We start from the raw sequence: 57,671 nt of genomic DNA on the forward strand, positions 1-57,671 counted from the left end.
GGCAGCCGCTTCGGCGGCGCCAAGCAGCTGGCGCTCATCACCGGGGAAGCGATGGTGCGGCGCGTAGCGCGCACACTGCTCGAGGTCGATGTTCCGGTACTGGCGGTGACCGGCGCCTATGCGGAGGACGTCGAGGCGGCGCTCGACGACCTGCCGCTCAGCGTGGTCCGCTGCGAGGAGTGGCAGCTTGGCATGGGTCACTCGCTCGCCGCCGGTGTACGCGAGTTGATGCGTGTTTTTCCCGCGGCCTCGGCCGCACTGATCTGCCTGGCCGACCAGCCGCTGCTCGATGCCGCGTTCGTGCACGACCTGCTGCAACGGCACGCGCAAGCCCCCGATCGCTTGCTGGCTACGGTCTATCGTGGTGTACAGGGCCCGCCGGCCTTGTTTCCTCGCGATTGCTTCGCGGCATTGGCTGACCTGTCAGGAACGCATGGCGCGCGTTCCGTGCTGGAACAAAAGTCGACGCGGGTGGAAGCGTTCGCGTCGGAGGGAATGGCCGATATCGATACGCAAGAAGATTTGCTGCACGTCATGCTGCGCACGCATTGGCGCGGCTGAAAGGCTCGACGACACCATGTGGAATGACATCTTCTTCACATTGCGCCGCCGCTGCCGTGCCCGTTCGCTTAACCTGAGCTGCCATCACGCACGCGCATAGCTTGCCGGCGTGTCAGGGGGCACGTACCTTGTTGCGAACAGGCACAGCCCCGCCTCCCTGCTTCGGAACAAGGCGACGTGATGACTTGGCAAGGCCGGACCGCACTTAGCTTCATGCTCGCGCTTTGCGCGCTGGGCCTCGGCGCTTGTTCGGCAGTGCGCGAGGACTATGTGAAAAAACCTTCGACCGCGCTGCCGCCCGCCACGCAGACGGCATACGGCCGCTACATCCAGGCCGAAGTCGGGCAGCATCCGCAGGATTCGGGTTTTCGCCTGCTGATCAAAAGCACCAATGCGCTGATGAGCCGGATCGCATTGATCGACCGCGCCAGGCAATCGCTCGACATGCAGTACTACATCTTCGCCAACGACGCGACCGGCCGCCTGGTAATGCAGCACATGCTGGCCGCTGCCGACCGCGGCGTGCGCGTGCGCCTGCTGATAGACGATATCGACATAAGCCACGAGACCAACGCCCTGGATGCGCTCGATTCGCATCCCAACATCGAGGTGCGCCTGTTCAATCCTTTTTACACGCGCAATCCTTCGCTGCTGTCCAAGGCAATGCAGTTCCTTGCTGACGCCAGTCGTCTCAATCGCCGCATGCACAATAAGTCGTTCATCGTGGACAACGAGGTTGCCATCATCGGCGGGCGCAACATCGGCGACGATTATTTCCACGTGGGCAAGGACATGCATTTCCGCGACCTGGACCTGATCGCCATCGGGCCGGTGGTACCGGAAGCGTCAAAGGCCTTCGATGCCTACTGGAATTGCGACGCGGCCTATCCGGTTACCGCGTTCCGCGGCCATCATGGAAAGCCTTACGACTTGGCGAAGCTGCGTGTGATGCTCGCGCATGACGCTCGCAAGTTCGCGCAATCGGATTATGCGCAGGCCGTCATCGACAAATTGCCGGATGGACCCTCCGCCGATAAACCGGGCAGCTGGTATTGGGGACCGGCGCGATTGCTGGCGGACCAGCCGGAGAAAGTCACCGAACAGCGCGACGATCGTTCGTTGCGCATCGGCCCGAAAATCAAGGCCATCACCGACCAGGCCCAACACAGCCTGCTGCTGGTGGCACCCTATTTCATTCCCGGCGACGAGGGCGTGCGTTACCTGGGTCAATTGCAGCAACGCGGCGTATCGGTGCAGGTACTCACCAATGCGCTGGCCGCCACCGACGAACCAGAAGTCGACGCGGCCTATGCGCCCTATCGCCGTCCGCTGCTGGCCGAAGGCGTGGCGCTTTACGAATTGCGTCCACAGGGCGCCGCCAATCCACCCAGCGCAAAGGGGCGTTCTTCCGGCACCAGCCTGCATGCCAAGGCCATTGTGGTGGACCGGCGTTATACCTTTATCGGTTCCATGAACATGGACCCGCGTTCCAGGCTGCTCAATACCGAAATGGGCATCGTGGTGGATTCCCTGCCATTGGCCGATGCCGTGACCACGCAATTCTTCGACCGGGCCGTCTCGCCCGACAGCGCCTTCCGCGTGGTGCTGCTTGACCACCATGACGGGCAACCGGGCAGCGTGGCGTGGCAGGTGGCTTCCGGCGACGGCATGCTCATCGAGCATCACGATCCTGACACCACGATCGGCAGGCGTATCGAAGCGAAACTGCTGGGATTGCTGCCGATCGATAGCCTGCTCTAGGGATGCTCTGATCAATGCTACGCAGGCGGCATGATGTCCAGAAGGCTCGCAGAGTGTGTTGTGCGGCGCCGGGAAGACTGGCCGTCTTGCCAAGCCGCGCGGCGCACTCTGCGTGCCTTCTGGTCATCACCCCATCGCTTTAAATTCAATATGTTGGGGCCAGCTCTGTCTGTCCGCATCCCTTCCTCGCTCCTCAAAGCCGAGTGCATCCATGCACTCTCCCCGCGCGTGCGGCCCGTCGTCTCGACAGACGGCCAGTCTGCCTTCCTCGCTCCTCAAAGCCGGGTACATCCATGTACCCTCTCCGCGTGCGCCGACGAACCTATGGTCTGCGAACAGACAGAGCTGGTGACGCCTACGTAGCATCGATCAGAGCATCCCTAGGCTTCTCTCGCGAAAAGGCGACCTGCCCGCACCCGGGCCGGCGGCGACTTTTCCGTGCCGCACGCGAAAAATGCCTCGAAAGCGTCTATTTTTTTCCTTCGCGATTCTGTACAAGTCACACCCATCGACCGGCGTTCTGCTGCCTGCTGCTGTGCAGCACCACATCGGCAGCATCATATCGCCGGTACACGGCCTGTTTTTTTGTTCCAGGCATTGGAGGGGAGGAGCCCATGTCGAAACTGGCGCGCACCCTTACGACGACAGCATGCATGCCGGCGCGATACCTCGTGTCGGCGCGTGCGCGTCGACGCAACTGGATCAACGCATAGCATATTGGCATCGGGACAAGCGATCCACGCATGGATCGGCGCCGAACGCACCTCGGTTAAAGCGCTGAAGCAGCGCCGATAAGGGAAAGTTAGTTAGTGGCGTCCCGCTCAAGAGCCCGCGCCGCAAACGATGCGTTATACGCACGCCTACCTGTGGGAGGTCCCTGCAATGAGCCACGAGCATGCAGTTGCGCGATTTTCGAATCCGGCGCCGCTAGGGCTGGCCGGCTTTGCCTTGACGACATGGTTGCTGAGCATGATCAACGCCGGCTGGTTCGCCGGCGACGCCATGAACATGGTGCTTGCCGTGGCCATGGCTTACGGCGGCACCGCACAGATGATCGCCGGCGTCATGGAACTGCCGCGCGGCAATACATTCGGCGCTACCGCTTTCGTCAGCTATGGCGCGTTCTGGTGGTCGTTCGCGCTGTTCGTGCTGTTCCTGCACGACAAGGTGCCGGCGGCCTTCGTAGGCTGGTATCTGTTTATGTGGGGCGTGTTCACGTTCTACATGTGGATCGGCACGCTGCATGCCGCTCGCGCATTGCAGTTTATTTTCCTGGCGCTGTGGATCACTTTTTTCCTGCTGGCGGCCGGCGAATGGACCGGCATGAGCGGACTGCACGTGGCCGGCGGCTACTTCGGCCTGCTCACCGCCTTGCTGGCCTTCTATCTGTCGGCCGCCGAGATCATCAACGAGGGGCACAAACGGGCAGTCCTGCCGATCGGCGCACCCGGCGCTTCACGCTGACGCCTTCCATCACGATGTTCGAGAACGCCACGCTCAAGGAGCTTTCCATGAAACGACATAGTCTGTTCCTGGCCCTCGCCACACTGGGCCTCGCTTTTACCGCTCCGGCTTTTGCGCAATCGGACAGCAGGGATGCGCAGATCAAGGCGCTCAAGGCACTCGTCGAAAAACAACAGCAGCGGCTCGATCAGCAACAGCAGGATCTGCAACAGTTGCACGCCGCGCTCACGCAGCTGGAAACCCAGCAGACCCGGCAGCAGGCGCAAATCCAGCAGACGCAGCAGGTGCAGCAAGCGCAGGCACAAACCGTGGCTGCGGCGCCGGCCAAGTCGGCTCCTGCATTCACCAGTGCGCCGGGCCTGTCGGTGGCATTCCATGGTTTCATCGATGCCACGGCTTTCAGCCAGAACCGGAGTTTCACCTACGGCAACGGCCAGAACGCCGAATATCCGGTGCCGGGGTCGGCCGGCAGCCTCAGCGGCGTGGATGTACGCAATACGCGCTTCTGGTTCGACCTCACCGGCGCAAAAATCGCCGGCGACTGGACCGGCGGCGCGCACCTGGAAATGGATTTCTTCGGCGGCAACAACGGCACCGGCGCTTATGCCCAGCAGCAACCGCTGCCGCGCCTGCGCCAGGCCTACATGGTGATGGAGAACCCGGTGGCGGGCAGCACCATCAAGATCGGCCAGATGTGGGATCTGATGTTCCCGCTGGACGACTTGCCCGATTCGCTCAGCCACATCGCGTTTCCGTTGGGGTATGGCACTGGCATCATCGGCTGGCGCTTCCCCGGCATCGTGTATTCGCAGGATCTCAACCATGGTTCGGACGGCCCGGCATGGCGGCTGGATGTGGGCGGTTTCGAAGGGGCCTGGAGCAGCCCCGGCAGCCCGATCAACTACACCAGCGCCGGCAATGCCGGCTTCCGCCCGCAGATCGAAGCCAAGCTGCACGTGGAGCAGGAAAAGCAATGGATGCTGTTCGCCGCGGCGCATTGGAGCCAGATCAACCTGACCGGCGTGGGCGGCACCGAACCGGCGCCGGTCAAGCGTCAGTTTTCCAGCGAAGCGGTCGAGCTGGGTGGCCAGTGGACGCCTGGACCCTGGGTGTTCAAGAGCGTGGTCTACGACGGCAAGGGCATCGGGCAGATCTTCGGCGACCTGTCGCAGTTCGGCGATATCAAGGACAAGGGCGGGTACGTTTCCGGCGGCTACAATTTCACGCCCAACTGGAGCGCGCACCTGTTCTACGCCCTCAGCAAGCCCAGTTCCAATGACGTGTTCGCATGGTTGAACAACGGTTCGACCGGCCTGCTGAGGAATCGCCAGGTGGCCGCGAACGTGGAATATGCGGTGGGCGACTACGCATTTGCGCTGGAGTGGATCCACGCCATTCTCAACACCACCACCAATGGCGACAATCGCCTCGCCACCGGCGGCAACCAGATCAACGTAAGCGCCATGTACAAGTTCTGAGGCAAGCGTGCTCCGCGTAACGAGGTTGCGCGGCGTTGCGCCGGATACCCATGCACCGGCATGGCGGAAATGGTCATTGGCTCGCGTGGCCGGCCGCTGCGGACGAACCGTACCCGCCGCCCAGCGCATCGATCAGGCGGATGGAAAGATCCATCTGCTGGCTTTGCAATACTGCCAGGCGCTCGTCGGCGAGCAGCAATTGCTGGCGGCTCGCCAGTGGCGTGAGCGGGCCGCTTACGCCGCCCCGGTACGCCGATAGCGCATCCTTCCAGCTTTTTTCCGCATCCTGCCTGGCGCGCTGTTCCAGCGCGATCTGCGTGCGCACCGAGGACAACGCGGAGACCAGATCGGCGACGCCGTTCACCGCGCTGATCAACAGGCTGTTGTAGTGCGATACCGCTTCGTCGTAGCCGGCGTCGGCGCCGGCGAGATTCGCGCGCAGCCGGCCGCCGTCGAAGATCGGCAAGGTCAGCGCCGGCCCTGCATCGTAGGTGCGTGCCGGCAGTTGGAACAGGCTGGTGCTGCCACCGACGGCAACGAAGCCGGCCATCGCGCTGAGGCTGATGTTCGGCAGGAAATCGATGCGCGCGGCCTTGATGTCGCGCGCTGCCGCTTCGACCTGCCAACGCGCGGCCACCAGGTCGGCGCGACGGCCGAGCAGGTTCACCGGCAAGGTATCCGGCAGCGCGACCTGGCCGGGGTTGAGCATGCGCGGACGCGCGATGCGCAAGCCGCGATCGGGCCCCTGCCCCAGCAGCACGGAAAGACTGCTGCGCGCGGCATCGATGGCACGCGCGGCTTGCGCCTGCTGCTGCTGCGCGCTTGCCACCTGCGCATCGGCGAACGCTTCCTGCTGGGTCGTGCCGAGTCCGCCGGCAAGCAGCCGGCGCGTCAAGGCGAGGGTCTGGCTGGCGCGTTGCAGCTCCCCTGCGGCGACATCCTGCTGCGCGAAGGCGTAGCCGAGCGCGACATAGGCGCGTGCCACGTTGACGGACAACTGGATCCGCGCCGCATGCGCTTCGATCTGCGCCGCGCGGCTGCGGCCGAGCGCCGCTTCCCAGGCAGCGCGCTTGCCGCCCCACAGGTCCAGATCCCAGGAAAAATTGGCGGTGGCGGATTTGCCCCAGGCGAAGGTACCCAGCGCGTAGCTCGGATAGATCGGATCCTTGCTGGAAAAGCGCGCGCCGATCAGGCTGGCATCCCATTCCGCCTGCGGCATGCGCGCGGCGTTGGCGCTATCGGCAACGGCCTGGGCCTGGCGTGCGCGCGCTTCGGCATCGGCCAGGTCTGGATTGTTCTGCAACGCTTCGTCGATCAGCGTAGCCAGCTGCGGATCGCCATAACCCACCCACCAGTCCTGCGCCGGCCATGCAGCGGGACTGAGCGGCACGCCGGCAAGGCTTTGCTCGCTCCTGAGCCGGGTCGCGTCCAGCGTCTTGCCGGTGGGGTGCAGGCCATCGGGCGTGGCGCAGCCGGCGAGCACTATGCACAGCGCGAGCACGGCGGCCACGGAATAGCGCACAGGCATGCGCGAAAACAGGTTCATGATCGAACGCATGGCATGTTCACCGCACCGCCGTGACCGCGGCGCCGCGCGCATCCGGGTGCACGATCAGAGTGGCGGTCTGCCCTGCCACCAGCACCGTATCGGCCGGCATGTGTTCGGTATCGATGCGCACGCGCACCGGCACACGCTGCGCCAGCCGTACCCAGTTGAAGGTGGGATCGATATTGGCGAGCAGGTCGTTGCCGACCGGATCGACAGCGCCGGCAATACCGCGGGCAATGCCTTCCACCGTACCGTGCAAGCGCACGCCGCCGCTCATCAGGCGGATGTCGACCGGATCGCCGATGTGCAAGTGCGGCAGCTTGGTTTCCTCGAAATAGCCGTCTACCCAGAACGAATGGCGGTCGATCAGCGCCAGCCGTGGCGCACCGGCACTGGCGTAGTCGCCCACACGTACCAGCAGGTTGGTGACGTAGCCATCGACCGGCGCGCGCACCTCGGTGCGTTGCACATTGAGTTGCGCGGTCGCCAGCGCGGCTTGTGCCTGCTTTACCGCGGCCAGCGCCTGCTGTTGCGCGGCCAGCGCCTGTTCCTGGCCGGCCTGCGCCCTGCTCAAGGTGGCCCGCGCGGCGTCGGCGGTGGCGCGGGCATTCGCACGGTCTTCGTTGGACACCACATCCGCCAATGCCTGGCGACGCTCCGATTGTGCCGCGTACATGTCGAAGTTGGAGCGGCTCTGCGCCGTACCGGCCCTGGCCGCATCGATGTTGGCATTGGCCGCGGCCACCTGGGCCTGCGCCGCCGCGAGATTGGCCTTGGCCTGCTCCAGCGCATCGTCGTAGCGGGCATGGTCGATCACGAACAGCACGTCGCCTTGCTTGACGATCTGGTTGTCGACCACGTTGACCGCCGTGACCAGGCCGGAGACGTCCGGCGCGATGCGCACGACATCAGCGCGCACGCGCCCGTCGCGGGTCCATGGCGAATACATGTAGTGCCGCCACAACGCATACCCGATGATTACGGCTAGCAATACGACGATGGCGGTAATGGCGATGCGCAGGTACAGGGTCGTTTTCATGAGGGTCACTGGCGAGACATTCGCCGTCAGTCAGTAGATCAGCAGCGCGACGCTGCCGAAGATGCAGACAAACAAAGCCAGCCGGAATAGCGCCGGGTGCCAGACGTATCGATAAAGGCCGTAGCGGCCAACGATCCAGTCGAACAGCACCAGCAAGGCCAGCGAGAGGATGAACCAGACCAGCAAGCCGGGAACGAGCGCGCCGCCGAGGGCGATTTCACGAGGCATGGGCAGTTCCCTGCGCGGGTGGAAGAGCGGGCATGTAAACGGCAAGCACCGATTGGTCGTCGAGCAAGGCCAGCCGCAGCAGGTGCAAGTGATCCAGCAGCGGCCGGGTGGCTTCGTCGCCATCGGTCATCACGATGGCGGCGGCGATGGCTTGGCGCGCGTGCAGGTAAGCGGGCGAACCGGGCTGGTCATAAAGGCGGGCCAGCGCATCGACGGCGCGTCCGACGGCTTCGCGAATGTCCTCGGGCAACGGGCGGCCGGCCATATCGTTGCGCAACTCGATCAACGTGCGACCGACTTCGTGCACCGACAAGGCCCAGGCGAGCAGCGTGCGGGAATCGTGGCTGCCGCGCTCGGTCTGGGCGACGATCTGGCCGAACAGGTCGTGATTGATGCTTTCGAAGCGGCTGCGCAGGCCGGACAGCGGCGCGGTGGCGGCCAGTCCCACCTGCCGCCGCAAGCGTTCCAGCTGGCGGCGGCGCAGCCACAGGCTGCCGATCGCCGGCGGCACGAACACGAAGGCCACGCCGGCGGCGGCCAGGCCGGCCAGTTGCGCCAGCATGTCGTTGAGGAAATGCACGCCGTCGAAGCTCATCTCATTCTTCGCCGCGAGGATGTAGGCAAAACCCATGCAATAGCCGACGCCAATGCGAGTTGTCGACGGCCAGGCCACCATCGCCAAGCCAACCATCAGGAACGGTGCCGAGCCGGCAACCAGCAGCACATAGCCGTCCATTTGCGTGAGCACGAAGAATACGCAGACAAAACTGGCGGACATGCCGAGCAGATAGCCGGCGAAGGTCGCCTTGACCGATTGCGCCGGATTCGGCGTGGACGCATACAGGCCGGCAAAAATGGTGGCCAGCAGCATGGCCGAGGAACCCAGCGGCCAGGCCGAGCCGATCCAGAACAAGCTCAGCGCGCCCATGGTCAGGGTGGTGCGCAGCACGGCCAGGCCCGCGCCGATGAAATCGTTGCCGCGCTCGAAACGCACGCGCTCGGCCGCGCCGGCCAGCCTGGGCGCCTGCAATACGGAAGCGGTGTCGACGTAGGCGTAAAGCTCGTCGATGAAGCGATCCAGTACGCTGACGCCCGTGTCGAAGTCGAGTACGTCGTGATCGGAGTTCATCGCCGCGCGCGCCGCAGCCTCGCGCCCGTTGATCGCCTTGCGCGCGCTGTCCAACCGCGGCAGCAACACGCGCGCAGCGGTCCCGGCCTCGGTCGGTGCGTTGAATGCGTCGCTAAGCGGCTGGTAGAGCGCGATCAACGCATTGGCCGGTACCTCGTGGCCATTGCGCTTGAGGCGATTGATCAGGTGGTGCAAGGTCTGCAGGCTGGTCGAGGCGGCCATGAAGCGCTGGTTGAACAACAGCATGTGGCCGCTGCGGGCGCGCGCTTCCGGATCCTCAAAAATCACCGAGCTGCGCAGGTCTTCCAGGGTTACCGCATCGCGGACAAAACGCAGGTGGGCGTATTCCAGATCGCTGCGCGCCACCTTGCCGGCCATCGCCCGCTGCACGAATTCGATAAAATTGGCGAACTGCGCGCGCGCCGTGCGGCGCATGTCGTCGCGGATGCGGCTGGGCAATACCAGGTCGCTCACCGCGCCGGAAACGGCCAGGCCCAGCAGCACCTCGCTCACACGCCATACGGCGGAGTCGAACACGTCCAGCGGATGGCCCACTACCGGCAGCGCCACGATCGCCGCGGTGTAGCCGGCCAACACGAACGCATAGGATTTGAAATTGCGATACAGCGTGGCACCGCCGGCGCACAGGCCGATCCACAGCGATAGCGCGGACAGGAACAACACCCGTTGCTGCGGGAACAACGCCACGATCAGCAGCGCCACCAGCGCACCGAGCAAGGTACCGATACCGCGATAGAAGCTCTTGGCCAGCACCATGCCGGTCTGCCGGTTGGCAACGATGACGGTAGTGAGCATCGCCGTCGACGGCTGCGGCAAGGCCAGCCGCATCGCCAGCCAGCCGGTAACGTAGAAAGCCAGCAGCGACTTGAACACGAACAGCCAGGTTCCGCTTTCCTCGCGCAGGCCGGCAACGAGGAATTCGCGTGTGGAAAGAGGCGTTGCGTTGATGTCGGTGACGGACATTGATGACCTTCAGTCTGCCAAGCCGCCCAGGAATTTCTTCAACAGCTTTTCAAGCTGGATCTGCTCCGAAACCGTCAGGTGCCGCCCCTGCCGCACCAGCAACTTGCAGATATCCGGAAGGAAACTCTCGATCAACTGCTGTCCCTGCGACGTCAAGCTCAGTTCGACCTTGCGCCGGTCGTCGGCGCTGGCGTTGCGGGCGATCAAGCCCTTCTCGCTCAGCTCGTTGGTCAGCCGGGTGATATTGGCCGATTTCTCGCCCGCGGCGTCCGCCAGCTCCGACGGGGACATCGTACCGCTGGCCGTGCCGTACAGCATCATCAGCAGGTTGTACTCCGGATGATTGACGCCATAGGGCTTGAGCAGCAGGTTGGCCTCGTCATGCAACAGCTTGTGGATATGCTTGATCAGCCTCACCAGCACGCCTGGGCGCCGCGGAAAACCGGGATAGCGGCGGCAGGTCACCGCCAGTCGCTGCTCGGTGGATGCAAAATCGGACATGGCGAACTTCCAGGCGAAGGAATTTACTTCATAAGTATACATTATATAAATGTAATATCAATTTATAAATCAGCTTGCACGCATGGCATGCCCTATATTTCCACCAAATCTTGTGCGCCCCTCGCCCTGCTGCGAGCACGCAATCCCGCCATTGATCCACGCACGCCGCGTGTCCTGTTCGTCCCATTGATGCACGCAAGTAAGCACGGACAACAGTGGTCATCGGTATGCATAGGGCAATTAGGCGAATTGTTTGTTAGGGATACGGGCCTGCTGGAGCGTTGCGATCCGATGCTTCGGCAAAGTCATATCTGAATCGACCATCGCCGCCATTCAAAATAGATATCGTTGATATATATTGTGCTTGGATATATCCTGATGATAGGTATCAAGAGGAGGCTCACCATGTCCGCCACCGCCAAGCTGTTCATGACCGGGCGAAGCCAAGCCGTCCGGCTACCGCGGGAATTCCGCTTCCAAGGGTCCGAAGTGTTCATTCACCGGGATCCCCACACCGGCGATGTCGTGCTATCGCCGAAGCCCGCTTCCTGGCAGGAGTTTTTCGAACTTGCCGACCGCGCCAAGCTGCCAGCGGATTTCCTGGCGGACCGTGAAGACGTGCCCGCCGAGGAAAGGAGCCTGCTTTGAGTCGATTCATGCTCGATACGACTATGGCGAGTTACGTCATCAAGGGACATCCGCCTGAAGTCCGCGAGCGACTCGTCGCGTTGCCCATGGATAGCATCGTCATTTCCGCCGTCACCCAAGCGGAACTGCTTTACGGACTAGCCCGTAAAGGCCACCCCGCTGCGCTTGCTAATGTCATCCGGGAATTTCTGCTCCGCGTAGAGACATTGCCGTGGGATGAATGCGCCGCTACGGTCTACGGCGATCTACGCGCTTCCTGCACATCGGCGGGCATCACCTTGGGAGCACTCGATATGATGATTGCAGCCCATGCCGTGGCTGCCAACGCGACGCTCGTCACCCGCGACAAGGCGTTCGCCCTGATTCCCGATGGGACACTCGCCGTCGATGACTGGACCGACGACGGGTGAAGCGGGCGCCGCAGCGGCAAAGAACAAGTTACTTTCCATCCTCTCAGACGCAGAGCAGGAAGCGCTGCGTCGCTTACCCAAATTCGACGGCACCCAGCGCATGGAATCTTGCGTTGCCGACGTAGCGGATTTTCGGCGGCCCGGCTTAAACCACCGCTCCTGATTACATTGATACAGGCCAGCCTTATCAAGCGTCTGGCCGATGGAGTTCGGTTGGCAGATTTTCCGGGCTCCCAGCTTGCAGCCCCTGCATTGCCGCCATCGCCAACTCGAAGGAACGTTTGCGCGCCGCGTGGTCGAACACATTGGCGGTCAGCATCAGTTCGTCCGGTCGATGACGCTCGATAAAAGCAGCCAGGCCGGCGCGCACGGTGTCGGGGCTGCCCACCACGGCACAGGCAAGCGCACGCTCAACGATCTGCTTTTCGGCCGGCGTCCAATAGATTTCAATATCATCGATCGGCGGCGGGATCAGGCCCGGGCGGCCACGGCGCAGGTTGATGAAACTCTGCTGCTGGGTGGTAAAGAGGCGCCGCGCCTGGTAATCGCTGTCGCTGGCGACCACGTTGACGCCGAGCATGGCATAGGGTTTTTCCAGGCGCGCCGATGGCCGGAAGTCGCGCCGGTAAAGCCTCAGCGCTTCATCCATGGCATCCGGCGCGAAATGCGAGGCGAAGGCAAACGGCAAGCCTAGCGCGGCCGCCAGTTGCGCACTGAAAAGGCTCGACCCCAACAGCCACACCGGCACGTCGACGCCGGCGCCCGGTACTGCGCGCACGGTCTGTCCGGGTGCGGCCGGCTCGAAGAACGCCAGCAATTCCTGCACGTCGTTCGGGAAGGTCTCGGCGCCCTCGTAGTAACGGCGCAAGGCGCGCGCGGTAGCCTGGTCGGTGCCGGGCGCGCGCCCCAATCCGAGGTCGATGCGGCCCGGATACAGCGACGCCAGCGTGCCGAACTGCTCGGCCACCTGCAGCGGCGCATGATTGGGCAGCATGATGCCGCCCGCTCCTACCTTGATGCGCGACGTTCCGCCCGCCACATGGCCGATCAATACCGCGGTCGCCGCGCTGGCGATGCCCGGCATGTTGTGGTGCTCGGCCAGCCAATAGCGCCGGTAGCCTAGATGCTCGGCCCAGCGAGCCAGGTCCAATGTATTGGCAAAGGCCTGCGCGGGCGTGCTGCCTTCAGTGACAGGCGCAAGATCGAGTACGGAAAAAGGAATCATGCCGGGACTCTCTGTGATGAAGCCCCTATCTGGGGGCACGCGACTTCTTTCCCAGCATGGCCTTGCACGCTTCGCGGCGAATCGTTTGCCCCGCAACCGGCGTGCGTCAGAACGCCTGTTGCGACGGATACTCGGCAGTGAAATCGTTGTCCCAGCGGAAGTTGGTGAAAGTCATCGTGGCCGAGATATCCAGGCCTTCCACGAAGTGCCAGCAGCCGACCGGCAAAAACAAAACTTCGCCCGGGTTCAACGTACAAGAAAGCACCTGCACGTCCGCCATGCGCGGATAGCGGACCAGATCGATCTGCCGTCCATCGACGTGGGTGAAGCAATGCTCATGGTTGTAGACATGGCCAACCTCGCACGCCGGCATCAGCAGCAGTCGCTTGCGTCCCATGACCTGCGCCATGAAATTGTTGGTCAGGTCGTGATGGAACGGGGTGATCGTGCCGGCCGGACCGAACCACAGGAATCCGCCCTCGCCTTCCAGGTATTCGGGCAGTTGCACCACGTCCTGCCATAGCTCCGCCAGCGCGGTGCGGTTGGTGCCTTCGTTGTAGGCGGTCATGTAGAAATCGTTGCTACGGCCGGCGTTGCGCACCAGTTCCACGTAATCGCCGAACAACATGGTCTTGCGATGCGCCGTCTTGCGCAGTTCGTAATGCGCATCCGCATCGCGGCCGAACTGGATTTCCACTTCGCGGTCGCCGCAACGCTGCTTGAAATAATCCAGTCCCCAACGGTTCATCGCAGGCCAGTCCTCCATCATTCCGGTAATGATCACCGGCCGGCCGGCGGTGTAATACGCCTCCAGGAATTCAGCACGCGACAGCTGGTGCCGGCGCGGCACTTCCGGGGTACGCAGGCGATTCATATGGCGCTGCGTTTCCAGTACCCAATCGTGCTTGGCCAGGCGATTGCGCAATCGCTGTGCACCGGCCAGGTAAGGGCTAGCCATCGCCTGCTGCAATTCCCGCACGGCCTCTTCGTGCGGAACGCCGGCGCGCATCATCTGTTCGTAGATGCCCTGCGGCGGGCCGTCCAGCAGCAGGTTTTCCGCGATCCAGCGGCGCCACTCGTCATCGACGTGGACGACCGGCCTCAATTCGACATGAGCCATGAGATCCCCTCGCAGTCTGCCAGACAGCCTTAAGCGGCGAGCTTAGCGCAGGCTTGCGGCCATGGGTGGCGATGGCGTTCACCTCGGCCACGCTGCATCTCCCTTCCTTGACACCCGCTCGACCCGCGGCGTGAAAAAGTAGTCATGCCCGCAACCATCGGCAGTGAGGAAATACCATGCCTGAGGAACGCACACGCCGCGCGGCGCAAAAAGACCAGCGCGAAGGCAAATCGCCCAGCACCCAGGCCGGTGAATACGTTCGCGAAGAAATCGAGCGGATTCGCAAGGGCGTGCATGGCGCGCGCTCCACCAAGCAAGCCATCGCGATCGGCCTGTCCATGGCCAGGCGCGATGGCGTGCGGCTTCCCGCCAAGAAAACCACCAGCAAGCGCACGCAGAAGAAGGCCGAGCAGGATCTTGCGGCCGGGAAAGCGCATCGTCCGAAGTCCGCGCGGCGAGCCCGCGCCACCGAGCAGGCATTACAGCGGGAAAGCGGCGAAGCGGCCTCGACCGAGGCCTTGTCGCGACAGGCCACGAGCGCGGCAGCCAAGCGCGGCCGCAGTGCGCGCTCGGCCGCCGCGAAAAAGGCCGCGCGCACCAAAGGTGCCAGCGAACGGTCTGCCGCTGCCAAAAAAGCCGCGCGCACACGCGCCCGCCGGGCCAGGCGCTGATACTGACGTCCATCCCGGCACCATGAACCCGGCGGGACAATACATCGCGAACGAGGAAAAACCCACAGTGGATGTTTTATGTGAGAACGCCCTGCACTTGCATATCCAGCGCACCGCGTTCACGTACTTCGAATGCGAAACCGATCGCGAAACCGGGCTGGTCCTCGACCGCAACCAGCCTGGCTGGCCGGCCAGCATCGCGGCCACCGGCCTCGCCCTGGCTTGCTATCCGATCGCCGTCGAGCGATCGCTGATGACACGCCACACTGCGCTGGCGCGCTCGCTTGCCACGCTGCGCTTCTTCGGCCATAGCCCCCAAGGCGAACAGCCTGATGCCACTGGCTATCGCGGCTTTTACTATCACTTCCTGCACGCGGACTCCGGCAAGCGCGCGTGGCAGTGCGAGATCTCCAGCGTCGATACCGCCTTCCTGATCGCGGGCATGCTAGCCGCCGCCGCCTATTTCCAGGGCGACGATGCGCAAGAGCGCGAACTGCGCGAGCTGGCCGAGATGCTCTACCGGCGAGTGGAATGGGACTGGCTGCTCGATGACAGCGGGCGCATCCGGCACGGCTGGCGACCGGAAAAAGGCTTTATTCCGTTCCGCTGGGAAGGCTATGACGAATCATTGGTGATGCAAGTGCTCGCGCTCGCCTCGCCCACGCATCCGGCATCGGCATCGAGCTACGACGCATGGTCATCCACGTTCGCCTGGAAGAATGCCTACGACATCGACTATCTCTACTCCGCACCGCTGTTTACCCACCAGCTCTCGCACGTATGGCTGGACCTGCGCGGCATCCAGGATCGCTTCATGCGCAGCCATGGCATCGATTATTTCGAAAACAGCCGCCGCGCCACCCACGTGCAGCACCGCTACGCGATCGACAACCCGATGGGATTTCGCGGCTACGGCGAACACGGCTGGGGCATCACCGCCAGCGACGGGCCGGGTCCGATCACGCGCATCGTCGATGGCGTCGAGCGCACCTTCTACGATTACATCAGCCGCGGCGCGCCGTTCGGCGTGGACGATGGCACGCTCGCGCCATGGGCGGTGGCCGCCTCCCTGCCCTTCGCGCCCGACCTGGTGGAAGCGGCGATGCACAGCTACGTGCACAAGCTCAAGCTGCACGACATCCATCGCTACGGCTTCCGCGCCACCTTCAACCCCACCTTCGGCAACCCCGAATGCGCGTTCGGCTGGATCTCGCCCTGGCACTACGGCCTCAATATCGGGCCGATCGTGGCCATGATCGAAAACCACCACACCGGCATGCTATGGAAACTGATGCGCGGCGTGCCGTGGATCGTGGATGGATTGCGCAAGGCGGGGTTTAGTGGCGGGTGGCTGGAGGCGGCTCACAGAACTGACCCCTGATGCGCGGCCGTCATACCGACACCTTTTTCCATAGCTTCTGGAATGTTCTGATCAATGTTCCGCAGGTGTCATCGTGGCTGTCTGTTCGCAGGTCACAGGGCCGTCGGCGATGGCAGACCGGCTGGCTGTCGAGACGGCGGACCGCACACAGGGAGAGCGCATGATGCACTCGGCTTTGAAGAGCGAGGAGGCATGCGGACAGACAGAGCTGGTGACGCCTACGTAGCATTGACCAGAGCATCCCTAGAGCCATTCGGACGTGTGGCCCGGCTTATTGGCGATAATCTCCGACGATATCAAGCAGCGGTCCAAGGTGAGACTCGAAGTGCTTCCAGCGCGCGACCGACGACTTATAGATCGGGCGGCGGACCTGGGCCGCGCTCGCGGTTCTCACCACACGCCTGTTCTCGTGAAAACTCAGGCAGCGGGGATCCCACGGCAGCCCCAAATAACTCAGCAGCCGACGTGCCTCGCCTTCGGTATCTTTCACCATATTTTCGTAATGCAACTCAAGTATCGATCCTGCCGGCAACACCTGCTGCCAATGCTGCATCAATTCGATGTAGCGTACGTAATAGCGGCCAAGGCTGCCAAGGTCATAGGTAAAATCGAGATTGTTCTTGGAAAACAGGGTGGCGTAGCACGAGAAGCACGAGTCCATCGGATTGCGCTTCGCATGGATGATCTTCGCTTGGGGAAACAATTGTCGAATCATGCCAATATGCGTGAAGTTCGACATCATCTTGTCGGTGATGTGGGTGGCACCAGGGGCGAGCCGCCACACCTTTTCTACATAGGCCTGACCCATGCGCAGCAGTGCTTCTGCCGACATGCCTGCAGCCACTTCAGGATAGCGTTTGGCGGGAAGCCCGACTTCGGTGGCGCTGGCGAAGATGAGGTTTTCCAATTCTGGCAACTCGCCCGCGCCGTGAATATCGGGATGCGACGAGAGAATCTGCTCGATCAGCGACGTTCCCGATCGCGGCATGCCGACAATAAAGATCGGAGACTTCCCTGATGAAGCCGGCGCGGCTCGATCGGCAAAAAACTGTTTGTTGAAAATCGCGCGCACATTGTCGGCCAATGCAATCCTGTTGGTCTCATCCGGTGAAATCTGGGTATGTTTAAGGCGATTACCTTGCGCATAGGCTTCGAAAGCGTCGTCGTAACGCTCAAGGTCTTCACGCATTTTTCCCAGACCGAACCAGTAAAGGATGCGGGAGCTTTCGGATAGGAAGGGCAGCCTGGAGGCCAGCTTCTCCATGCGCTCGGGTTCGGGTTGTCCCGGCTCGAAGCGGCGCAGTGAGGCCAAGTTGAAATAGCTTTCCACGGCGTCGGGATCGATCGCCATGGCTTTTTCGAAATACTCGCGCGCCTCCTCCAGTCGCCCTTGACGACGGATGCTGCGTCCGAGGTTATTGCACGACTCGACATGGTCGGGTTTCAATTCCAGCGCCTTGCGATAGCTTTGCTCGGCTTCGGCAAAACGTTCCTGTGTATAAAGCAAGCCGCCGAGGTCAAAATGTGCCCGTGAGAATTGGGAATCGAGCGCGATGGATTGGCGATAATTTGCCTCTGCGTTCGCATGATCACCAAGCTCGCGCAAAGCGTTGCCGAGGTTGGCATATGCTTCGGCATCGTCAGGCACCAGCGCAACCAGGCGGCGAAAGCTTTCTGCAGCCTCAGACATGCGAAACTGCCCATACAGCACTACGCCTATCGCGTTGGTAATCGGTGCGCTATCAGGAAACGCGCGAAGTGCCTCGCGCAGATGCGATTCGGCATCCGCATAGCGGCCTGCACTCATCAGCGTAAAGCCAAGATTGGCATGCGCTTCGTTGAAACCGGGACGTAGCGCGATCACACGCTCATAAACTTCAATCGCTTCGCTGTAACGGTTTTGTACCGACAGCGCGTATCCAAGCTTGAAATGCGCATCGATAAAATCAGGCTTGATGGTGCATGCACGATGGAAGCTCTCCGCAGCATTAGCCAGCTGTTGCATCGCCATCAGGTTATCGCCTAGAAGGTAATGTCCCGTCGCATCCGCGGGGAACAGCGTTACCGCCTGACGCTGTACTTCGACCGCTTCTGCGAGCCTCCCTTGCGATCTGAGTGAAACGCCAAGCGCCTGCCATGCAGCACCATGCAGCGGATATTGATGGGTGAGCTTGCGCGCCAGCGTCTCAAGCTGGCCATATTGCTTTTGCTGAATGAGGGCAACCAGTGTAAGAACGTCTTGCTCGTCTGGGGCATTGTCCGTGCTTGGCATGGCGTTTTGTGACATGGATCCGGGGTTCCGTAGGAGGCAAGTATTGCCGCAAGCATTGATGCTGATATCGATGGCAATAAACAGCGTGCATTAATACGCAAGGCGTGAAGTACATGTGTATGCATGCACATGCAAAAAGCTTGTGTCCGTATAAATCAAGCATGGGGCTTGTCTCCCTCAGCTCCCGCGCATTCACTGAACATGCACAACGTCATGGTAGGCTCCCGCAGCCATTTGGCACCCCTGGGGAGGGGGGCACCAGTCAGTTTCCTCGCAATCTCTTCTTTCTCTTTTTCAACTAGCTAATTGGGAGTAGCGCATGATGAATAGAGCAGATTCGACTGGAAAAAGTCTAACAAAAGGAATGACCATTATGGCCCGCAGGACATGCGGGCTTTCATTTGCCATCGCACTGGCCTTTGGCGCGACCAATGCGGCTCATGCGGCGCAGTTCATGACGCACCATGTGCGTGATGCCGTGAGCCAGGGGACAGCGAGACAGGTGGGCAGCCTGCCCGCCAGCAAATTGATGGCTATCGACGTGGTATTGCCGGTTCGCGATCAGGCCGGCCTCGATCAATTCGTGGCGAACGTGACCAATCCAATGAGTCTGCAGTATCGCCAATATCTCACGCCAGAAGAGTTCACTGCCCGCTTCGGCCCCGACCAGAATGACTACAACACGGTCGTCCACTATCTGAAGCAGTATGGCTTCACGGTCACCGGCGGCAGTCGCGACGGCATGGATGTGCAGGCTGTGGGCCCGGTTTCTGCCATAGAAGCGGCCTTCAACGTGAAGATGCACACCTATCAGCATCCGACCGAGAATCGCACGTTCTACGCTCCGGATCGTGAACCGGCTACCGCGCTGGCCATTCCGTTGTGGCACGTGTCGGGTCTGGATAACTATTCGATTCCGCACCCGCAGTTCGTAAAGAAGGATGAATACGCCGCAGCCCACGGTATTTCGCCGGACGCGGTGGTTTCGCATGCCACCACCGGCTCAGGACCTTCCGCTTCCTTCCTGGGCAGCGACATGCGCGCGGCTTATTACGGCAGCGGTTCGCTTACTGGTGCCGGACAGACGCTTGGCCTGTTCGAATACGCGGGCATCAACACCTCCGATATCACCCTTTATTATAAGAACGCCAAGGAAACGAATCCGAATAACCTCACCGTCGTCTCCACCGATGGCACTCCCACCACTTGCAATGGTGGCTCGAGCTGTTCCTCCGACGGCGAGCAAGCTCTCGATGTGACGCAGGCGCAGGGCATGGCGCCTAAGCTGTCGAAGGTGGTCATGTATGTCGGCGCCACCGACACGGCCATCATCAGTGCCATGACGACCACCACCGATTCGGACGGCGTGCTACCGCTGACACTCAGCTGCTCGTGGGGTTGGACGCCGGAAGACGCATCGACGCTCGATCCGTATTTTGAAAAGATGGCTGCGCAGGGTCAGAGCTTCTTCGTCGCTTCCGGCGATTCTGGCGAGTGGACAAAGAGCGGCAACGCCGAATCATGGCCCGCCGATGACGCCAACATCATCGCTGTAGGAGGTACCGATCTCACCACGTCCAGCGCCGCTGGCTCATGGAAGTCGGAAACGGCCTGGAGCGATTCTTCCGGCGGCATTTCGCCGAACGACATCGCCATTCCGTCATGGCAGCAGATCTCCGGCGTGATCACCTCCACCAACAAAGGCTCGACGAAGTACCGCAATGGCCCGGACGTAGCGGCCAACGCGAACTTCACTTTCTACACCTGTGCCATGGGCAGTTGCCAAGCCAACGAGTACGGCGGCACCAGCTTTGCGGCGCCGATGTGGGCGGCCTTTGTAGCGTTGGTCGATGAGCAGATCGCCAATGATGGAAGCACGTCTTATGTTGGCTTCCTCAATCCCACGATCTACGCCAACAACGCGCCTGGAGGCACCGCCTACTCGAGCAATTTCCACGATATAACCAGTGGCAAAAACGAGAAGTACTCGACCGAGAAGGGTTATGACCTGGTAACCGGTTGGGGCAGCCCGCAAGCCGCGTTGATCAACACCCTCGCCAAGTAATCTCGTTCGAAGCGACTACGGCAAAAAAAGCAGGCCCAGGATGCATCCTGGGCCTGCTTGCATTGCAAGGCGGCACTATTTCTCTAACGGCAATCGATGCCGGATCATGGCTTTCGCCTATTTGAAGTGGTAATCCCCCCGCCAATTAGCTGACGCCAGAAGTGGAATTTTCTCGTAGTCTTTCCCGAGGAGGTTCCATGAAAAAGTCCCGATTCACTGACAGCCAGATCCTGGCCGTGCTCAAGCAAGCCGAAGCCGGCACGCCGGTGCCACAGCTGTGCCGCGAACACGGCATCAGCTCGGCGGCGTTCTACAAATGGCGCAGCAAGTTCGGCGGCATGGATGCGTCGCTGATGTCCCAGCTCAAGGAGCTGCAGGACGAGAACCGGCGCCTGAAGAAGATGTATGCCGACGCGCAGCTCAGTGCCGAGCTGCTGAAGGAGGCGATGGCAAAAAAATGGTAAGGCCATCTCAGCGCCGGGAGATGGCCCGATGGGTAGTGGAGAGCAGGCGCACGAGTATCCGGCACGCCTGCCAGACGTTTGCGTTGAGCGAAACCGGCTATCGCTACCAGGCCAAGGCGAGCGAAGAGAACGCGCGGATCTCCGACTGGCTGATTCGGCTGACCACGGCCTATCGCGATGGGGGTTTCGGCCTGTGCTTTCTGCACCTGCGCAACGTCAAGGGGTTCGGCTGGAACCACAAGCGGGTCTACCGCATCGACCGTAAGCTGGAATTGAACTTGCGGATCAAGCCCGGGAAGCGCATCGTGCGCGAGCGGTCCGAACCACTGGCGGTACCCGAGTCCATCAACCACGTCTGGTCGATGGACTTCATGCACGACCAGCTCAGTGACGGGCGCAGCTTCCGGCCGTTCAACGTGCTGGATGACTTCAACCGCGAAGGGCTCGGGATCGAGGTCGACCTGTCACTGCCCGCGGGCCGCGTGATCCGGGCGCTGGAGCAGATCATCGAGTGGCGTGGCAAGCCCCAGGCCATCCGCTGCGACAACGGTCCGGAATACATCAGTGGCGCGCTGCTGGCCTGGGCCGAGCAACAGGGCATCCGGATCGAACACATCCAACCGGGCAAGCCGCAACAAAACGCCTACGTCGAACGCTACAACCGAACCGTACGTTACGCCTGGCTGGCCCGAACCCTGTTCGACTCGATCGAGCAGGTGCAGGACGTGTCCACGCGATGGCTATGGACATACAACCATGAGCGCTTGAACATGGCACTCGGCGGCATCACGCCGATGCAGAAATTGGCGCTCGCCGCCTAGCTCCACTTTTGCTGTCAGTTAAAAGTGGTGGGATTACCGTTAGCCTGCTTGCGAGCTTTTCAGAGTTCGAGAACGATATCCGGGCAGAGCGTCATGCGGACGGTATCGCCAAGGCCAAGGAACGAGGAGTCGCGTTTGGTCGTAAGCGTGCGTTGACTCCAAAACAATGCAAACGAATCAAAATACTTCGCGAAGAGGAATCTTTCCGTTCCCCAGTTAGCGGACCGATTCAATGTGGGACCGGCAACAATTTACAGGGCACTGCAAACTCCGTTAATGAGTAGCACGATCACACCCCCAACCATACTCACGTAATTAGGGAAGATATATGAAATACAAATGGCGCTTTGGACATTCCGCATTGAGTGCGCTCACAGCTATCTTGATATTTATGAACATTGCATGGAGCAGTACTGCGCATGCAGATACGGCTTGGGACTTTGCTGGTATGTATGGTTATTACAGCGGAGGGGCCTATAACAATCCTGCCACGGGTAGTACGTCATGCCCCAAGGGTTACACTGCATATCTCGTTTATGGCACACCCAACGTCGACTGGTCGATGTACTTTTGCGGCCGACCACACGTAGCTGATCAGAACTCACTCTACGATTTTGGTGGTATGTTTGGATTGGCTGGGAGCACCGCGTATTACGCCGTGCCATGGAAAGGGTACTTTTATTACGTCAACCCCTTTACTCATACCGATACTTGCCCACCCGGCTACACTCAAACCCGAGTACTAGGGACACCAAACGTAGATAACAATCTGTTCTACTGCTGGCGTGCACATTCTTCCGATATAACTACGGCAAGCATGTACTTCGGTGGCATGACAGGAGATGGTGCTACCCCATACATTAACCCTGCAACGCAAACGGCACTGACATGCCCTTCTGGCTATACGGCGTACCCTGCATTGGGTACGCCCAACGTAGATTATCGATTCTTCTATTGTGGCATTCCACAGAACGTAGCAACCGTCGCGGCTGGAGCGGGAAGTCTTGGAATAGGTGAGCCCATCATAGAAGATGCCGGTTCGGCAGGTTGGGCCGTTAGCGACCAAGTAAATGCGCTCAACAATAACGGCATCAATGCTCGTGTCGTTCGATTGTGGACCCTTGCTAACGATCTTCTGACTAGCTCAACTCAAATCAATGCCACAGAGATGCCGATAGCTCAGGCTACCGTGCAACAACTGCAAAGTTCCGGAGTGACTGTTCTTGGCGTAGATGGAGAATATCCGACGTGGATGACCGGCGGAACTATTTGGAACGAAATACCGTGTAGAAGTACAACGCCCGGAAGTGCATATGAAAACTTCATCAGCAACTTCAAGCAATCTTGGAACACAATGTCTGCTGCGTTGCCAAGCATTCTCATGTGGGAGCCAGCAAATGAAACAAACGGTCTGCTAGTGCCAGATTTAACGGATGCCGGCATGTGTCCAGCAGGGCATGCGTCCACCTTCACTGAACAAGAGGCCGCCGCCATCACAATGGACATGATGTACGCAGCGCATGCCGCAATTCACGCCAACATCCCTAATGCCACGGTATTCATGCCGCCACCAAGTCCGAATCCTACAGGAACATATCTAGACCCGACATTTGCTCCCATTGTTTCGTTTATCACGCAAATTTACAGTGACATTGCATTGGGTAACTGGCCTAGTACCAATCCACGCGATTACTTTGACGGCGGAAGCTGGCACCCTTACATTGCCACCGACGCTACAGCATCGACATGGGTTGAACCAAATAACAAGGTGTATGCGGTATTCCAGAGCAACAACGACACGAATATTCCGTTCTTGTTTTCCGAAACCGGCTTTGAGGTCTGCCAGACTTGCACCGTCACTTCGTATAGCACCGCTGCATCATGGATGGCGGACGAAATAACACTGAGTCAGCAGAACTTTCCGTGGCTCACTTATCTCATCTATTTCCGCGCGTTTGAGGATGGATTCGGAGGAGCAGGCGCAAATCAATATTTCGGCATCATGTCCTCGCCAACCTCACTGCCGGGAAACACGTGGTTTACAACTGCGACTTCCAATTCGGCAACCAGCCCTCCATCCGGCTTTTGCTACTTTACGGGATGTAATTATCCATCACCAAAGCCATAGGCCATGGCTGTTTCCAATAGAATATCCCCCGCTGTTATGTACAACAGTGAGGCATGTTTCCGTATGTGTCAGTGGACGAACGTGTCCCTGTCGATCATCCGATCCGCAAGCTGCGGGTATTGGTCGATGCCGTCCTGAAGGAACTGGACGAGGTGTTGGCCTCGCGCTACGCCACCGGTGGCCGTACTTCGACTCCTCCCGAGCGTTTGCTGCGTGCCTCACTGCTGCAAGTGGTCTATAGCGTGCGCAGCGAACGACTGCTGATAGAGCAGTTGAACTACAACCTGCTTTTCCGTTGGTTTGTCGGTTTGAACATCGACGATCCGGTGTGGGATCACTCCACGTTCTCGTTCAATCGTGACCGGTTGTTCGACACCGACATCGCCCAGCGTTTCTTCGCCCACACCGTGCTATTAGCACGCCTCAATGACCTGGTCAGCGACGAACACTTCTCGTTGGATGGTTCGTTGCTGGAGGCGTGGACTTCGCATCGAAGCTTTCGCCCCAAGGACGATGACCGGGATGGCGATGAGGATGACTTTCGAGGCCAGAAGCGCCGTAACGCGACCCACGCATCGACCACTGATCCGGATGCACGCCTGATGCGCAAGGCCAAAGGGCAAGCAGCCCGCCTGGCTTATTCGGCCAATGCGCTGATGGAGAACCGCCATGGCTTGCTGATCGGCGTGGATATTCGCCACGCCACGGGCACCGGTGAACGTGAGGGTGCGCTGGCGCTGGTCGATGCGCATCTCCCCCGGGCGCTACCCTGGGCGCTGATCGCGGTTATGACGTACAGGACTTCGTTGAGCAGCTACGGCAACGTGGCATCGTTCCCCACATCGCCCGCAACACCACCGATGGGCGGCGTAGTGCGATCGATGCACGGACGGCCAGCCGCGGGAACTACGCCATCAGCTTACTGGTCCGCAAACGCATTGAGCAGAGTTTTGGTTGGGTCAAGACCATCGGCGATCTGCGCAAGCTACCGCTGATTGGATTGGCCAAGGTCAATGCTTGGGCGCACTGGAATTTCGCCGCGTATAACCTGATCCGACTGGATGGCATCGGCCAGTGGTGGAATCCCTCGCCCACGTAAAAACACTCATGGCGAGGGGCATCCGAACCATGCAAGCCCTTTGATAGACACAGGTTATCGCGCCACAATGAAATGGGTGTTTCTCAACAGCCTGCTAAACCGACTATCCGCACTAACACCTGGTTGATGCGATAACACCTGATTGATGCGAGCGAAAACTGCAACAAGGATCTTGATGATCAAGACTGTGCAGCGCCCCATCGCCGGGATCGATTGATCCAGAGGCATTCGATCTCACGACACTAAGCGCCACCCAAGCGCATTTGAACACAGCGCCTACAGACTAAGCGCCGCATCCACCATCCGCTGCGCCTCCTGCAGGATTTCCTCCAGGTGCGCTTCGCTCTTGAAGCTCTCGCCGTAGATCTTGTAGATCTCTTCGGTGCCCGATGGGCGCGCCGCGAACCAGCCGTTTTGCGCCATTACCTTGATGCCGCCGATGGCCGCGTTATTGCCCGGGGCGTGATCCAGGATGTGCTCGATCTTTTCGCCCGCCAGTTCCTTGCTTTGCACCTGGGCCGGCGAAAGTTTGGCGAGCGTGGCTTTCTGCTGCGCGTTGGCCTTGGCGTCGACGCGGCTCGAATAGGGGCGGCCGAGGGCCTGGGTGAGATCGTCGAACAACTGTCCCGGATCCTTGCCCATGCGCGCGGTCATTTCCGCGGCGAGCAAGGCGGGCACGATGCCGTCCTTGTCGGTGGTCCATACTTTTCCGTCGTGGCGCAGCATCGAGGCGCCGGCGCTTTCTTCGCAGCCGAAGCCCAGCGAGCCATCGAACAGGCCGTCGGCAAACCACTTGAAGCCGACCGGCACTTCGTACAGCCGGCGGCCGAGGCGTTCGGCCACCCGGTCGATCATGGAGCTGCTGACCACCGTCTTGCCCACGCCAGCCTCGGCGTTCCACTGCGGCCGATGGCGGAACAGGTAATTCACCATGACGGCCAGGTACTGGTTCGGCTGCATCAGGCCATGGCTGCGCGACACGATGCCGTGCCGGTCGTGGTCGGTGTCGCAGGCGAAGGCCACGTCGTAGCGATCCTTCAGCCCGATCAGCCGCTGCATGGCGTAAGGCGAGGACGGATCCATGCGGATCTTGCCGTCCCAGTCCACCGTCATGAAGCGGAAGGTGGGATCAACCGTATCGCTCACCACGGTGAGGTCGATGCCATAGCGTTGCGCAATCGGTTGCCAGTAATGCACGCCGGCGCCGCCGAGCGGATCGACCGCCATGTGCACGCCAGCCTGGCGGATTACGTCGAAGTCGATGATGTTCTTCAGGTCGTCGACATAGCGCGTGAGGTAATCGTGTTCCTGCACCAGGCTCGAACGCCGCGCCTGCCGGTAACTGACGCGCTTGACGCCGCTGAGCTTGCTTTCCAGCAGCGCATTGGCGCGTTGCTGGATCCAGCCGGTGACGTCGGTGTCGGCGGGGCCGCCGTTGGGTGGGTTGTACTTGAAGCCGCCATCGTTGGGCGGATTGTGCGAAGGCGTGACCACGATGCCATCGGCCCGCCCGTCCAGCCGCTTGCGGTTGTGCACCAGGATCGCATGCGAAACGGCGGGCGTGGGCGTGTATTCGTCGCCGGCGGAAACCGCCACGGTGACCTCGTTGGCGACCAATACTTCCAGTGCGCTTTCGAACGCTGGCCGCGACAGCGCATGCGTGTCGATACCGATGTAGAGCGCGCCATTGATGCCTTTCTGGCGGCGGTAATCGCAGATCGCCTGGGTGATGGCCAGCACGTGCCACTCGTTGAAGCTGCGGTCGAGCGAGGAACCGCGATGGCCGGAAGTACCGAAGCTGACGCGCTGGGCGGGTTCGGCCGGATCCGGACGCAGTTGGGTATAGGCCGCCAGCAATTTGGGAACGTCCACCAGCATGTCTTCCGGAGCGACCTTGCCGGCCAGTGCATCGACTTTGGCGTTCACGTGATGAGATTCCTTGTTGGCGCTTGAATGGAAACGGGAATACGGGCTCAAGGAGTAACGCTCGCGTGAAATCGAACGTTTTCCCAAGCCCATTCCAGCCATTATCCGCGTTCGCGCATCAATCGTTTGTGGGCAAGGCTGGTTCCGTGCCCACACCGGGCGATCCGCTCAGGCTGTGGCTTTCACCAGGGTTGCCGCCAACTTTGGCAAATCGCTGATCCGATCGATGGTGTGATCCGGCGCCGGCTGGAGCTGCGCCATGTCCGCCTGCGCGGCGTAGTGTCCCTGGCGCACGAATACGGTGGTGAGCCGGTCGCCCAGCTTCTGCTTCATCTTGGCCAGCAGGTTGGGCTTGTCGTCGGCCATCACGTAATGCGCGGCGGGATAGCGTTCCTGCATCGCATCCAGCGAGAGTTCCTTGTGCACGAAGATCAGGACCTCGCCGCGCACCGCCTGGTAGATGCCGGCGCGCTCGACCTTGCGCGGCTGGAAGACGATGTCGCCATCGGAAAGGATCGCGGCGCGCCCGAGCCGGTTGAGTTGCTCGATGACCGCGAGCGCATCGGGAAACAGCAGCCGCTCGAACGGGTAGTCCAGCAGCCAGGACGACATCGCCAGCACGCCCGGCCGCGTATCGCTTTGCAGGCGGAAACGCTGCAGGGCGCCAAGGTAGTCGGCATAGCCCACCGCGTCGCGTTGTTGCTCATAGAGCTGCCAGTAGCGATCGCACTCGGCCTGGCCGAACTGGTGCGTGAGATGCGCATGCAGGTCGTCGCCGAAGCGATCGTTGTCCAGCAAGGTGTTGTCGACGTCGAGCAGGAAAACGGTGGAGGGTGTCGCCGGGTCGCTCACAGATAGATATCCACATGGTGTTCGCCGCCATCATCAACCAGCGGCAAGCGATCGCCCTCGATCGGCTCGCCGTTGAGCAGGATGCGGCGCGGCGGCGCATCGCCTGCACGAGCGTGCACCACGATCTGGTAATCGGTCTCGCGATGCCGGTAGCTCAAGCTGTAGTCCTGCCAGTCTGGAGGAAGTACCGGTTCGATGTACAGGCTTTCGCCTTCCACGCGCAGTCCGAGCAGCGATTCCAGGATCAGGCGGTACATCCAGCCGGCCGAGCCGGTATACCAGGTCCACCCGCCACGCCCCTGGTGCGGCGCGCCGTAATACACATCGGCGGCGATCACGTAGGGCTCCACTTTGTAGGTGTCGATGCGCTCCTGGCTGCCGTGGTTGATCGGGCTGATCATGCGTTGCAGTTCCCAGGCGCGCCGCGCATCGCCCATGGCGGCGAACGCCATCGTCGCCCACACCGCGGCATGGGTGTATTGACCTCCGTTCTCGCGCACGCCCGGCACATAGCCCTTGATGTAGCCGGGATTCAGCGACGAGCGGTCGAACGGCGGGTCGAGCAACTGCACGATACCGGCCTCGCGCTTGACCAGATGCTTGTCCAGCGATTCCATCGCCTGGTGGCGGCGTTCCGGTGGCGCGGCGCCGGACAGTACCGACCAGCTCTGCGCGATCGAGTCGATGCGGCATTCCTCGTTCTGCTTCGATCCCAGCGGCGTGCCGTCGTCGAAGTACGCGCGCCGGTACCATTCGCCATCCCAGCCGTGCTCATCCAGGTTCGCCGCGAGTTTCGCCGCTTCGTCCTCGCACTGCTTCGCGAACGCCTCATCCTGGTGGAGGCGCGCCGTCGCGGCGAAAGAAGTAAGTACCTCGTGCAGGAAAAAGCCCAGCCAGATGCTCTCGCCGGTGCCCTTCTCGCCGACCATGTTCATGCCGTCGTTCCAGTCGCCGGTACCGATCAGCGGCAGGCCGTGCGGGCCGCGGCTCTTGCTCCGTTCGATCGCCCGCATGCAATGTTCGTACAGCGTGGCGCTTTGTTCCGAACGCACCGGCAGGTCGTAATACGATTCTTCGTCGGGCTTGACCGGACGGCCTTCGATGAAGCCGACGCGCTCGTCCAGCACGCCGGTATCGCGGGTGGTGTGCACGTAGCGGCTGGTGGCGAGCGGCAGCCACAGGTAATCGTCGGAACAATGCGTGCGCACGCCACGATCCGACGGCGGATGCCACCAGTGCTGCGCATCGCCTTCCACGAACTGGTGCGCCGCGCTCAGCAGCAGGTGCTGGCGCGCGTTGTATGGGCTGGCGTGCACCATCGCCATGGAATCCTGCAATTGATCGCGGAAGCCGAACGCGCCGCCGGACTGGTAATAGCCGCTGCGTCCCCAGAAGCGTGCGGCAATCACCTGGTACATCAGCCAGCCGTTGGCCAGCGCGTTGACCGCCATGTCGGGTGTCTTCACCTGCACCTTGTCCAGCGTCCAGCGCCAGTGCATGCGTACTTCATCCAGTGCGGTCGCCGCGGCGTTCGTACCGCGGAAGCGCTGCGCCAGATCGCTCGCCGCCTTGGCGTCATGGGCTGCGCCAAGACGGAAGATCACCTCGCGCGTTTCGTCCTTGCCCAGTTCGAACGGCACCTGGATCGCCGCGCAGGGATCGAGCCCCGGGCCCAGGCGTCCGGACAGTCCGCTGCGCCCCATCGCCGCGGGCGTACGCGGGCTGCCGTTGCGGCCCAGGAATTCCATGCGGTCGCCGGTCACGCTGCGCGCGGTGGCATCGGTGTCGAAGAACGCCACGCGATTGGGAAATTCCGTGTTGTAGGCATTGCGCGCAAGCAGCGCGCCGGTGACCGGATCGGCTTCGGACACGATATGCATCGCGTATTTATTGCGCATGTCGCCCAGCACCCATTCCACGTAACCGGTCGCCGACAGTCGCCGCGAGCGCCCCGAGCGGTTATGCACGCGCAGCACCGAAAACTTGATCGGCGCATGCAGGGCCACGTACACCCACAGCTCGGTGTGGATGCCGTCTTCGATGTGTTCGAATACCGAATAGCCAAAACCGTGGCGCGTGATGTAGGTGCCCCTGCCCCGGTGCGGCAATGCCATCGGCGACCAGTAATGGCCGCTTTCCTCATCGCGCAGGTAGAAGGCCTCGCCGCTGCTGTCGCAGATCGGATCGTTATGCCAGGGCGTCAAGCGGAACTCATGCGAGTTCTCGCTCCAGGTATAGGCGCTGCCCGACTCGGAAATGACGCAGCCGAATTCCGGATTGGCCAGCACGTTCGCCCATGGCGCCGGCGTATGGCGACCGGAACGCAGGATGATCGCGTATTCGTTGAGATCCGGGGTAAAGCCGCCGTAGCGATTGGTCAGCTGCAAGGTATTGAACAATGCCTGCCCGTGGTCGTCCGCGGCGCTTTGTTCCGCCCGCGCGGTGCGGCTGACCGCCAGGCGCGGCATCTGCGATTCCACGCGCCGGCGTTCGATCTGCTCGGCCAGCGTGCCGCGGTTGTCGTACAGCACGATGCGCGCCACCGATTGCACCAGGATGCGATCTTCGACCGATAACTGCTGCGAAGGACGCACGAAAATGCCGCCTGGGCGATCGATCAGGCTGGCTTCGGTACCGGAAGCGATCAAGCCGAGGATCAGGTCTTGCAGTTCCTGCCGGTAGCCGGCCTGGTCTTCGTTCCAGATCACCAGGTCGACCGTCAGTCCCTTCATGCGCCAATACGCATGCGCCTGCACCAGCTGCCGCACCAGTTCGATGTTCGCCATGTCGGCGATGCGCAACAGCACGATCGGCAGGTCGCCCGAGATCGCCTGCCCCCATAAGCCCGACTGGCCGCGGCGATTGGCCTGCAACACGGCCGCCTCGGCGCGCAGCAGCGTATTGGCGTACAGGATCGATGCCGCCATGCGCTCGTACAGCCGGGCATCCGCGTGCGTGGCATTCAGTTGCTGCAGCAATACCTGGCTGTGGGTCCAGGCCAGGTCGAACACGCGGTCGGCAAGATGCCGGTCGCGATATTTCTCGGCCAGGTGCTGGCAGGCCTCGCGGCTTTCCGCCATGCCGGTAACGATATCGACGGTCGCCGAATGCTCCGGCGGCAGCGTGATGCGCACGCGAATGGAGACGATCGGATCGAGTACCGCGCCGACCGTATTGGAGAGCTGCGAATGCGTGCCGAGCCGGCTCAGTGCCAGCGGCCGGGCGATGCTGCGGCCACGGCCGATGAATTTGGCGCGGTCCGTCTCGTAGGAGATCGATTCGATGTTTGCATCGTGCACCGCCATTACATGGCACATCCACGGCACACGCTCGTTATTGGCGCGCGGACGCCGCGTGCCGATCAGCGCCTGCGCGGAGGCGATCCATTCGGTCTGCACGAACAGGTTGCTGAAGGCCGGATGCGAGGCATCGGCCATCGCCGGCGCGATCACCAGTTCGGCAAAGGTGGTGATTTCGATGGTGCGCGCCCGGCGGCCACGGTTGGTCAGGCGCACGCGGCGCAGCTCGATATCGTCCTCCGGCGAAACCACGATCTCGGTGTGCGCGTCGTAGTTTTGCTCGCGCACGCGGAATTCGGCGCGCGCATCGGAAAAAATCGCCTCGAACTGCTCGGGCTTGACCAGCGTGGGCTGGTAGGTCGTGGACCAGAACTCGCCGCTTTCCACATCGCGCAGGTAGCAGAACTGCCCCCAATTGTCGCTGGTAATGTCCTCATGCCAGCGATTGATGGACAGGTCGCGGCAACGGCTGTAGCCGGCGCCCGAACTGCTTACCATCACGTGATAGCGGCCGTTCGACAGCAACTGCACCGCGGGGCGCGGCATGTTCGGGTCCTGGAACACGCGCAGCGTGGTGTCGGCGGCGGTAACGCCCGGCTGCAACATTTGCAGGCCGGTGGCCTGCAAATATTCGGTGGCGCTCTTGGGTACACGTTCCTGCAGCAGCAGCGCATTGGCACGGAACTGCGGGTCAGTATCGAAGCGTGTCTGCATCGGCTGGTCGAGCAACATGTAGGCAAGCGACAGCAGGCCCATGCCCTGGTGGTGCGCCATGAACGATGCCACCACCACCGCGTTCTGCCCATGCGGCACGCGCGCCGGCGTGTAGTCGATCGCTTCGTAGAAACCGTAGCGCCCGCGCCTGCCTTCGGCGGCCAACCGCTCCAGGTTCGCGCAGGCTTCCGAAGGCGCCACCATCAGCGCCATCACGCTGGCGTAAGGCGCGATCACCACGTCTTCGCCCAGCCCGCGCTTGAGTCCCAATCCCGGCACGCCAAAGGCGCGGTACTGGTAATTGAGATGCACGTCGACAGTGTTGTAGCCCGATTCGGAGACGCCCCACGGCACACCGGCCTGCTGTCCGTACTCGATTTGCCGCGCCACCGCCGCGCGACAGGTTCGATCGAGCAGCGTGCCGGCGTAACTGGGCATCACCAGCATCGGCATCAGGTATTCGAACATCGATCCGGACCACGACAGCAGCACCGGTTCGCCACCCGTGGTGGTGAGCAATCGGCTGAGTGCGAACCAGCCATCCTGCGGCAGCTGGCCTTGGGCGATGGCGACATAACTGGCCAGCCGCGCTTCGGAAGCCAGCAGATCATAGCAACCCGCATCCAGTCGCCGTTCGTCGACGTTGTAGCCGATCGACAGCAGTTTCTTGCGTGCGTCGTACAGGAAACTGAAATCCATCACCGCCAGTTCGGAGATCGCCGCGGCCAGACGGAGGATGTCATCGCGGCGCAAGCTGGCGCCCTCCGCCGTGCCGGTGCCGGCCGACAGTGCCTGGCGCAAGGTGGGAATGCCTTCCTGTTCGGGCAGGCTCGCGGTCCACGCCTGGGCGGTTTCCATTTCGCGCCGAAAATCGGCGACCTGGGCCAGCAGTTGCGTGTACCAGAAATACGCTTCTGACGTTTCGTCGTCGGGAATGGCGGCGTGCAGTTCGTCGATCTTCAGTTGCAGCGTGACGGTGCATACCGCCACGCGATCGAGCGATGGCGGCGGCGCCTGCACGGTTTCCTGCAACAGCCGGCGCAGGCTGGCGATGGTGCCGTTGTTGCGCCCGTCGGGCAGGCTGTCGCGCAGCAGCGTCAGCGTATCGTGCAGGCCCTCCAGCAGGCGCACGTGGAACAGCGGTTCATCCAGTAATGCCAGCAGGCCGGGGCGAAGCGTCAGCAAGTGTGCGGCGAGGTTGCCGCTATCCACCGATGAAATGTATTGCGGCGCGAGCGGCTTCAGCGTAACGGTGTCATACCAGTTGTACAGGTGCCCGCGATAACGCTCCATGCGTTGCATGGTCTGCACGGTCTTGCCGATGCGGTCCAGCAGGCGTCCTGTAGTGATGTAACCGAAGTCGTGCGCGGCCAGGCACGAGAGCAGCGACAGCCCGATATTGGTGGGCGAAGTGCGATGCGCGACGACGATGCCCGGCACTTCCTGCATGTTGTCCGGCGGCAGCCAATTGTCCTCCGGCCCGACGTAGGTCTCGAAGAATGCCCAGATGCGCCGCGACAGGCCGCGCAGGAATTGCAGCTGCCGGCTGCTCGGAACGAATGCGATTTCCTTGCGCCGCTGGCTCGACCAGCGCACTATCGCCGGTCCTGCCAGCCACAGCAGCAGGATCGGCAGCGCCGGCGGCAGCGCCGCGCGGTGCAGCGGCCAGATCACCGCGCAAGCCACCACGGCGAGCAGCGGATTGATCCATAACATGCGATAGATATGCAGCGTCGAGTGCGCGCCCTCCTGCTCGACGTCGCGCGAGGTTCGCCATTGCAGCAGGTTGCGGCGGCTTACCGCCATCCGCCATAGCGTGCGCGCGATGGCGTCCACACTGTAATAGGCCTCGTGCGGGAGGGTCATCAGGGCATACAGCGCGCGCGCCAGATGCTGGCCGGCCAGGCCGATCGAGCCACGGAGGTGCGATTTCAGCGTCACGTCCGATGGCTTCTGCACGATCGCCAGCAGCGAGGACAACAACGGCAACGTAAATTGCAGCGCCAGCACCGCTACCGTCCAGGTAATCGGCTGGTCGAAGCCAAGCCATGCAAGCAGGAACAGCACGGCGAACGACGGCGCCACCAGGCTGCGCCGCAGGTTATCGAAGATCTTCCAGCGCGACAGCGCGCTCAGCGTATTCTTTTCCCTGCGCCCATCGGCACTCGGCACGCGCGGGAAGATCCACGGCAGCAATTGCCAGTCGCCGCGGATCCAGCGATGGCGGCGCCGGTAATCGTTGACATAGCTGGAGGGATATTCCTCATACAGCAGCAAGTCGCTCAGCAGCGCCGAGCGCGCATAGCAGCCTTCGATCAGGTCATGGCTGAGGATGCTGTTGTCGGGAAAGCGGCCGTCCAGCGATTGCACGATGGCATCCACGTCATAGATGCCCTTGCCGATGAACGAGCCTTCGCCGAACAGGTCTTGATAGACATCCGACACCGCGCGCGTATAAGGATCGATGCCTACTTCGCTACCGAACAACATCGCGTAGCGCGATCGCGCCGTGCTCGGCAGGCTGATGCCCAGGCGCGGCTGCAAGATACCGTGACCGCGCAATATGCGGCCCGTCGCGGCGTCATAGACGGGACGGTTGAGCGGATGCGCCAGGGCGCCGGCGAACTCTTGCGCGGCATCGCGCGGCAATTGCGTGTCGGCATCCAGCGTGATCACGAACCGGATCCCGCGCAGCATGGCAACCGGGCCCACCACCAGCTCGAATGCATCGAGCTGGCCGGTGCGCAGCAGGTTGTTCAGATCGGTGAGCTTGCCGCGCTTGCGTTCGTGCCCCATCCAGACGCCGTCCGCACGGTTGAAGCGGCGCGGACGATGCAACAGGTAGAAACGATCGCCATTGCCTGGCGCGTACTTGGCGTTCAGCGATTCTATCTGCTGGCGTGCGAGGTTGAGGATGGCCGCGTCGTCTTCCAGGCGTTCTTCCGGCGCATCCTTGAAATCGCTGAGCAGGGCGAAGTGCACGTGCTCGTCCCGATTGGCGAGGAAGTGCACTTCCAGCACTTCGACCATATCCTCCACGTCCTGCGTGCTGCCGAGCATGGCTGGCACCACCACCAGGCTGCGCGCCGAAGCCGGTACGCCCTGCGCGAAATTCATGCGCGGCAGCATGGACGGCGACGTGGTGACGGTAACCATCCAGTTCACCAATCCCAGCGCGAACTGGCTGGTCGCCAGCAGCGCTGGAATCGCCAGCAGCGCCAAGGCCCCGCCGGAATAGCCACTGAGGCTGGCGATGCGCAGGATCGGCTGGGTGAACGCCAGCGTGAGCAGCACAATCATGCCGACGTAGAGCACCAATGGCACACCGAGCAAGGCGCGCCTGAGATTCATCCAACGGTGATAGCGATAACCGGCCGCCCGCTCGAGCACGGGCAAGCCCTGGTCGATCAGGTAATAACCCACGTGCGCGCTGATGCCCGATACGGCATGGGTGGCAGCGCATGCGCGTGCCAGTTCGACGGCAGCGTCTGCCACGTCCCATTCGGCACGGTCGCTGGATCGGGCGAGGCGTTCCACTACGTGGCGATAGTGATCGCGCGTGGCGAAGTCCATATCCGCGTAGACACCGGCCGGATCCTTGCGCAAGGTCTGTTCGACGATGCTGTGCCGTTCCACGAAAGTGTGCCAGTCGATGGCGGACAGCTGCCGCATGCTGCCGATGCTGTTGCCGATGGACACCTGGTTGGCCGCCTGCTCCTGCGCTTCGCGTTGCAGTTCGTGCTCGATATTCGAGCCGGCCTCGGCAAGCCGTTGCTCCACCCACGTCAACGGCATCGCGAGCACCGCGCTCTGCCCTTGCAGCCGGCGCGCAAGCTCGGCCACGAAGGCGCTGCTCATCGGCGGTTTCGAACGCGCCATGTCGGCCACGCCGATCACCACGCTCTTGGGATCGTGCTCGGCGATTTCGGTAAGCAGGTCGGCCCATTCGTTGGCCTGGTCGCGGTAATGCCAGTCCGCCAGCACGCGCATCGCCGCACGGCGCAAGTTCTCGATCAGCGCCAGTCGCAGCATGATCGGGATCGCCCACAATTCGCCCAGCGTGAGCGGTTGCACCGTTTGATAAGCCGTAATGAAACGGCCCAGGCTTTCCTCGTCGACACGGCCATCGCCGTGCGAGATGGTTTCCAGCGCCAATACATACACGCGCGGCAGGCCGTCTTCGTCTTCCTGGGCAAGGCGCGGCAGTTCGCGGTTATAGCCTTTGGGCAGGTGCCGCTGCGCGATGCGGATCTGCTCTTCGATCAGGTAATAGTTGTCCAGCAACCATTCGCCGGCCGGCGAAATACGCCGATTGCCCTTGACGGCCGAGGTCAGCGCATCGCAGGCCTGCAGCAGCAGGCCGGCATTCTCGTCGAGCCGCTTCAGCAGCCGGTCCGACGAAGAACGCGGACTGAGCTTGTGCTGCCTCGCCAATGCGACGCCGTGCTGCTCCATCTGCTCGGCGCTGAACAGTTCCGCCCGCAGCGTAGGCTCCATCGACGCCTTGTCCGCCGCGGACTCGTGACGTGTCGACGGATGGGTATGTAACGCAGCTTGCAATAAAGAGGGCTTGTCGATCCTGAGCATCGCTCCCATCCGGCATGGCACGCTTCAAAAAAGGCCAGGACGCTACCCGGCAGTTGCCGCGATGCTGGCGCGGCAAAGTGTGCTGGAGGCGAAAAAAATAGACTTTCCGGCGTGAAAACTAAGTACGCAACCCGTTCGGCCTGACTGGTGTTGCCCGCTGCGAACGATTGCATGGCGATGTGTGCGCAAAACGCGCCGGTTGCACCAAGGCAATGCCGGGACCGTCGCGGTGCAAGTGATTCAAGCGTGCGCTATCCGTGCCGCATTCCGGTCGAGGCAAACAGCAAGCCCAGTGCCGTGAGTTTCCAGCGGCCCGCATCGCGCGCCACCATGCCTTTACGCTGTAGCTCGAACATGCGTCCGGCGGTCATGTTCTCGCGGTCCCAACTGGTCGGCCTTCGCTTGGTCAGCGAACACAGGGCGCGATGCTCCATCGAAGTCAGTGCGGTTTTTTCGGTATCCATGACATGCTCCACGCGCCTCGTCCATCAGATGGCAAGGCATCCGTGCCATATTCATCGACAACGCCCGCTGCTGGCGTTTGCGAAACGGCAACGCCGGAACATTGCCTTCACTTCGCGTATGGATAGACGGATCGTCCGGTCAACGCCGTTTCTTCTTGCTCTCCGGTTCCGGACGCGGCGGCGGCGATCCCGGATGCCCCGGATCGCGCCCTGCAAACGAAGTCTTGGCATAGTGCGGCGCACCGCTGTCTACCGCCGGAGCGCTTGGCTTGGTTTTCTTGCTGGCATAGACACTATGGATTTGCGCCGCCGAAAGCGGCTCGAGCAGGTAGGGCATGGCCGGGGCCTTCAATAAGACGGGCAAGAAATTCACCCGCAAGCAATAGAAAACATCCTGGCCGCATAGAGCCAAGCCGAAGCACAGGATGCGAAAAGAACAATGATGGACTGGCGCGCCAAGGATTGGACGGATAAGCCACGGCGCTTGCTGATCATGCGCCCCCGATTGTTACGCCAGTGTAAGTTCGTCGGACCGCCAGCACCTGGCGCCACAGGTAAAGCCATGCATAACAGCGACTTGCATGCCGCTCCCGCATGGCTCGTCAATCGGCAAAAAATGAACCATGGCCGCTTGCCCGCCCTTGCATCGCCCGTTCGCCCGCCTGCTCTCCATCGCACGGGGCGGGCACAACAGCGTCAGTAAAAGCCCTTTTGCACCTGCAGCCAGAACCGCGCGGCGTTGCTGTAGTCGGTGCCGACCAGGACCGGGCGGTTGCCGATCGGCTTGGCGACGCTGGTGCTCAGCACCCAGTCGTGCATCGCGACCCAATGCAGGCCGAGGCCCACGCTGTTCAGGCGCGCGCTGTTGACGCCCGGAAAGAATGGCGTCTTGTACGCCTGCACGTGGCCGCTGTCGACGAAGGCGGAGGCTTGCCATGGGCCTGGCAAGGGCGATAGCAGGAAGTCGTGGCGATATTCGATGGTGGCCAGCGTGCCCTGCGCACCCGACACCGCGCCAACGTCATAGCCGCGCACGCTATCGGGGCCGCCAAGGTAGAACTGCTCGGACGTATCGAGATTCTTGTTCGCCTTCTGTCCTGAAAAGCCGACATACAGAGCGTTGTCCTGGCTCAGTTGCTGCAAACGCGAGAGCGAATAGTCGAATTTGCTGTAGCTGCCGGCCGTGCGCGGCCCCAGGACATCGGCAAAGGCTGCATACAGATTGTTGAAGTAAAGCCGTCCGTAGCTGCCGCTCAGGTTGAAATTGGTGACGCCGGAGCTGTCGCGCTGGTCGCCGGCCAAGGTTGCCACCCAGACATTGCTGTGCCGGTTGGTTTCGATATCGGCAATGTCGATGTCGTCATGCAGGCGCTTGTGGTCGAACTCGATCTGGCCGTATAGATTGCCGGCCGTGTTGCGAATGAACGGCTGCGACAGATTCACGCTCTGCACTTGCGCCGTACCGTGGGCCTGCAGGTCCTGCAGGCCATTGCCGAGCCGGTAATGCAGGTCCGAGGCCGCGATGCCCAGCACGGTGCCCTGGCCATCCAACAAATATTTGTAGCCGGCGCTCGCGTAGCTCATGCCGGCGCCGGAGCTTACGCCGCTGACATTCAGCACATCGCCCTGGTTGAACAATCCATTGACGGCGAAGGTTCCGCTCAGTCGCAAGCGATCGGTATAGCGATTGCCATAGTCGTCCAAGCCCAGCGTGCCGGTGTAGCGCGGCGCGGAGGTGACGTCCACCACCAGATCGGACGTACCGACCTGCTCGCCGGGACGCATCACGGAATTCACCGATGCGCCGGGTACATCCGTGAGCAGCAGCAAGCTGCGCTCCAGCGTGTAGTCGGATACCTGCTGTCCTTGCTGCAAGGGCGACAACGTCGCGTTCAAGACGTGGTCGGCGACCTGGCTTTGGTTTTGCAGCGTAACGTGGCCGTAGCGCGCTTCCACCACCGCGATGTGCACGATGCCATCCTGCAAGGTTTGCGCTGGCACATACGCCGTCGCCAACGGATAGCCGTGCGCGTGATAGGCGTCGGTAATGCGGTCGGCCAAGTCGTCGAGGTCAGCCAGCGTCAGATTTTTGCCCTCTTCCGGCGCGACCAGCGCATGCAGCGTGGCGGTCAGCAAAGCGGTATTGCCGGTGATGCGGATCTCGCGCACCGGAAACGACTGGCTGTTGTCCGCACGGTTGCGGCGAGGCTGCTGGACTTCCAGGCGCAGGTCGGACGATGGCGCGAGCGCATTGGGCGGCTGCGCTTCCTGCAACAGCTGGCCACTGTTGGGCACCGGTGCCGCGCGCGTTTGCGCGTGCAGGGCGGCACTGCCCAGCGCGAGCGAAAGCGCGAAGCAAAGCAGGCGAAGCGGTGGAATCGCACGATTGATGGGCGTCATGGGGGCGGCGGCCGAATCAGAAGTAAGATGGCCGCGTAACGTACTGGGCGCGTTACGCGGCAGCGGGAGCCCGTTCATGCGGGCTTCTTGTCAGGGGGAGGCATCCGTGGGCAGTCGCACGCCTCCATGGATCACGTTGATGGGGAGTCCGGAATGGAAATCCGAACGGATCACGTTGCGCTCGATCGGCCGGTGCCGCTTTTTCTGGTTGCCGTTGAATACGCCAACCGCGCTCATGTCTGCCGTGCCGTAAGGCGTGGCGATCGATTCCGGTTCGATCGTGCTGTCGATCTGGGCCAGCCAACTGCCCTGCACGCCGGTACCGATGTCGCCCAGGTCGGTGATATCGGCTTCGGTGGTGGCGGTGGGATCGGTCACCAGGTAGTCGCCCGCGTTGGGGCCGGCGATGCCAATGCCGTAGACGGTAACCGGCTTGTTGTTGCCGACAGCCGGACTGCCGAACGATGCCGAGCTGTCGATGAAACTCACCGGATAGCCGGGTAGCAGTCCCATGCTGCTGAGCGCCACCGCATCCGCTTTGCCGCCGTTGAACGGGCGATTGGTACCGCGTGCGAGCACCGTGATCGGTAACGGCGTGATGTTGGCTGTCGTGGTCGTGGTGGTGTTGAAGATGTAGTTGCCGATATCCACACCGCTGCCGGTGATGCCGGACACCGTGACCGTCTTGCCGTTGCCGGCATGCGGATCGCTGAACAGCGCCGACGCATCGGCGAAGCTGAGCTGGTCGCCCGGCAGCACGCCGCTGGCGTACAGCGAAACCATGTCGAGTGCATTGCCGTCGAACACCTTGTTGGTGCCGATGGCGCCGATGGTGATGGCCAGTGGCGTAATGTCGGCGGTGGTGGTGGCAGTGGTATTGAGCAGAATGTAGTTACCGGCGTCGGCGCCGCTGGCGGTGATGCCATCCGCCGTCACGGACTTGCCGTAGCCGACGTTCTTGTCGCTGAAATTGGCTGACGTATCGGCGAATGCCACCTGGTCGCCGGCCACCACGCCGGCGCTGCCGAGGCCGACCGTGTCCAGCGTATTGCCGTCATACACCTTGTTGGTGCCGGTGGCGTCGACGGTGATCGCCAGTGGCGTGACGTTGGCGGTCAGGCCGGTCGGTTGCAACAGGATGTAATTGCCGGCGTCGGCGCCAGCGATGGTCATGTCGGTGGTGACGGCCTTGTTGTTGCCAACGTTCTTGTTGTTGAAGGTACCGACGGTGTCGTTATCCAGTGTGACGTCGTCGCCGGCAAATACGCCGGCGAGCTGCGAGCCGCTGAGCGTGTCCGCCGTGCTGCCGTCGTACACCCGGTTGCTGGCGGTGGTGCCGGTTACGTTGAGTATCGCCGGCGTGATGGTGACCCAGTCGTTGCCGCCCACGAAGGTGTAGTTGCTGGCGAGCGCGCCGTTGTCGCCGGTCAGCGTAAATCCGTCCAGGCCGCCGGCCGCGAACGATTGCTGCACGCCCACGTTCTTGGTGGACAAGGTACCGTTGCCGGTGAGCGTAAGCGTTTGTCCGGCCACGCCGGTCAACACGCCGTTATTGCCGAACAGGCTGGCATCGGCGGCGGTGGTGGCGTCGTAGACGCGCGTGCTGGTGAGGTTGAGCACGGCCGGATCGATCGTGGCCACCGTGCTGGCCGACGTATTGAAGGTGTAGTTGCCGGCATCGGCGCCGGCCGCGCTGATGCCGGCGACCGTTATCGGCACATTGCTGCCCGCATTGGGCGAATTGAAGGTGGCCGAGGTATCGGTGAAGCTCACGATATCGCCGCCGACCAGTCCGGCGCCGACCAGGCTCACGCTTGCCGTGGTGGTTCCGTCGTAGGTTTTGTCCTGGCCGATCGCGCCCACCGTGATGGCGAGCGGCGTGATGGTCAGCGTATCGGTGCCGCCGACCAGCGTGTAATTGCTGGCGAGGGCCGCGCCGTTGCCGGTCAGTGCGAGATCGTTCTGGTCGAACTGCGCCGTGCCGGTGTAGGTGTCGACGTTCTTGCTCGACACCACGCCCGTACCGCTCAAGCTGAGCGTATCGCCATTGATGCCGCTGATCACGCCATTGCTGCCGAACAGGCTGGCCTGCGCGCTGGTGCTGCCGTCATAGACGCGGGTGCCGCTGAGGTTCAGCACATACGGCGTGATGTCGGCGCTGGTGGCGGCGGTGGTATTGAAGGTGTAGTTGGACAGGTCCTGTCCGGTAGCGGAAATGCCGCTGACCAGAATCGGCACCTGGTTGCCCGCATTGGGCGAATCGAAACTGGCGTTGCCATAGCTGAACTGGATGTCGTCGCTCGGTACCGTGCCGGTAGCGCTCAACGCCACGGTCGCGCCGGTATTGCCGTCATAGACTTTGTTCTGGCCCACCGCCGATACCGTCACCGCCAGCGGCGTGATGGTGATGGATTCGGTGCCGCCGACCAGCGTGTAATTGCTGGCCAGCGATCCGTCGTTGCCGTTCAAGGCAAGGCTGCCCAGGGTCAATGGCTGGTCATTGCCGACGTTCTTGCTCGGCGCGCTGCCCGCGCCGCTCAATACCAAGGTCTGGCCATCGACGCCGGCGATCACGCCGTCAGTGCCGAACGCGCTGGCATTCACCGCCGTGCTGCCGTTGTAGACCTGCGTGCCCGCCAGGTTGATGATCGCCGGCGTGATGTTCGCGCTGGTGGCCGCCGTGTTGTTGAAGGTGTAGTTGCCGGCGTCCGCGCCGCTGGCAGTGATGCCGTCCACCGCGATACCGATGCCGCTGCCCGCATTGGCGGTACTGAAGTTGGCCGAGCCGTCGCTGAAGTTCACGCTGTCGCCAGGCAACACGCCGCTGCTGCTGAGCCCGACCATGGCGGTGGTGGTGCCGTCATAACTCTTGTCGTTGCCAGTTGCGGCCACGGTGATCGCCAGCGGCGTGATGTTGGCGGCCACGTTGGTGGGCTGCTGCAGGATGTAGTTGCCCGCGTCCGTGCCGCCAATCGTCATGGCAGTGCTCACGGTGATGTTATCGCCCACGTTCTTGCTGGCGAAGCCGCCGACGCTGTCGTTGCCCAACGCTACATTGTCGCCCGCGAATACACCGACCAGGGTGGAGCCGCTGAGCGCGGCCGTGGTGTTGCCGTTGTAGATCTTGCTGGCGGCAACGGTGCCGTCCACGGTCAACGTGTAAGGCGTGATGGTGACCCAGTCGGTGCCGCCGATCAGCGTGTAGTTGCTGGCGAGGGCGCCGTTATTGCCGCTCAGGCTGAAGTTGTCGATGGCGCCGGCGGCAAATGGCTGCTGCGCGCCGACGTTCTTGGTCGACAATGCAGCGACGCCCGATCCGCCCAAAGTCAGTGTTTGCCCCGCGATGCCGGCCAGCACGCCGTTGTTGCCGAACAGATTCAGATCGGCATTGGTGGTGGCATCGTAAACGCGCGTTCCAGTCAGGTTGAGGATCACCGGCGTGATGTTCGCGCTGGTGGCGGCGGTCGTATTGAAACTGTAGTTGGCGGCATCGCCGCCGGTGGCACTGATCCCGGACACGTCGATCTGGATGCCGTTGGCCACGTTCGGGCTGACGAAGTTGGCCGCGCTGTCGGTGAAGCTGACATTGTCGCCGGCCAGGATGCCGTTGCTGCTGAGATTGACGCTGGCGGTGGTGGTGGTGTCGTAGACCTTGTTGTTGCCGGTCGCCGATACCGTGATCGCCAGCGGCGTGATGTTCGCCACCAGGCCCGCGGGCTGGGTGATCTGGTAGTTGCCCGCGTCGGCGCCGGTCAACGTCATGGCGGTACTGACGGCAATATCGTTGCCAACGTTCCTGGTGGCAAACGTGCCGGTGGTGTCATTGCTCAAGGTCACCGTGTCGCCCGACAGCGGCGAGGAAAGCGTGGCGCCGGTGATGGTGGCCAGCGTGGTGCCATCGTAGGTCTTGCTTTGCGCCTGCGCGCTGGTGACAGACAACTGGTACGGCGTGATGGTGACCCAATCGGTACCGCCGACCAGGGTGTAATTGTTGGGATTGGCCGCACCGATGCCGGTTAGCGTGAAGCCGTCGAGGCCGCCGCTGGCGAACGGTTGCTGGTTGCCCACGTTCTTGGTCGACAGTGTGCCGGTGCCGCCCAGTTGCAAGGTCTGCCCCGCCACGCCGGTCAACACGCCGTTGCTGCCGAACAGCGAGGCGGCGGCGTTGGTGGTGGTGTCGTAGACCCGGGTAGCGGTGAGGTTGAGGATCCTCGGCGTGATATCCGCGCTGGTGGTGGCCGTGGTGTTGGCCAATAGGTAGTTGCCGCCATCGGTACCGCCGGCGCTGATGCCCGCCACGTTGATCTGCAGGCCGTTGCCTACATCGCTCTGGATGAAATTGGCCGATGTATCGGCGAACGACACACTGTCGCCCGCCAGCACGCCCGTGCTGGACAGGCTTACGTTGGCCGTGGTCGTGCCGTCGTAGGCCTTGTTCTGTCCGGCCGCCGTGACGGAGATGGTCAAGGGCGTGATGGAGCCGGTGATGGCGGCAGGCTGCACGATGACATAGTTGCTCGCGTCGGTACCGCTGATGGTCATGTCGGTGCTGACCGGCTTGTTGTTGCCGACGTTCTTGTTGTTGAAGCTGCCACTGGTGTCGTTGCCAAGGTCGACGGTATCGCCGGCGAACACACCGTTGAGCGTGGAACCGCTCAGGCTTGCGGTGACGGTTCCGTCATAGATCTTGGTGGCGGCTACCGTGCCGCTCACCGTCAGCATGGCGGGCGTGATGGTGACCCAGTCCGTGCCGCCGATGAGCGTGTAGTTGCTGGCGAGCGCCGAACCGTTGCCCGCCAGCGTGAAGCCGGCCAGTCCATCGCCGGCGAACGGTTGCTGCACGCCCACGTTCTTGGTCGACAGCGTGCCGGTACCGCTGAGCGTCAGCGTGTCGCCGTTGATGCCGGCCAGCACGCCGTTGTTGCCGAACAGCGAGGCGGCGGCATTGGTGGTGGCGTCGTACACGCGCGTGCCGGTGAGGTTCAACACCACCGGCGTGATGACGCCATTGTTCCCGAACGCCGAGGAAGGCAGCAGGTAGTTCGAAAGATTGGTGCCCGCATTAGCCAGGAAATCGGAGCTCACCAGTTCTGCCGATACCGAAAGGCCGGTGCCGGCGTTGGCTTGCCCGTAGCTGGAAGACGCCGACTGCGGAATGGTGGCGCCCTGTCCTGCGACGAAGCCGGTGAGCGTGTAATCCGAAGCGGTGAGCAGCGCCGAAGTGCTGCCATCGTAGACCTTGGTCGGCGCACCGGTGATCGTGGCGGTCAACGGCGCGGGCGTGATGTTGGCGGTCAGGCCGGTCGGCTGCGCCAGCACGTAGTTGGCGGCCGATGCGCCGCCGATGCTGAAGCCGCTGGCGCTCACGGCCAGATTGTTGCCGGCATTGGCGGTACTGAAGGTTCCGCTGGCGCCGCTGGAAGAAAACGTCACCGTGTCGCCACCGTAGACGCCATTGAGCACCCCCGCCGTGGTATCGAGACTGTCGGTGGTGGTGCCGTCGTAGATTTTGCTGTTGGCGAGAATGCCGGAAATAGTCAGCGTCGCCGGCGTGATGTTGGCGACCAGCCCGCCAGGCTGCACCAATGTGTAATTGCCGGCCTGTGGGCCGCTGATGCTGAAGGCTCCGGGCGCTACAGCCAGATCGGTGCCGACGTTCGCCTGCGCGAACGTGCCGGTGGTCGCCGATGTCAGGTCCACCTTGCCGTTGTCCGCGACGACCAGCCCTGAAAGCGCCGCCTGGCTGACATTGAGCGTGGCGGCCGTCGTCGCGTCGTAAACCTTGCTATTGGCATACACGCCAGTGATGTAGAGCGGCGCTGGCGTGATAGTGCCGGTACCGGTAGCGCTCACTGGCAGGATGTAATTGGTCAGCAGCGTGCCGGCATTGGCGGTGAAATCGCTGGAGGCCAGCTGCGCGGTGACGCCTTCGCTGCCCGCGTTGGGGCTGTCGTAATTGACCGGGCTGGACGGCGTGACGGTGGCGCCCTCGCCGCTCACGAAACCGCTGAACTGGATATCGGCCGAGGTGATGCTGGCGCTGGTGGTGCCGTTGTACACCTTGGCAGGGTTGCCGATGATCGTCGCTGTCAACGGCGCCGGCGTAATGGTGCCGGTGCCGTAGGCGGTGATCGGGAACGAGTAATTGCTCAGATCGGTGCCCGGTCCGGGCGTAAAGTCCGATTCGATCATGCTCGCCGTCACCGGCTGCGTGCCGACATTCTTGCTGGCGTACTGCCCGTCGATGGTCTGGTTGACGGTGGCGCTGTCGCTGCCCTGGAAACCGGAAAGCGTGAAATCGCCCGCGGCAAGCGTGGCGATGTTGTTGCCGTCGTAGACCTTGGTGGGATTGCCGGTGATCGCCGCGTTGAAACTGATGGAAACCGGCGCGGGCGTGATGGTGCCGTAGCCGGTCAGCACCGCCGGCAGCACGTAATTGCTTAGCAAGGTGCCGGAGCCGGCCGCATAGTCCGAAGCGTCCAGGACGGCGCTTACTTGCTCTACACCGGCGTTCGGCGATGCGTAGGTGCCGCTGGTCTGCGTCACCGTGATGCTCTGCCCCGACAACACGCCATTCAATGAATAATTGGCGCTGCCCAGCAATGCGTTGGCATTGCCGTCGTACACCTTGGTCGGATTGTTGACGATGCCGCCGCTGAGCACGATCGGATTGATGGTGCCGGTGCCGCTGATGCTGGCCGGAAAGCTGTAGTTGGAAAGCGACGTGCCCGAGGCCGGCGTGAAATCGGACGCTTCCAGCGTCGCCGTCACCGCAATGCCGTTGCCTGCGTTGGGCGAGGCGTAAGTCGATGAACTGGTCTGCGAGATGACCGCACTCTGTCCGGCAACAAAACCGCTGACCGTGAACCCCGCATTGTCCAGGGTCGCGGCAGTGGTACCGTCGTAGGTCTTGGTGGGGTTGCCGGAGAAAGTGATCGTAAGCGGCGCGGGCGTAATGTCCGCCGTCAATCCGGATGGCTGGCTGATCGTGTAATTGCCTGCCGCGGTGCCGCCGAGCGTGAAACCCGTGGCCGTCACGGCGAGATTGTTGCCTACGTTCGACTGGCCGAAAGTGGCGCTGGCGCCGCTGTCGGACAGCGTTACGTTGTCGCCGGCAATCACGCCGCTCAAGGTCGCGCCGCCCAGGTTCAGCGTTGCCGCGTTGGTTGCGTCATAGACCTTGCTGTTGGCCGTGACGCCGGCAATGCTCAAGGCCAGCGGCGTGATGTTCGCGCTCAATCCTTGCGGCTGCGTCAGCACGTAATCGAGCGCCTTGCTGCCCGTAAGCACGAAGCCGCTGGCGGCGACCGCAAGCCCGTTGCCGACATTCGATTGGCTGAAGGTGCCGAGCGCGGCGGAGCTGTCCAGCGCCACCGCGCCGGCATCGCCGCTGATGACCCCGTAAAGGCTGGCCGCGCCAGTATTGAGCGTGTCGCTAGCAGTGCCGTCGTACACCTTGCTGGTTGCCAAGACGCCACTGATCAGCAACGGCGCCGGCGTGATGGTGCCCAGCCCGCTCGCCGTGGCCGGCAGGATGTAGTTGTTGAGATTGGTGCCGGCGTTGGCGGTGAAATCGGTCGAACTGAAGGTGGCCGTGATCGTTTCCGTTCCCGCGGTCGCGCTGGCATACGCCGTAGGCGAATGCTGGCTTACCGCAGCGCCCTGCCCGGCGACGAAACCGCTCAGGCTGTAATCGTTCGAGGTAACCGCGGCGCTGGTGGTGCCGTTGTAGACCTTGGTCGGGTTATTGATGATGGTCGCTGTCAGCGGCGCAGGCGTGATCGTGCCGACATTCGCGCTCACCGCTGCGCCGGATAGCGTATAGCCGTACACCGGGATCGTGCCGCTGGCATCGGTCAGGGTGATGGCGGATATCGCACCCGGTCCGGTGACAGCGATGCCGCTGCCGGCATTGGGCGATCCATAGCTGCCTGAGGCCGTTGCGATCACATTGCCATTGACCAGTCCGGTCGCGGTGAGATTCGATCCGGCAATGGTGGCGGCGGTGGTGCCGTCATAGACCTTGCTTACCATGCCGCTGAAGCCGGTGATGGTCAGCGTCGGCGCGAGGCGATACAGGAAGCCATTGCCACTGCCTACCGGAGTGGTCGGATATGCGGCGTTGTATTGGATGAAATCGGGCGCCAGCCCGCCTGCCGTATCCAGTGTCGGATTGCTGGAATAGATCAGCCACGGTGCCGATGTGCCCGTGGCCACAGCATTGGCGCCGGCCTGGTTGACGAAGTTCGCCGCGGTCGCCAGCGTCACGCCGGCACCGCCCATGATCGATGCGCCGGCGGCAATGGTGAGATTGGCACCGCCCGCATTCATGCTCACGCCGCCCGCCCCTGTTACCGGCGCGTTGACGTTGATGGCGTGATACGCCTGCAACGACAGGCTTGCCGCCGCGCTGCTCCAGCTGATTGGCGCATCGACGTTGATGTCGCCCGCGCCCGCCGATTGCACGCCCACGCCGGATGCACCGGTAGCGGTGGTCTGCTCGGTGACATTGGTGCCACCGTTGAGCGTGCTGGAAATGGTGGCCGCCGAGGCGGCATCGATGGTCAGGTCGGTCGGATCGACCAGCCAGGTGCCGGCGCGCCCTTGTGGCGCCGACGCCGTGATCCGGGTACCGCTGGCCAGATTGAAATTCGCGGCCGAGGTTTCGATCGAACCGCCACTGCCGCCATTCGGTGCACTGGCATCGAGGGTACCGCCGACGTTTACCGTGCCGGCCTGCATGCCGCCAAGCAAGGTAATCGTGCCGTCATGGTTCTGCACCGTTTGCGCCCGCACGATGCCGGTGTTGTTGACGACGCTGGCGAGCAAGGCATCCTTTGCGCCGGCTGTCATGATCACCTGCCCGCCATTGGCAACGATCAGCTGGCGGTTCTCTGCCAGGTTGTCCAAGGTGCTGCGATCCACCTGCACATGCAGCAGCTGGTCGTTATTGAACGTCAGCGTGACCGCGCTGCCGCCGCCCAGCGCCACGGTGCCAAGTTGCGCACTGATCACGCCCCGGTTGGAAACCTGGTTGCCGATCAAGGCGGCATAGCCGCCATTGGCGATGGTGATCGCGCCTTCGTTGATCACGCTGCCCTTGCCGGTTCCGCCGAAGCTGCGGGTGTTCGACGCCAGCGTGCTGTCGTCCAGGTCGAGGGTGGAGGCGACCAGCCCGCCCACGTTGACCTGCGCGCCTTGGCCAAACAGGATGCCGTTCGGGTTGATCAGCCACACCTGGCCATTGGCATTGAGCTGCCCATAGATGGCGCTGGGCGTGCTGCTGAAGATGCGATTGACTGCGATCGCGCTGCTGCCCGGCTGCACGAAGTTCACGGTCTGGTTGGGCGCGATATCGAAATCTTGCCAGTCGAGCGTCAGTGTCGGGCTGCCCTGGCGGATGGTGGTAACGGCGCCGACTTGCTGGATCTGCCCTGTTCCGCCGGTGATCTGCCCGCCGACCAGGCCGGTGCCGGCATGCGCCATGCCTGCCGCGCACAACGCCAGCGCCAGCGCGGATAGCGCGAGGGTGCGTCGTCCGGTTACCGGCCGGCATGGCGCGCGGACGGCAGCGGGCGCTCCCGCATCGGCCAGTTCAGGCGCAGGAATCCACTGTGCGCGGGTACGGCTCCAGCACAAACGATAGATATGGTTCATGGCTCATGGCACCTATGCATCGACGATGGCGAAGTGCGCACGCCTTCGACCGGTGCGGATTGCCATGACCGGATGGAAGGCGGACAGGAGACGGAAGGCACGGGCGATCGACGATCGCCCAGCAAAGCCGTGCCGGATGGAAGACCTCCGGCCCGTGAAACGTTATCGAGATACGCAACAATCGTGCTGCCGCAGGGCGGCTGCGCCGGCCGGCATTTCCGCTTGCCCAATACGTGAGAACACTCCCGCTCACGGCCATGATCGTCCCTCGCGGCGATAACACGCACGCCGAAAAGGCCATGCGCGCATTATTGCCGCGCCCCCAACGCGGCATCCCTTTGATCGACCACACGCGATTCAACGCATTGCGCTCGGCAATGCGGGGCGATTGTAGATCGAAAATTTTGTGTATAACAAGAGAAGAAAGACGCCTATACGTCTGTTTTTACATAGATGAAAAATGTGTGAAAAAACGGGCCGCCATAACTGTGATGCGATCGGCAGCATCGCGAGCAAGCAGCCATTTTTGCCAACAGGAATCTCCGATGACCATCATCATTACCGCCTTTGAACGCTCGCCCGATGGCGGCAAGGGGCTGGCGCGCGATACGCGCGTTCGCTGGGCGCTTGAAGAAGTGGGCCAGCCCTACGAAGTTCGGCTGGTTTCGTTCCATGCAATGAAGGAACCGGCGCATCTGGGCCTTCATCCTTTTGGCCAGATTCCAACCTATGAGGATGGCGACCTCGTCTTGTTCGAAACTGGCGCGATCGTCTTACATCTCGCCGAGCGCCATGCGGGTCTGTTGCCGGACGACACCAATGCGCGCGCGCGGGCCATCACATGGATGTTTGCCGCGCTCAACACCGTGGAACCGCCGATCCTTGAACTCGTAACCGTCAAGTTCCTGGAAGGTGATAAGCCCTGGAGCACGGAACGCCTGCCGCTGGTCAGGGATCGCATCCGCCATCGGCTGGACCAACTTTCTGCTCGCCTGGGCGAGGCCGACTGGCTCGATGGTGCATTCAGCGCGGGCGACTTGATGATGGTGTCGGTACTGCTACGGCTGAGGCTATCCGGCATCCTGGACGAATTTCCGAACCTGGCGGCCTATGTCGCCCGCGGCGAGGCACGGCCCGCATACAGGCGCGCTTTCGCCGCCCAGTGGGCGATTAACGCCAAGCCACCGGCTGGCTGATTGGGGGTCCATTCCGGGCTCGATGTCGTCATTCGGGTTTCGGCCCATTGCGGGGCTTAACCCGGAGCTGTTCACACTGTTCGCGTGGCCTGCAACAAGAGCTGTTTGCAAGCCAGGAAGAGCGAGAGAGAGTACGTCCTTACACGACGCAATGATGACGCCGCCTGACGCGCAGACAGACCCGGCCCTTCGGATTAGCGTTGCGCTAGCCGATTGTGCCGATGCATGCCATGCCTGGCATGCATCGGCCGCTGGCATCGGGCTATTACAAATGTCCCTGGATGAGCTCGTCAGCCAGGCGCGGCAGCTTGTAGACCTTGCGCACCGCAGCTACCAGCGCGGCAGTGTCCACGGCAACCGCACGGTTATTGCTGCCGTCGTAAACGAAGTCGCCACCCAGCGAGTGAATGTTGCCATCGAAGATCAGGCCGACCGCATGTCCCTGGCGGTCGATCACCGGGCTGCCGGAGTTGCCGCCGATGATGTCGTTATCGGTGACGAAGTCCATCGGTGTCGACATGTCCAGCGAACTTTGCGCCTTGATCCAGCTATCCGGCAGCTTGAACGGATCGGCGCCAGTGGCCCGCTTGTACAAGCCTGCGAAGTGCGTGAATGGCGGCACCGGTGCGCCATTTTCGTTCCAGCCCACCACCTTGCCGTAGGACAGGCGCTGCGTGAAGGTCGCATCCGGATAGCTGGACATGCCGTCACGATCAAAACGTGCCTTGGCGATCGTTTCGTTCGCCTTGTCGGTGGGCGCTTTCACTTCGTCTTCGTAGGCCTTGCGGATTTTGCGCGATTCCGGATCGACCTCGCGTGCCAACACGATCATCGGGTCGCTGGATGCTTGGATCGCTTTCTCGCCGCCATCCCACAATTGCTTGCGCACCGCCGGATCGGCCAGCTTGGTGCCGCTGACCAGCTGCTGCGCAAGTTGTTCAGGCGATTGCTTGCCAAGCACTTCGTGCACGGTCGGATCGTCCGCGCCGAGCGATTGGCGCAAGCGTCCCAGGGACCAGGCCAGCAAGGTCTGCTCGTAGCGCGGGTAAACCGGCACGTTCGACTCCACGGCTTGCTGCACTGCCGGCAGATTGGCCTCGCGGAAATCCGGCAGGCGTTCGCCGTCAGGCTTGGTGCGTTCGGCTGCGGCGCGCACCAGGATCCGCGCATCGTTGAACAGCTCGCCGAACTGGCCCAGGCCGATACCGCGCTCCAGCATCATGTAGCGCGTGGAAAGCTGCTGGCCGCGCTGCTGCGCATGCGCCAGTTCGGTCCATGGATCGCCATATGCCGCGCGCCGCTGCGCCGTGGCGGCCATCCATTGGCGCAATGCGGCGTCCTGCTCCTGCTTGTGCTGCACGAAATTATCGTCGGCAAGCGTCTGCAGCCAGCCGTTGTAAACCTTGATCGAATTTTCGATGCCGAATTGCAGCTCTTGCGACTCCTTCGCCTGCTGAGCGCCATCGCGAGCGTACTGCCATAGCACGCCGCGCAATTCGGAGAGCATGCCGAACACCGGCACTAACTGGAAATCGCGCAAGGCGGACAATTCGGTCCAGGTCAGGCCGCGACGGGTCGAACCGGGATTGCCGACCACGAAGGTCATGTCACCGGCTTTGGGGCCTTGCGGATCGAACTTGAAAAATTTCGGCGTGTTGGCCGGCTTGCCGCCGACATACGCGCGGAAGAAGGTGACGTCGAGATCGTAGCGCGGGAAATTGAAGTTGTCCGGATCACCGCCGAAGAACGCGATGCTCTGCTCCGGCGCAAAAACCAGCCGCACGTCCTGGTAGCGGCGATATTTGTAGAGCGCGTAGCGGCCGCCGTTATAGAGCGTGATCACGTCGCAGCGCCAGGTCTTGGCATCGCCATTGACGCAGGACTGCTCCAGCTTGCTGTCCACTTCGCGCTCGGCTTTCACACGCTCGGCCCCGGCCTTGCCGGCGGTGGCCGCATTCACCTGCGCCGTGACGTCGGTAATGGACTCCAGCTGATTGAGTTCGACATCCGGGCACTTCGGTTCGTCTTCCTGCTTGAGCGCCACGTAGCCATTGGACATGTAGTCCTCGTGTCCCTTGGATAGCTGCGACAGGCAACTGTTGGCGCAGTGGTGATTGGTCATCACCAGGCCGTTGGCCGATACGAACGAGCCCGAGCATCCCTCCGCCAGCCGCAAGGCCGCATGCTGCACCAGGTCGATCCATTGCGCGCTGGGCGTGAAACCGTATTCCTGCTGCATCTGCTTGACCGGCAAATGGTCCATGGTCCACATGCCTTCATTCGCCATCACCGCGCCCGCTCCAGCAGCGAGCAAACCGGCCAGCGCAATACCGAACATCTGCTTCATGGCAATCCCCTCTGGAGCGAAGAGCCATCTGGGCCCTTCGATGCGGCGAGTATGGAATCGTCGTTACAACATAACAACATGACCCGTGGCATACATGGCTACGGGCCCTGCCCTCCTGGGGCTCGCGGTCCGACACGAGGTGCGGGCCGCTTGCCGCCAGCTCCTGCGGCAGCACCCGCTCGACGGGACAGCCCGCATCGATCTCGACGAAGGCGTCGGGCAGCGGCCGCACCCGCCGACAGCCTTGCAGCAACGGCCTCCTGCCACCCTGGCCGCGGATAGCTCGTTCGCGCAGCGGCCATGCGTGCCAGACGCAGCGACAACAGCAGCCGCTTGCGCTGCCTTCATCCGCACATAGGGGAGCAACAACGCGCTGGGGCATTCGATCGCGGCGGTTTCCGCACTGGTCATCCGCAGCATGTGATCGACTTGCCGCGAACCCGGCAATCGGGGCAGCGATGGCATGTGCCACCGGATGCCCCCGAGCAGGCCGAATGTGGTTGCAAGCGATGCAGCGCCAGCGTTCCCCTCAAAGCGGTAAGGAACGCTGGCGGGAAACTTGCCAGGTCAGGCGTTGCCCAGGCCCGATGGCGCGACGCTCAGGCTGGACTTCGGGACGTCTTCGCCCAACAGGTGGCGGAAGACCAGGCCGCCTGCCGCGCCTCCGATCAGCGGCACCACCCAGAACATCCATAGCTGCTGGATTGCCCAGGTGCCCTGGAACAGCGCCACGCCCGTGCTGCGTGCCGGATTGACGGACGTATTGGTGACCGGGATGCTGATCAGGTGGATCAACGTCAGCGTCAGGCCGATGGCCAGCGGACCGAAACCCGCCGGTGCGCGGCGATCGGTTGCGCCGTGGATCACGAGCAGGAACATCGCGGTAAGCACGAACTCGCACACCATGCAGGCCTGCAATGAATAGCCGCCCGGCGAATGCTCGCCGTAGCCATTGGAGGCGAAGCCGCTGGCCGCCGCGTCGAAACCGGGCTTGCCGCTGGCGATGACATAGATCACGGCTGCCGCGCCGATCGCGCCGATCACCTGCGACACGATATAGGGCAGCACGTCCTTGCCATCGAAGCGGCCGCCGGCGAACAAGCCAACCGTCACGGCCGGATTGAAATGCGCCCCGGAAATACCTGCACAGGCGTAGGCCATGGTGACCACGGTAAGGCCGAACGCGAACGCAACGCCAAGGAAGCCGATGCCAAGCCCCGGGAAAGTCGCCGCAAGCACCGCGCTGCCGCAGCCGCCGAGCACCAGCCAGAAGGTACCGAAAAACTCAGCACACAGTCGTTTGAACATGGTCGTCTCCAATCAATGAAATGGTTAGCGGAATACGCGCTACGTATTTCCTTCTTGCGACGCCTTGCTGCCCCGGCCACGTCGGCAACCGGTGGCTGCCCGCGTATTACCACGGGGCCTGCGAATGCGGAAGTGTTGAACCCGTCCCCAGCGGCGTGCGCAGAGCGGGCGATCTTGCTCGATTCACGCCAGGAAAAGGCTCGGACCGGGATGAAATTCGCGCTCGTCTTACCGCTCGCAACAAATGGATCGGCGCACCGGGAACCTGTCGCTATCGATGCGCTGCGTCTCGCACCTTCCGACTGGGAAAAAAATCACAGACTGCACGGCCATGGACAACGAAGCGACATCCTGCACCGCTGGCAGGACGGCAAAGCGTGGGCGCGCACGCCGCGCGGCGAGCGGATCGAAAGCCGGCGACTGTCACCGACCATTATCGATGCCATGCTCGATGGACAACCGCGTTTTTTATCCGACCTATGGTGTTGCGATCCGATACGTTGGCCTGCGACTTTGCGTTACTTCGCAAGGAGTCGGTTGAATATCTGCTCGCCGCGTTGCCGGTGCTGACGGAAGGCGATGGCTGCCTGGTCGTACAGACAATGCCACGTGGTGCGCCGCTGGCGAACAGGTTTATGCGGACGGCTGGCGGCAGGAGCATGGCTGGAGTTCGGCAGCCATTTCCCGTGCCGGCGCGCTGGTACTTCCAGACCTCGTCCAGTTGGGTGCACTTGTTTGCCGCGTCAGGCGGGCACCTGCGCGCGACGCGAGCCTTTGCATCCGATCACGGCAAGGCCGCTCGGTGAGCTTTGTCCTGCAACGGCCCTGTGCCACCGCGCGACAGGAAATCATGGGCTGCAAAAATAAATCGGGATGCGCCATCTCGCGATGACGCATCCCGTGGTGTGACAGACCGACGCAGCGACCGGCCTGGACGAAGATCAGAGCGCCGCGTCTTTGAGCTTCTTCAGCGGGCGAATCTTGACCTTCACGGTGGCCGGCTTGGCGGCGAACCACTGCTCTTCCTTCGTGAACGGGTTGATGCCCTTGCGCTTCGGCTTGGCCGGAACATTGACGGCGGTGATCTTCAGCAGACCAGGCAAGGTAAACGTGCCGGCGCCCTTCTTATGGATCGAAGCGTGTGCAGCACCTTCCAGCGCGGAGAGCACCGCGCGCACATCCTTGGATGCAACACCCGTCGAATCGGCCAGGTGAGCAACCAGACCGGACTTGCTCAATGCTTCCTTGATCGGCTTCGGAGCTGCGGCGGCTTTGGGAGCCGTTTTGCCTTTTGCTGCCTTCGTCTTTGCCATGGACTACCCCATCGTTATTGGATTGTTGAAATGCCTCTCGGCGAGCAGGAATGTAGGGGAAATTTGCGGCTTCGCCAACTGGCAAATGCAAAAAAACGCATAAAAGATGCGTTCAGCGGTGCCCGGCATCACAAAGCCCCTATGTAGGCAAGCTTTTTGCCAGCATGAAAAGGGCAACCGCCACGATAACCGCCGCGAAAAGGACGGTAAGCGCGCCGCGTTTCCTGGACAATTTTTGCGCAGCCAGCATGCCAAGCCAGCCGCCGACGATACCGCCGGCGACGAATTCCCAGGCGATCGACCAGGTCACCAGGCCGGACACGGCATAGTTGATCGCCGCGGTAAATCCAAACGCACCCACGCAAAACAATGAGGTGCCCACCGCATCGAGCATGGCCATGCCGCTGGCGAAGACGAGGCCCGGCACGATCAGGAAGCCGCCGCCGATACCGAAAAAACCCGCCAGTGCGCCGGCGCCCAGGCCCGCAATGCCAAGGCGTGGATACATGTGCCGCCGTGGATAGCCGGTGCCATCGTGCCCCCGCCTGCCGCGCAGCATCAGCGCGGCGATTGTCAGCATCAGCAACGCGAACAGCAGCAGCAGACGCCGGCCATCGACCAGCTTGCCCAAGGTGGAACCCAGGAATGCACCGAGCACGCCGGCCGTGGCAAACATGAAAGCCGCGCGCCAGCGGACGTTCCCTGTCCTGGCATGTGGAATCAGGTTGGCAAGCGCGTTGGCCGCCACCGCCCATGCACCGGTACCGATCGCGCGATGCGGATCATGCACACCGACCACGTATAGCAATAACGGCACGGCCAGGATCGATCCGCCTCCGCCAATCAGCGCCAGCGAAAACCCGACGAGCGATCCGCACAGCACAGTCAGCAGGTCATGCGGCAGAGACAAAGCGTGCACCTCGGGTTACGCTGGAAGGGGCGCCATTAGAACTCAAGTCCCGGCACCGCGTATAAGCCAGCGCTGCCAGCAATACGATGCCAGCGAGTGGGCCGTCGGCATAAAGGCGCGTTTGTTCATCCGTTTTCCTAAAGCCAGAAATGCACGCCGGCAACGATCCGCCGGTCGAAGACAGGCTCCCGGTTTTCCCAGGGAATCTCCATATTCGTGCCGAAACGTCGCATCCATACCACGCCCAAGTAAGGCGCGAATTGCCGGGTAATGTCATAGCGAAGGCGCAAGCCCAGTTGCGCGTTTGCCGCGTCGCCTCCGATGCGTTGCGCGGTGTCTTGCCGGCTGTACCCGTTAGCTTCGAACTCAGGCTGCAACAGCCAGCGCTGGGTGAACCGCAAGCTGTACTGCGCACGTACCCGCGCGGCAAGCCGGCCCGAGGCACTGAGGTATGCCGTGGCCTCAAGCTCCACCCAGTAAGGAGCCACGCCCGCCACTCCCAGCGCCGCCCAATCCCGGCCTGAACCCTCGCCAAGATCATGCCGGATACCGAACTGGGTATTCCAGAACGCAGCTACGGAATGATTCCACAGCACTTCCAGATCGCCGCTGTCGATGCGTCCGCGACTGCCATCGCCCTCGCTGCGCAACCATAGCTTATTGCTGTCGTTGCCGTACCATGCCTCGACATCCCAGCCAGGTCCACGATTATCGTCGCCATTGGCATATTCCAGTTGATCCACCAGCAGCATGCCGTGGAGCGCGTTGTCGTTCATATCCATGGCCGGGATGGAGGTCATCTCATGCATGGGCGCAAGCATGGTCGTGTCCGCGGCGTCTTGCGCGGAGACGAGCGTCGGGCCTGCCAGGGCGAGGCAAGCGGCAAGGAGTTTTCGTCCACGATATCTGTCGCCATGCCTGGTCATGCCACCACCACTTCACGGAACATGCCTGCCTGCATGTGAAAAAGCATGTGGCAGTGATAGGCCCATCGCCCCGGATTATCGGCGCTTACCGCATAGCGGAGCTGCTGCGCCGGCTGCACGTTGATGGTGTGCTTGCGTACCTGGAACTGTCCTTGCGCATCCTCCAGTTCACTCCACATGCCGTGCAGGTGGATCGGATGGTTCATCATGGTGTCGTTCACCAGCACGATGCGGAGCCGCTCGCCGGTGTTGAAACGAATGGGACTGGCCTCGGAAAATTTCACGCCGTCGAATGACCACATGTAACGCTCCATGTTGCCGGTCAGGTGCAAAGTGATTTCCCTTTGCGGTTCGCGCGCGTCGAGGGAGCCGCCGAGCGTGCGTAGATCGGCGTAGGCAAGTACGCGCCGTCCGTTGTCGCGCAAGCCCGCGCCGGGATCGTCCAGGTTCGTGCGGGGATGAGTTACCCGCATGTCCACGCCGGGAGCGGTGGCAGGCGGCGGGCTGTTTGCGGGCTTAATGTCGCTGGCCGGCATACTGCGCATCGCCATGCCGGGCATGTCGCGCATGGATTCCATGCCTTGCATGTCCTGCGCGCCATGCGGGCCTGGTGGCATCGCGCCCATCATGTCCTGCGCGCCCAGCCATATGCGCGGCTCAAGCACCGGCACATCCGCCTCCATGCCGTAGCGTGGCGCCAGCGTTCCGCGCGCGTAACCGCTGCGGTCGATCGATTGCGCAAATACGGTATAGGCGCGCTCCTCTTGCGGCTCG

At 62.3% G+C, this 57,671-nt stretch carries 34 protein-coding genes and 1 pseudogene (2 of these 35 running past the window's edge); 14 read left to right on the forward strand and 21 right to left on the reverse strand.

The genetic code is table 11. The features are described from left to right. The 4 genes from ISP15_RS10180 to ISP15_RS10195 form a co-directional block, all read left to right on the forward strand. On the forward strand, nt 1–561 hold the 3' portion of the coding sequence (locus ISP15_RS10180) for a nucleotidyltransferase family protein (protein ID WP_404547191.1). The gene continues 48 nt to the left of window position 1, outside the view; only the last 561 of its 609 coding nucleotides appear in the window; its start codon lies beyond the left edge, outside the window; the stop codon is at nt 559–561. A gap of 180 nt (nt 562–741) precedes the next feature. After that, nucleotides 742–2,322 (forward strand): phospholipase D family protein, encoded by a 1,581-nt coding sequence (locus ISP15_RS10185; RefSeq protein WP_404547192.1) that lies wholly within the window; start codon nt 742–744, stop codon nt 2,320–2,322. An 882-nt stretch (nt 2,323–3,204) separates the two neighbouring features. Beyond that, nucleotides 3,205–3,786, forward strand: a complete 582-nt coding sequence (locus ISP15_RS10190; protein ID WP_404547193.1) for an acetate uptake transporter — start codon at nt 3,205–3,207, stop codon at nt 3,784–3,786. 47 nt (nt 3,787–3,833) lie between these two features. Then, entirely contained in the window at nt 3,834–5,264 is a 1,431-nt protein-coding gene (locus ISP15_RS10195) for a porin family protein (RefSeq protein ID WP_404547194.1), read from the forward strand. A 73-nt stretch (nt 5,265–5,337) separates the two neighbouring features. Here ISP15_RS10195 and ISP15_RS10200 read toward each other — a convergent pair whose 3' ends face one another. Genes ISP15_RS10200 through ISP15_RS10220 form a run of 5 tightly spaced genes read right to left on the reverse strand, consistent with a single transcriptional unit; the run spans nt 5,338 to nt 10,694 of the window. Then, entirely contained in the window at nt 5,338–6,822 is a 1,485-nt protein-coding gene (locus tag ISP15_RS10200) for an efflux transporter outer membrane subunit (RefSeq protein WP_404547195.1), read from the reverse strand. Between the two features lie 7 nt (nt 6,823–6,829). Further along, nucleotides 6,830–7,852: a biotin/lipoyl-binding protein gene (locus tag ISP15_RS10205; protein WP_404547197.1), complete on the reverse strand. Its 1,023-nt coding sequence runs from the start codon at nt 7,850–7,852 to the stop codon at nt 6,830–6,832. A gap of 30 nt (nt 7,853–7,882) precedes the next feature. Beyond that, nucleotides 7,883–8,080 (reverse strand): DUF1656 domain-containing protein, encoded by a 198-nt coding sequence (locus tag ISP15_RS10210; protein ID WP_404547198.1) that lies wholly within the window; start codon nt 8,078–8,080, stop codon nt 7,883–7,885. Then, a complete protein-coding gene (locus ISP15_RS10215; protein ID WP_404547199.1) occupies nt 8,070–10,193 on the reverse strand; it encodes an FUSC family protein in 2,124 nt (707 codons plus the stop codon). Before ISP15_RS10215 ends, ISP15_RS10210 begins: the two co-directional genes overlap by 11 nt. Nucleotides 10,194–10,202: 9 nt before the next feature. Beyond that, complete coding sequence (locus ISP15_RS10220) at nt 10,203–10,694, reverse strand: MarR family transcriptional regulator (RefSeq protein WP_404547200.1); 492 nt, start codon at nt 10,692–10,694, stop codon at nt 10,203–10,205. A 405-nt stretch (nt 10,695–11,099) separates the two neighbouring features. Here ISP15_RS10220 and ISP15_RS10225 point away from each other — a divergent pair, with 405 nt between their 5' ends. Together ISP15_RS10225 and ISP15_RS10230 are read left to right on the forward strand one after the other, a co-directional pair. Continuing rightward, nucleotides 11,100–11,342: an antitoxin gene (locus ISP15_RS10225; RefSeq protein WP_404547201.1), complete on the forward strand. Its 243-nt coding sequence runs from the start codon at nt 11,100–11,102 to the stop codon at nt 11,340–11,342. Between the two features lie 8 nt (nt 11,343–11,350). After that, a complete protein-coding gene (locus ISP15_RS10230) occupies nt 11,351–11,752 on the forward strand; it encodes a type II toxin-antitoxin system VapC family toxin (protein WP_404547202.1) in 402 nt (133 codons plus the stop codon). Between the two features lie 187 nt (nt 11,753–11,939). Here ISP15_RS10230 and ISP15_RS10235 read toward each other — a convergent pair whose 3' ends face one another. Next, nucleotides 11,940–12,977 (reverse strand): LLM class flavin-dependent oxidoreductase, encoded by a 1,038-nt coding sequence (locus tag ISP15_RS10235; protein WP_404547204.1) that lies wholly within the window; start codon nt 12,975–12,977, stop codon nt 11,940–11,942. A 106-nt stretch (nt 12,978–13,083) separates the two neighbouring features. Continuing rightward, on the reverse strand, nt 13,084–14,097 hold the full coding sequence (locus ISP15_RS10240; protein ID WP_404547205.1) for a cupin-like domain-containing protein: 1,014 nt from the start codon (nt 14,095–14,097) through the stop codon (nt 13,084–13,086). A gap of 176 nt (nt 14,098–14,273) precedes the next feature. On the opposite strand from ISP15_RS10240, the gene ISP15_RS10245 reads away from it, so the two are divergent. Together ISP15_RS10245 and ISP15_RS10250 are read left to right on the forward strand one after the other, a co-directional pair. Beyond that, nucleotides 14,274–14,768, forward strand: coding sequence for a DUF6496 domain-containing protein (locus ISP15_RS10245; protein WP_404547206.1), 495 nt, complete (start codon nt 14,274–14,276; stop codon nt 14,766–14,768). A 67-nt stretch (nt 14,769–14,835) separates the two neighbouring features. Beyond that, a complete protein-coding gene (locus tag ISP15_RS10250) occupies nt 14,836–16,149 on the forward strand; it encodes a glucoamylase family protein (RefSeq protein WP_404547207.1) in 1,314 nt (437 codons plus the stop codon). A 271-nt stretch (nt 16,150–16,420) separates the two neighbouring features. Here the strand turns inward: ISP15_RS10250 and ISP15_RS10255 are convergent, their stop codons facing one another. Next, nucleotides 16,421–18,436 carry a tetratricopeptide repeat-containing sulfotransferase family protein gene (locus ISP15_RS10255; RefSeq protein WP_404547208.1) on the reverse strand — a complete coding sequence of 672 codons (2,016 nt, stop codon included), beginning with the start codon at nt 18,434–18,436 and terminating at the stop codon, nt 16,421–16,423. A 358-nt stretch (nt 18,437–18,794) separates the two neighbouring features. On the opposite strand from ISP15_RS10255, the gene ISP15_RS10260 reads away from it, so the two are divergent. The 4 genes and pseudogenes from ISP15_RS10260 to ISP15_RS10275 all read left to right on the forward strand — a co-directional run bounded on the left by ISP15_RS10260 (nt 18,795) and on the right by ISP15_RS10275 (nt 24,998). Beyond that, nucleotides 18,795–20,486: a S53 family peptidase gene (locus ISP15_RS10260; RefSeq protein WP_404547209.1), complete on the forward strand. Its 1,692-nt coding sequence runs from the start codon at nt 18,795–18,797 to the stop codon at nt 20,484–20,486. A 197-nt stretch (nt 20,487–20,683) separates the two neighbouring features. Then, nucleotides 20,684–21,771, forward strand: a protein-coding gene (locus tag ISP15_RS10265; protein WP_404547210.1) for an IS3 family transposase whose coding sequence is annotated in 2 segments (ribosomal slippage) — nt 20,684–20,936 and nt 20,936–21,771 — 1,089 coding nt in all. Because the reading frame shifts where the segments join, the coding sequence is not laid out codon by codon here. A 328-nt stretch (nt 21,772–22,099) separates the two neighbouring features. Continuing rightward, nucleotides 22,100–23,899: a hypothetical protein gene (locus tag ISP15_RS10270; protein ID WP_404547211.1), complete on the forward strand. Its 1,800-nt coding sequence runs from the start codon at nt 22,100–22,102 to the stop codon at nt 23,897–23,899. 53 nt (nt 23,900–23,952) lie between these two features. Further along, nucleotides 23,953–24,998 (forward strand): annotated as a pseudogene (locus ISP15_RS10275) (IS5 family transposase). A 276-nt stretch (nt 24,999–25,274) separates the two neighbouring features. Here ISP15_RS10275 and pgm read toward each other — a convergent pair. The 7 genes from pgm to ISP15_RS10310 all read right to left on the reverse strand — a co-directional run bounded on the left by pgm (nt 25,275) and on the right by ISP15_RS10310 (nt 48,897). After that, nucleotides 25,275–26,924, reverse strand: coding sequence for a phosphoglucomutase (alpha-D-glucose-1,6-bisphosphate-dependent) (pgm, locus tag ISP15_RS10280; RefSeq protein ID WP_404547212.1), 1,650 nt, complete (start codon nt 26,922–26,924; stop codon nt 25,275–25,277). Between the two features lie 168 nt (nt 26,925–27,092). Then, nucleotides 27,093–27,776 (reverse strand): HAD family hydrolase, encoded by a 684-nt coding sequence (locus tag ISP15_RS10285; protein ID WP_404547213.1) that lies wholly within the window; start codon nt 27,774–27,776, stop codon nt 27,093–27,095. Then, the gene (locus tag ISP15_RS10290; protein WP_404547214.1) at nt 27,773–36,376 is read right to left on the reverse strand and encodes a GH36-type glycosyl hydrolase domain-containing protein; all 8,604 of its coding nucleotides are present in this window, start codon (nt 36,374–36,376) and stop codon (nt 27,773–27,775) included. Before ISP15_RS10290 ends, ISP15_RS10285 begins: the two co-directional genes overlap by 4 nt. 251 nt (nt 36,377–36,627) lie before the next feature. Further along, complete coding sequence (locus tag ISP15_RS10295) at nt 36,628–36,840, reverse strand: hypothetical protein (RefSeq protein WP_404547215.1); 213 nt, start codon at nt 36,838–36,840, stop codon at nt 36,628–36,630. A 139-nt stretch (nt 36,841–36,979) separates the two neighbouring features. Beyond that, nucleotides 36,980–37,177, reverse strand: a complete 198-nt coding sequence (locus tag ISP15_RS10300) for a hypothetical protein (protein ID WP_404547216.1) — start codon at nt 37,175–37,177, stop codon at nt 36,980–36,982. Nucleotides 37,178–37,536: 359 nt separating this feature from the next. Next, entirely contained in the window at nt 37,537–39,318 is a 1,782-nt protein-coding gene (locus ISP15_RS10305; protein WP_404547217.1) for a ShlB/FhaC/HecB family hemolysin secretion/activation protein, read from the reverse strand. A gap of 12 nt (nt 39,319–39,330) precedes the next feature. Beyond that, nucleotides 39,331–48,897, reverse strand: coding sequence for a YDG domain-containing protein (locus tag ISP15_RS10310; protein WP_404547218.1), 9,567 nt, complete (start codon nt 48,895–48,897; stop codon nt 39,331–39,333). Nucleotides 48,898–49,442: 545 nt separating this feature from the next. On the opposite strand from ISP15_RS10310, the gene ISP15_RS10315 reads away from it, so the two are divergent. Next, entirely contained in the window at nt 49,443–50,093 is a 651-nt protein-coding gene (locus ISP15_RS10315) for a glutathione S-transferase family protein (RefSeq protein WP_404547272.1), read from the forward strand. 265 nt (nt 50,094–50,358) lie between these two features. On the opposite strand, the gene ISP15_RS10320 is transcribed toward ISP15_RS10315, so the two are convergent. Continuing rightward, a complete protein-coding gene (locus ISP15_RS10320; RefSeq protein ID WP_404547219.1) occupies nt 50,359–52,440 on the reverse strand; it encodes a S46 family peptidase in 2,082 nt (693 codons plus the stop codon). A gap of 567 nt (nt 52,441–53,007) precedes the next feature. Continuing rightward, nucleotides 53,008–53,748: an aquaporin Z gene (gene aqpZ, locus ISP15_RS10325; RefSeq protein WP_404547220.1), complete on the reverse strand. Its 741-nt coding sequence runs from the start codon at nt 53,746–53,748 to the stop codon at nt 53,008–53,010. Nucleotides 53,749–53,958: 210 nt separating this feature from the next. Here aqpZ and ISP15_RS10330 point away from each other — a divergent pair, with 210 nt between their 5' ends. Beyond that, nucleotides 53,959–54,318, forward strand: coding sequence for a hypothetical protein (locus tag ISP15_RS10330; protein ID WP_404547222.1), 360 nt, complete (start codon nt 53,959–53,961; stop codon nt 54,316–54,318). A 371-nt stretch (nt 54,319–54,689) separates the two neighbouring features. Here ISP15_RS10330 and ISP15_RS10335 read toward each other — a convergent pair whose 3' ends face one another. The 4 genes from ISP15_RS10335 to ISP15_RS10350 all read right to left on the reverse strand — a co-directional run. Further along, nucleotides 54,690–55,061, reverse strand: a complete 372-nt coding sequence (locus ISP15_RS10335; RefSeq protein WP_404547223.1) for an HU family DNA-binding protein — start codon at nt 55,059–55,061, stop codon at nt 54,690–54,692. A 139-nt stretch (nt 55,062–55,200) separates the two neighbouring features. Beyond that, nucleotides 55,201–55,971: a sulfite exporter TauE/SafE family protein gene (locus ISP15_RS10340; protein ID WP_449757817.1), complete on the reverse strand. Its 771-nt coding sequence runs from the start codon at nt 55,969–55,971 to the stop codon at nt 55,201–55,203. A 137-nt stretch (nt 55,972–56,108) separates the two neighbouring features. Further along, nucleotides 56,109–56,792 (reverse strand): copper resistance protein B, encoded by a 684-nt coding sequence (locus ISP15_RS10345; protein ID WP_404547225.1) that lies wholly within the window; start codon nt 56,790–56,792, stop codon nt 56,109–56,111. A gap of 101 nt (nt 56,793–56,893) precedes the next feature. Beyond that, on the reverse strand, nt 56,894–57,671 hold the 3' portion of the coding sequence (locus ISP15_RS10350; protein WP_404547226.1) for a copper resistance system multicopper oxidase. Its footprint extends 989 nt past the window's final position; only the last 778 of its 1,767 coding nucleotides appear in the window; its start codon lies beyond the right edge, outside the window — the gene reads right to left on this strand; it ends in the stop codon at nt 56,894–56,896.

Origin of the sequence: Dyella jejuensis (assembly GCF_044904675.1) — a bacterium.
In the GTDB taxonomy this organism is placed as follows: Bacteria; Pseudomonadota; Gammaproteobacteria; order Xanthomonadales; family Rhodanobacteraceae; genus Dyella_B; species Dyella_B jejuensis.

What these genes read in the sequence shown, in the direction of transcription:
- ISP15_RS10185 (WP_404547192.1), top strand. Translation starts at nt 742, where the DNA reads ATGACTTGGCAAGGCCGGACCGCACTTAGCTTCATGCTCGCGCTTTGC.
- ISP15_RS10190 (WP_404547193.1), top strand. Translation starts at nt 3,205, where the DNA reads ATGAGCCACGAGCATGCAGTTGCGCGATTTTCGAATCCGGCGCCGCTA.
- ISP15_RS10195 (WP_404547194.1), top strand. Translation starts at nt 3,834, where the DNA reads ATGAAACGACATAGTCTGTTCCTGGCCCTCGCCACACTGGGCCTCGCT.
- ISP15_RS10200 (WP_404547195.1), bottom strand. Translation starts at nt 6,822, where the DNA reads ATGCGTTCGATCATGAACCTGTTTTCGCGCATGCCTGTGCGCTATTCC.
- ISP15_RS10205 (WP_404547197.1), bottom strand. Translation starts at nt 7,852, where the DNA reads ATGAAAACGACCCTGTACCTGCGCATCGCCATTACCGCCATCGTCGTA.
- ISP15_RS10210 (WP_404547198.1), bottom strand. Translation starts at nt 8,080, where the DNA reads ATGCCTCGTGAAATCGCCCTCGGCGGCGCGCTCGTTCCCGGCTTGCTG.
- ISP15_RS10215 (WP_404547199.1), bottom strand. Translation starts at nt 10,193, where the DNA reads ATGTCCGTCACCGACATCAACGCAACGCCTCTTTCCACACGCGAATTC.
- ISP15_RS10220 (WP_404547200.1), bottom strand. Translation starts at nt 10,694, where the DNA reads ATGTCCGATTTTGCATCCACCGAGCAGCGACTGGCGGTGACCTGCCGC.
- ISP15_RS10225 (WP_404547201.1), top strand. Translation starts at nt 11,100, where the DNA reads ATGTCCGCCACCGCCAAGCTGTTCATGACCGGGCGAAGCCAAGCCGTC.
- ISP15_RS10230 (WP_404547202.1), top strand. Translation starts at nt 11,351, where the DNA reads ATGCTCGATACGACTATGGCGAGTTACGTCATCAAGGGACATCCGCCT.
- ISP15_RS10235 (WP_404547204.1), bottom strand. Translation starts at nt 12,977, where the DNA reads ATGATTCCTTTTTCCGTACTCGATCTTGCGCCTGTCACTGAAGGCAGC.
- ISP15_RS10240 (WP_404547205.1), bottom strand. Translation starts at nt 14,097, where the DNA reads ATGGCTCATGTCGAATTGAGGCCGGTCGTCCACGTCGATGACGAGTGG.
- ISP15_RS10245 (WP_404547206.1), top strand. Translation starts at nt 14,274, where the DNA reads ATGCCTGAGGAACGCACACGCCGCGCGGCGCAAAAAGACCAGCGCGAA.
- ISP15_RS10255 (WP_404547208.1), bottom strand. Translation starts at nt 18,436, where the DNA reads ATGTCACAAAACGCCATGCCAAGCACGGACAATGCCCCAGACGAGCAA.
- ISP15_RS10260 (WP_404547209.1), top strand. Translation starts at nt 18,795, where the DNA reads ATGGCCCGCAGGACATGCGGGCTTTCATTTGCCATCGCACTGGCCTTT.
- ISP15_RS10270 (WP_404547211.1), top strand. Translation starts at nt 22,100, where the DNA reads ATGAAATACAAATGGCGCTTTGGACATTCCGCATTGAGTGCGCTCACA.
- ISP15_RS10290 (WP_404547214.1), bottom strand. Translation starts at nt 36,376, where the DNA reads ATGCTCAGGATCGACAAGCCCTCTTTATTGCAAGCTGCGTTACATACC.
- ISP15_RS10295 (WP_404547215.1), bottom strand. Translation starts at nt 36,840, where the DNA reads ATGGATACCGAAAAAACCGCACTGACTTCGATGGAGCATCGCGCCCTG.
- ISP15_RS10300 (WP_404547216.1), bottom strand. Translation starts at nt 37,177, where the DNA reads ATGCCCTACCTGCTCGAGCCGCTTTCGGCGGCGCAAATCCATAGTGTC.
- ISP15_RS10305 (WP_404547217.1), bottom strand. Translation starts at nt 39,318, where the DNA reads ATGAACGGGCTCCCGCTGCCGCGTAACGCGCCCAGTACGTTACGCGGC.
- ISP15_RS10310 (WP_404547218.1), bottom strand. Translation starts at nt 48,897, where the DNA reads ATGAACCATATCTATCGTTTGTGCTGGAGCCGTACCCGCGCACAGTGG.
- ISP15_RS10315 (WP_404547272.1), top strand. Translation starts at nt 49,443, where the DNA reads ATGACCATCATCATTACCGCCTTTGAACGCTCGCCCGATGGCGGCAAG.
- ISP15_RS10320 (WP_404547219.1), bottom strand. Translation starts at nt 52,440, where the DNA reads ATGAAGCAGATGTTCGGTATTGCGCTGGCCGGTTTGCTCGCTGCTGGA.
- aqpZ (WP_404547220.1), bottom strand. Translation starts at nt 53,748, where the DNA reads ATGTTCAAACGACTGTGTGCTGAGTTTTTCGGTACCTTCTGGCTGGTG.
- ISP15_RS10330 (WP_404547222.1), top strand. Translation starts at nt 53,959, where the DNA reads ATGAAATTCGCGCTCGTCTTACCGCTCGCAACAAATGGATCGGCGCAC.
- ISP15_RS10335 (WP_404547223.1), bottom strand. Translation starts at nt 55,061, where the DNA reads ATGGCAAAGACGAAGGCAGCAAAAGGCAAAACGGCTCCCAAAGCCGCC.
- ISP15_RS10345 (WP_404547225.1), bottom strand. Translation starts at nt 56,792, where the DNA reads ATGCTTGCGCCCATGCATGAGATGACCTCCATCCCGGCCATGGATATG.